Raw genomic sequence first — 57,671 nt, 5'->3', positions numbered from 1 at the left:
GATGAAAATAAGCCAAATGGTCAATGTATTATTACCCCAGATAAAATAGCTGATTTCCTAACATCTTTACCTTTAGGTAAAATACCAGGGGTAGGTAAAGTGACTCTTGAGCGTTTATCAGCCTTGCAATTAAAAACGGGTAAAGATGTATTAGATAAAGGCGAAGATTGGATGTTACGCACTTTAAGCAATTTTGGTTATGACTTGTACCAAAAATGTGCGGGTAACTATCAAGGTAAAGTACACACTGAGCGTGTAAGGAAATCACTGAGTGTAGAGCATACTTATGAATTTGATTTAGACACAGAGCAAGCATGTTTAGAAAAATTACCAGGCTTATTAGAAGAGTTACAAAGGCGATTAGAGAAACAAAACTTAATCACCAGCATAAGTAAACTAAGCGTTAAAGTGAAGTTTTCAGATTTTGTTTCAACAACCGCAGATAAAGTATCAGATGGTTTATCCATTGATGTATTTTCTGCTTTGCTAAAAAAAGCGTTTGCTAGAGGTAAGTATAAAAGCGTGCGGTTGTTAGGCGTCGGTGTTGGCATAAAACCAGAAAAAAATACAGAAGGGCAACTTAGCTTTGATTGTTAGGTTTGTATCTTTGATGAATTTTATATATTATATCAGGTGCTTAAATCAATTCTGATATGCAACTTTTGGTTTAAGCAATATAAATGGACATAAAAAGTACAAGGAATGTATCGTGAAATTTTTTTATTACCTAGCCGTATGTGTTTTTGCATCGAGTTATGCGCACGCTAACAGTCAAAGCCTGATCTTATCTCCTTATCCAGATTCTAAAAGAGAGTCTTCAACTAAATATAATTATGTTGATTATAAACACATGCGTGACACAGATATTAAATCTGAAAACTTTACGAAGTTAATTTCAGGTGAGTATTATGGCGCATCATATATAGTAAAAGGCAAAGGTGTTCATTATAGCCAACTAATTAAAGATTACGCTACAGAGTTAAAAAGTAATGGGTTTAACATTCATGTGAACTGCATTGATAAAACATGCGGTAATAAATTACTTCAACGCTTTGCGAATACTGACTCATATCGTTATAAAACCTATCAGGGACACGATATATTTAACAATAAATCATTAGCGATCATTTCAGCAAGTAAAATGCAAGCAGGCTCAGAAATTGGATTAATGGTTTCTGCAAAGTTAGATTACCAAAATAACCTTAAAATCGCATATGAACAAATATTTTCTACAGACTTACCCAAAGCAAATATTAAAGTTAATGATAATTACAAAGTTAACTTATTAGATTATAAAAAATTAAAAACAGCTAAAAAAGACGCCAAAGGTGGACAAGATCATCCATTAATCACACGCTTTCCAAGCGCATATATTACTAAACAGTCGGTTATTGAGTTTGAACAATATCCTTTGATACTTGATATCGCTAAGAAAAAACCTGCTAAAAAGTCGATTGCTGGCAAAGTGACAACTTTGAACTATGAAATGGATAAAAAGCTTAGTCCTTTACTTGTCTGGAAAAATTATGAGCAAGCTTTAATTGATAACGACATAGATATTCTTTTTCAGTGTAAAGCTAAAACGTGTGGTAATTATTTAATACGCAACAATTACGATAATACTGTTTTTGCAACAAAGCATGGCTTTGATTTTTATAATATGGACAAAAAGTCAAATTACTACTTTTTCTCTGCAGTAAAAAAAGATGATGCTGGGGATATTTATTTAACTGGCTACTTTAATAAAAGATATGCGCACTTGCCTTTAGAAATGACGATAGACATCATAGAAACTAAACCACTTACAAAGGTTAATTTAAATGTTGCAAGTGAAAAGTTAAACGAAGAAATTAAAACGAATGGGCGTGTATCATTATACGGAATCGAGTTTGATTACGACAAAGCAACTTTAAAAAAAGGCTCAGAGCCTCAATTGAATGAAATTGCAAAGTTTCTCAAAAAGAATAAAAAAATATCTATCTATGTGGTTGGGCATACTGATAACCAAGGGTCTTATCAATATAACCAATCCCTATCAGAAAAACGCGCTAATACTATTGTTGATACTTTGTTTCAAAAATATCAAATAAAGCCTGAGAGGTTGCATGCAATAGGTATTGGTCCAGTTTCACCTGATGCTGCTAATAATACCATGCAAAATATGCAAAAAAATCGACGTGTAGAGCTAGTTTTAAAGTCGCCTTTATACTTATAAACCCAGACTCAGTGTTTTAATTTTAATTAGGACACTGACATTGTCGGGATTTATTTAAATGCTTGCTAGCGGAAAGTTCCATGAAAAAAAATATAGTGTGTTTTTTTTGTTCATTATTTTTGCTTAAACCATTTTTAACTTATGCTGATATTACGCTTGAATTTGATATTTTCAAAGCAGATAAAAACATAGGTAAAAGTGTGTTGTATGTTAGTGAAAATGCAGTTAGAAATGATTTCATAATGCCAAATGAACATTTTTCTTTAATAGGCATTAATCATAAAGCGCATTATCTCATTAATGTGAAAACAAGCATTGCACAAAAGATGTCTCAATCGGTTGCGATTGAATTTGCTAAAGCGCAAATGTTAAAGCAAGGCATAAAACTAGACACGCAAGAACAAATTAATAACATGATGCAGATGTCCGCAGATCCAAGTAATGATGAAGATAATAATATTCTGTTTGAACTGGCTAAAATGGGAGTTTATAACGGCTATCAGCAAGGTGAGCTTTTGTATCGAATTGAAACTGCCTTGGCGTCAGAGCTTCAACTCACCCCAGCTGATTTAGCGCTCATCCAACAACAAGCTTTTAATTATCAAGTTTTAGCTAAAACAAGTATTGGTCATTTCGATAACCTACCAATAGAACTGTTACATATTATTAAATATCAAGGTTTTGAATTGTTCAAAAGTTATGAAGAAATTTCAACAGGTTACACTTTTAAATTTTCTAAAAGTTCAAGTCATTCAATACCTTTAAACATATTTACATATCAAGAGCAGTTTAAAATAAAACCAATGGATATACCTGTTCAGCAGATGTCACAAGCATTAGAAGGTAAAGGCGGGTACTAAAAAATTTATAGGAGAAAATAATGAAAAAATTTTTAATGGGTGGATGTTTATTAGCTATTTGTTCATCTGCACAGGCTATACCTAATGTTGGTTTCACTGCAAAAGATAATCAAGATCCGATATTTATCGAAAAATGTGATATTTATCAAAATGCACAAAAAGATAATGATATAGAGCTGCTAAAAACGTTTGTTGAAAAAAAATGGTTCGAAGGTGATAAAGCTGCAAAAGTTGAAGCTATGATAGTTAAATGGGCAAAAAGAAGACAAAAAAAGTTGGATAAAGCAGGTGGTTATATTGTAACAGAAAAACGTATGTCCACTAAAACCCAGCCAGATGTGTCACAGGTAGTTCTTAGATGGAGTAATGGTAAAAAATTTAGTGCTAGTGATGGTTGTGTTTTTATAATGGATGTAAATCAGAATGGCTGGCGAATTAGAATGCGATGAAAAAACAGTTTTTAATGACTTTGAGCTAAAAATTATTCATTTATAAATAATTTTTAGCATGTAAGTTGATTTGAAATTAATAGTTAATTTACTCATTAGCTAGTTTTGATTGCAGTAGGTAATAAAAATAATAAAAGGAAATAGTATGTTGGAATTTATATCAAATAATTGGATCGGAATTGGTGTTTTAGCGGTTTTGATTATCGTTTTTTATTCCTGGTATGTTTCAATTATCACCAAACGAAATGCAATGGAAGAAGCGTTTTCAGGTATTGATGTGAAACTTAAAAAGCGCACTGATTTAATTCCGAACATACTTGCTATTGCCAATAAATTTATGGCTTATGAAAAGTCTTTATTAGAAGAAGTAACGCGTTTACGCTCTCAAGTCTTAAAGACTGAAAAAGGGTTAGCAAATATTGATGAACGCTTTAAATTAGAAGGACAATTACAAAACTCATTGTCAGGCTTAATAGTTGCTGTAGAAAATTACCCAGAGTTAAAATCAAATGAACCTATGATCGAAGCGCAACGTGCTTATTCTGATGTTGAAGCGCATATTTCAGCTGCAAGGCGTAATTTTAATAGCGCAAATCGCGTGCTGCGAAATAGCATTCAAGTATTTCCTGGTAATATTATTACTTGCTTGATTGGTGTGAGTGTGATGGCATTTTTTCAAATCTCTGAAAGTGAGCGTAAACCAGTCGATGCGACTCAATTATTAAAGTAATAGCAGGAGTTAACAATGTCATTTAATGTAAATGAATTGAGCAGCTATTTAGCAGCCTTTAAATTACGTTTTCGTAAACACAACGCTGCAAAAATTGATGTTAGCCATCTGAGCAGTTGTTGGCGGTATTTGAAAATGAGATAAAGCCTAAACTAGATGGAATAGAGCAGTTTAGGCTGGCACAGCTAAAAGCTTTTTATACCCGTAATCGTACCTTTAAACAGGTGGTTATGCCTATTGCGATTTCGTTATCTGTGCTTGGGTTAATCACAGGCAGTGACATAGGTGCGCTTTACCCGATTTTGCTTGCTTTTTGTATTGGTACTGGCTGGGCATATAAACCGGCGCTTGATTATGTAAATCAATACAAAGAAACCATATTGCCTATTATTGTTAAAATGTACGGTGACTTTAATTATTCAGTTAAATCAAAATTCACGAAAGATATGATAAAAAAGTATCGATATCACCTTATTTTGATTTTATAAAAACTGAAGATTATGTGTATGGAGAAATTGATAATATTCATTTTGAGTTTAGCGAATTAAAACTTGATAAGAAAACTAAAAATGGACAAGTTAATGTGTTTAAAGGTGGCATTATTACGTTGACCATGCCTTTTGATTTTAATTCACATACTTTGGTTAAGTGTGATTATGGCAAAGTAGGAAACTTGTTAACAAAATATGCCAAAGTAACAGAAAAAGTAGCACTTGAAAACTTAGACTTTGAAAAGTTTTTTGAAGTGTATTCTGATGACCAGATAATGGCTCGCTATATTTTAACACCTGTAATGATGGAGCAAATTCTAAAGCTTAATACCGAATTTATGATAAGTGCTAACGCCACACGTTTAGAGTGTGAATTTTTTGATAATAAAGCTATTTTTATGATTGATTATAAAGATAACCTATTAGAACCTTCTTGGCTTGAAGCCTCTGCTTTTGAATTAAATGCATTACCAACAATTGAAAAAGAACTATCAACATTCACATGTATTGCTAAACAGCTAAACAGCTAAACAGCTAAACAGCTAAACAGCTAAACAGCTAAACAGCTAAACAGCTAAATCTAGATTTAATGGCTTCAAGGCGTGTTGCAACTGAAAATGTCGTAGGTGTTTAGCTAACTCTCTATAGAAATGGTGAGCAAGCATCATGAAATATACGAGTATTTTCAGGAATTGGGGGGGAATTATTTCAAATTGTTCTCAGTCTGACATTAAACCAAATAATATGCTTAGCCTACAATATGGCTTAATTGATTAGGGATTGAAATGAAATATTTAATTTGTGCGCTAATGGTTACGGTAAATGCATCTGCTGCTGATACCAAGCATTTTTAAATTTCTTTCAGGTATTTACATATGATAGAAAAACTTACTTTATATAGCAGGGGTTGGTTTGAGAACACCTATTTTAAGGGGCTGGAACAGCTCTCGGCCACCAGTAATATTAAACTACAAGTGACCACTATATTTTATCCACTACCTTTTTTTAGTGGAGGCCTTCTTTTTTATCGGTCTGCTTTTAATTGCTGTTTTTCCTTTTATAAATAAAAGTTTATTACTGATCTAATTTGAAGCGATGTCCTTTTTGTTGGTATACCTGCCAACAGTACCTTGTTATATATTGCTAAGATATATCTTAATTAAACCTGTATTATCGCCTTGATTCGAAATTACACTGTGTGATGGACAAAGATAACATTGAAATCCCTGCTAATCGCATTATTGATGAACCAAATGGTCAACTTGTGCTAGCGAAAGAAGAGATAATAAATATAAAATTTACTACTTTTCAAGTACGAATGATAGAAAAAGTAGTTATTAAGCATGTGAGTTCTTAATCACAGCCAAATTGGAAAAAGCATTAAGTTAAAGTTAGATTATTTTCCTTTACAGCAAATGTTATACCTGTTGATATATTTTGATTACCCAGTATAGCGATGAAAAAAATATTTCGCTATATTGGGCTTGATACGTGTGTTGTGCATCATCTTACCAGTAGTCGCTCATACAGCAGTAACGGGATTGTTATTTAATGTCGGTAATTAGACACCTTGTTCTCAATTTGTTGAAACTTGAAAAGAGCTGTAAAAAAGGTCTGAAAGCTAAGCGTTTCAAAGCAACGTTCGATATTGATTATGCAGACAAAGTTTTACAGCTCATTTATTAAACACACGTAATCTTGCCCCGTACAACCAAGTCAGCTATTAAGGCGGGGAAAAAGAAAATGGCAGAACTAGACGATGATTATCGCTCAACCCTGCTAGAATCTGGGATTAAAATGCGCTAGCCTTGAACCCTATACCAGATATGGTAAAAATTTATGGGGTTCATCATATGGAGATAAGGATTACTTATCTAAAAAATTAAAAGCAGAACTGGCTGAAAAAATATCGATTTTGTAACTGGAATTAGAAAAAATATGAAAGCCAAAGTTATGAAAGTTTGCGATAAATGAATGCTTAGAAAGCGTTTTATTGTTGAAACTGTTTTTTACCAATTAAAAAATATATCTCAGATAGAGCATTCGAGACATCGTAGCAGCATAAGCTTTATGGTTAACTTAATCGGTGGATTAATTGTATATATTTTTCAAGAAAAACAGCCAAGAATTCGAATAACTCGGCTAGATAAAGAGTTTCTTATGCAGAACTGAGGCTAATTAACAATTTATGTTACTAATTTTTATTCCTATGACTGTAATGTCATCTGTCGTTTCCTCTTGTTTTTGGTATTCATGGATATTTTTTATCAGCGTTTGTTTTTGCTTTATCATATTTTTGTGATGTACTTCTAACAACGTCTTTTTAAATCTATTTTTACCATAAGGGAAATTTTTATCACCACCAATTTGATCAATATAGCCATCCGTTGTTAGATAAATATAAGTCTCTTTATCTATGATGATTTCATGATCTTTGTACACGAAGTCAAAATCACAGCTACGGTATCCCACTGAATGTTTGTCGCCTTTGATCAATTCAATCTCACCCTCTTGAATCATAAATAAAGGCAATTGAGCACCAGCATACTTTACTGTATTTGTATTTTTATTATATAAAATAATACCACCATCAAAGCCTGCATTACATTTGCTTTGCTTACCCTCTTGATGTAAAAGAGTCTTTATCGCTTTGTTAAAATAAGCTAGTATCCAAGCAGGACTGATATCGATATCATTATTTCCATTAATCTTACCTATCACCTGGCGCTCTATGGCTTTTACCAACATAGTAACAAATGCTCCGGGAACGCCATGTCCTGTACAGTCAATAACCATTAATAAACATTCATTTCGTTTTTTAAATACATCAAATAAATAGATATCCCCACCAATTACATCGCGAGGCTTCCAATAGGTGAAGTGGTCGCTAAAAAAGTGTTTAAACAGAGTATCATTTGGAATGATTGCATGTTGAATCAAGGAGGAATAATTAATACTATCAGTGGTTCTTTTATGCTCAAGCTCTACTAATTTTCTGGCTTCGATAGATATATTCATTTCTTCATTTACTTTATCCAATACGCGATTGTACTCAGCGGCGATCTGTCCAACCTCTGTATGCGGTTCTACGTAAACCTGTTCACTAAAATCGCCATTAGTCTTTTGCGTTTCCATACAGTAAAGCAAATCTAAAATCTCAGTAGAGGCATCGTGCTCAGATACATTTAACCCATTTATTTCGTGCTCTTTACTCACCCTTAATGCAATCAATTTATTGATAAATAGTAAAAAAATATACGTACCACCAAATGCAAGAACAAAACACACAGTCCCACCGATAAGTTGAATGAATAATTGTTGCCCAAAATTCAATCCTGTACCAAGTGCTTGATTACTTCCGAATAAAGCAACAGCGAGTGTGCCCCACAACCCACAGAAACCATGTACTGGCACAGCACCTACAACATCATCGATTTCAAATTTATCAAGTAAATGTGATGAATATAAATATATTATGGCACCTAACACACCAATTGCAGCTGCTTCGTACACTTCAACTGCATGACAACTTGCTGTAATACTGACAAGACCGGCTAAGACTCCATTTAAAATGTGGGGGACATTGGGTTTTTTCATCAACATCCACGTTAAAATCAGTGTTGTTAACCCGCCGAATGCCGCAGCAGTATTTGTATTGAGTATGATTTTAGGTACACTGTCGTTTATTGCTAAAGTACTACCGGCGTTAAATCCAATCCAACCAAACCACAAAAAAATAGTACCTGTTGTTGACATGGGGATATTATGGCCTTGAATTTTTTGTATGCCTTTAGTAAAGCGACCGATACGTGGGCCAATAATAATGATGGCAGCCAATGCAACCCAGCCGCCAACAGAATGTACAACACTAGAGCCTGCGAAATCGACAAAACCCTGCTGATTCAACCAACCCGTTTTTTCAGACTCTATGGCCCCTCCCCAAGCCATACGGCCAAATACTGGGTAAATTATTGCTGAAACAAATATTGCCAAGATCAAATAACCAAAAAAAGTTGCTCGTTCAGAAATTGAGCCCGATAAAATGGTAGATGCAGTGCCGCAAAACATAGCTTGAAATACAAAAAAACAGAATAAAGCTGTAGAATCAACGTTATGCAACATAAGGTAGTCAGTATTAAAAATAGCCGTGTTGTTACTAAACATAATCGCAAAGCCAAAGATCAGGAAAATCACATTAGCAACGCAAAAGTCAGATATATTTTTAACTGCGACATTAATACTATTTTTAGAGCGAACAGCACCAACTTCCAAAAAGCAAAAGCCGACTTGCATCAGCAATACCAAAGCAGTGGAAATCAAAACCCACATCAAGTTAACCGGTTCTGAAAGCACAGACAAATAATTTTCTTGCATGAGGAACCAATCCTAAAATATATTACTTTCATATTAGTTTAGAAGTGAGGTATATCAAGTCAGATTTGTTTTTTCAAGTTATATACTGGGAATATTAAAAAAGTGAATAGATCAAATGCAATAAAATTAATTTTTACGTGTTTTTTAAAGTAGCTATTCATATTTAATTCCACTAACTAGTTGTAAAACTAGATTAAATATGAACCAAATAGCTGATATTATAATTAAACAATCTTAAATTTAAAATTTTATTGGCGAAGAACTAACTATTTAACTAAGGATTTTTAAGCTTTTTTTATGCGATTATTACCATGAAAAATCAAATTATCAGTTTATTTAATAACTCAATGATAATTGATATGATGAAAAAATGCCCGAACCATTTTTTAATTTCGAAAAACAGTCCTCGAAAAAAAACATTAATGCACTCAAAAACTATTACATATCAAAATTTGATGTTACTTTTAACGCGGAAAATCCAAATGCTTATCAAAAATCAATTGAAAAATTGTCGCAACTAAACCAAAACACTATAACATGAGAGCGACTTTCTTGACCCACTGTGATTCGGTTGTTGATCCACGTATATACCATCCCACTTCAAGATGCAGATTTTAGCACCTGAAAATTGTCATTAATTCTACTCCCTAAGGTATCACCGAGACTTGGGAGTATATTGATAAAATAGTTGTCAATAGCACATCTAAATTCTTTCGCTGTTGCAAAGTATTTATTATTTCTTACATGCTCATTCATCACTTTCCATAACCTTTCTATCGGGTTTAGGTTTGGACTGTAAGGTGGTAAATAATAAAGCAATATATTTAACTCAATCGCTTTATTTTTAACCGTCTGCGCGCGGTGATAACCAGCCCCATCTAAAAAAAGATTAATTGTTTTTTTTGACTTTTCATTTCGCCGTAATTCAGTAAAAAAATCAATAATGGTTTCACTATTTACTTTTTCATAGCGACTGACATGAGTGGCGGCAATATGTTGCAAATCAACCGCGCCAACTAAGTTCAAACGAGTACGGCTACCTGTAGTTTCTATACTTTTATCTGTCCCTGTTTTTATCCAACCACAACTAACTTTCGTCGCTTGAGTTGGGTGCATTGCATCATGAATAATATAGGCTCATCGCCAACACTGCTTTTCAGTCTGTCGTATTGTTCAATGAAATTAGCTTGTTTAACTTCATCAAACTTATGAGGAACACCTTTAGGTTGCTTGTAAGCGAAGCCTTGTTGGTGAAGCCATTTGTTAAGACCTGAAATACTAAATCGAACCTCACAAGTCTCCCAAATATATTCGCTGATTTGATGGGCATGGCAGTACGTATGCGTTGTTATGTGTGAAATGATTAGGCTTGTTTGCTCGGCAGATAAACATGATACAGAGCCACCATTCTCTGGTTTTAATTTCTCTTTTTTTAGATAGTCATCAATATGCCTAACAAGACTGGATTCATATAAGCGTAACGCTTGGGCAATCATTTTAGTTGACCAACCCTCTGAACGTAGCAATACCGCCTTAATTCGATCGCGAATACGCCCATCACGACTTGCATCGTGAAGTGTTTCTAAATCAACTTTTTGCTCTGGCGTAAGTCTTACTTCTTTCATGGGGCATATCATTATCCTCATTTTTGTATAAATCAAGCATCTTCATTGATCACAGGTATAGAACATTGTAAAAAGCACAATCTAATGGATATCCTATTACTTTCGATAACTGCAGTTATATCTGGCTCTGAGGGTTGGGAAGACATTGAAAACTTTGGGCATATAAAGCGGAATTCCGCGCCATGACACCATAGCTCGTGTTATTTGTAGATTAAAAAGGGATTAAATTGAGCATGCATTTCAGTCTTGGATATCTTCACTTGTAAAAAATACAGGCTGCGATGTCATTGCAGTTGACGGTAAAACTGCACGACGTTCTTTTTCTACCAAAGATAGAAAAAGTGCCTTCATACGGTTAGCGCTTGGAGTTGCCAACATCAGCTATTTTTACGGCAAGTGGCTGTCGAAAATAAAACGAATGAAATCGCAGCGATCCCAGAGCTGCTAACGATGTTAGATATTGAAAATAGTATTATTACACTTGACGCCATGGGCTGCCAAAGTGAAATAGCGCAACAAATTATTAAACAAAAAACGGATTATATTCTAGCGCTTAAAGGTAACAATTCGGGTATGCAGGCTGAGCTTGAGGCATGGTGGCATAAAATGGTGAGAGAAGGTTTATTGGATGAGGTATTTTCCCGGCACAGTGATGTCAGCTCAGAGCATGGGCGAATAGAAACAAGCGCTTACCAGCAATTAGTGATTGATAAAACATGGCGAGATAAAAAATATCAATGGGAAGGTCTAAAAAGTATCATCAGATGTTATTGAAAAGAGCACAGGCAAAGAAATCAGCGAAACACGCTGGTATATAAGTTCATTAGACTTAAACGCCAAACAGGCTTTAGATTCGGTACGAAGTCATTGGCAAGTATAAAATGTGCACTGGGTACTTGATATGACATTTAGAGAAGATGAATCGAGAATACGTAAAGCTCAAGGGCCACTGGTATTTAACGTCATGAGGAAGATAGCGATGGCACTGTTCAAGCAGGACAAAACTAAAAAAGCGAGCATGAAGACCAAAAAAAATGGCAGGGTTAGACGATGAATATCGTTCAACCCTGTTGGAGTCATCAATAAATTCCCACTGGGTATGACTATCTTGTGCTAACCTTTTGAACAGTCTGATTAATTGCCTTTTCTTGACCAAAGAAGAAAACGGCGATAACTGGTATTCTACAACCCAAACATTCAGGCAAATCACGCCACGGACAACCAACACGTAAGCGATAAAGTATTTCTTCTAGCGTTTGTCAATGTTCAAGCTTGTTATAAACTCTATCCTCAAGCAATAAAACTTTTAGTTTCGACTACAGTTCATCAGTGAGCATTAATCGGGGCATGACAATCTCGTTTTGTTTGATTTTGGCGAAGAGAATTATACGAGATTGTCACATACGCTCAAAATTCAAGCAAAGATCAACAGCCCCTAGTTTTACTACTACTTTTTTGTTGATTTAAAAGTTAACTTCATGAGTATAAGATATCGAAATACTATACTCGTCATCAATTTCATCCTCATCTACAGCACTAATCATAAAACTGAGGCCGTTTTTACTTAAACTCATATTGTAATCAATATAATCAGTGCCGTTATTAAAATCATAACTACCAAGATGTAAACCAAACTCTACGCCTTGAAATACTTCAAAAGATACGTTTAATTCGAAATAAGTATCATCACCAAAATCAGATTCCCAATCGCTTTGTGCTGTAGTAGAAATTCCCACAGATAAAAATTTCCATGACGCCGAAGCCATAATTTCTGAAAAATTTAGATCGTCACCGTCAGGATAGCCATAGTAAATATATCCAAAATCATAAGATATATCGCCAATTTGATGTGTAAAGCCTGCATAGAAATCGGTTTCTATAGTCGCATTATCACCAAAATCTATATTTGAGGCCCAAGTACCCACATAAAAGCCAGAGTTATGTGAATAATCTAAACCTCCTGATACAGCTGGTTTTTTATCGCTTTGTGTCACCCCTCGCCATAAATAATTGTTTGTAAAACCGATATTAGCAGTAATGCCATCATTTGCTTCAACTTGAAATCCAAATAGACCAAGTAAAACGCATATTCCTGAAGTTAAATATTTAGAGTATTTCATTTACTTCCCTTATTAGTTAGTTGTTTAGAAAATGATGATTTAGTTAAACCAAACTAAATATCAATAGCTGTAAGTCTAGTCCAGATTAGTATATTAACGAGTAATGTTTTAATTTTATTCTTTTACCCCATAAATTTAACTAATTTACAGCTAATTCAGTTTGTTCATTCAAATCACCACTTGGACAATACTTTTTTTAAAAGTGTGTTGTTTTGGATAAATTTGCAATCAGAAATATTGGTGTCTTCATAAACGATTGCACTTAATAAGTTATGGCCTGTTATATTTTGACATCCTAATAAAGGAATAATTTATCAAACTTGATACCAAATTTATGTAAAAATGAAAACATCAACTGTTTAGAATATCGATTTGTTGTTCATACGGCTACTTTTACGTTTATTTTAAAAATTTAATCTAGATTAAATGGCAGTAAGGCGTGTTGCAGATAACGGAGGCTTGGCAGGGGACGCTAAACTTTGATTGTTAGGCTTTATTTGTAAATAGCTCTGTTTAACTAGGTTTACAGCTTAAGTAAACTCTCATTTAAAATCTCATTCGCTAAATTTAGGGGAATATAGTTTTCTGCTATACTGTTTTTCTCGTTCATTTTTTAGGTATTCTTAATGGCATTTCCAAGCCCAAATCCAATTTTAAATTTAGATGACGCTTTAAATAACACACAATATGACTCTTTGATTATTATTGCTGATGATTTCTCTAAAATTAACAATGAAGCACTTGTTCAAGTAACAACACAGTTAAGCGCAATAGATGCGCGTGTTGGCAATCAAGTGGTCGTGACTGTATGTGAATTTGCGCCAGGCAAACGTTTAATCTTAGTGCCTACTGGCAATTTAAATCGTGATTACGATGATGTTAGACGTTATTTCGATGCTACTAAAAAAGCCATTATTGAAGCCAAAGCATCTGGTAGTGTGAACCCTGCCATCTATTTAGCTGATAAACCATCAAGCCAGTTATTTGAACATGCATTAACTGTGTCTTATTTAGGTGCATGTCAAGCATTATGGCAGCCATTAGAAGCCAGAGAGCATTTAGGTGAATCAATTGAGCCTGTGCAAACAATTGGTCTTGTGGGCGCAACGCAACAAATATGTGATTACGCAAGTGCAATTTCTGCGGGCCAATATGCGGCTCGTGATTTATGTGGTACAGAGCCTGAGCGTATGGCTCCACCTAGATTTGCAGAGTATTGTGAAGCTTTGTTTGCAGATTCAAATGTTGAAGTTGAAGTGATTTCAGACTCTGATGTGATCAATAAAAATTACCCTATGATGGCAACGGTTGCGCGTGCTTCTATGCCAGTTGAGCGCCACCAACCACGTGTTGTTAAATTAACTTATACACCACAAGGTGAGGTTAATAAAACACTGATGTTTGTTGGTAAAGGTTTGGTTTATGATACAGGTGGTGCCGATTTAAAAGTAGGCGGTCATATGTCTGGCATGAGTCGAGACAAAGGCGGTGCAGCATCTGTTGCTGGCTTTGTTAAATCTGTATCTGATTATCAAGCTAAAGGTGTTAAAGTTGTCGCCTTTTTAACTGTGGTACGTAACTCAATTGGTTCAGACTGTTTTGTACCAGATGAAATTATCACGACCCGTGAAGGCGTTCGTGTTCGTATTGGTAATACGGATGCAGAAGGGCGTTTAGCGATGGGTGATTTACTAAGTGAAATAAAAGATTTAGCTAAAAATGAAGTAAACCCTGAGATATTCACTGTTGCGACGCTTACTGGGCATGCAGCACGTGCAATGGGTCCTTATTCTGCATTAGTAGAAAATGGCCCAGCTCGCAGCGCTAAAGTATCTCGTAATATTGCAGACAGTGGTGATTTATGGGCTGACGGCGCTGAAGTCTCTCGCTCTCGTCGTGAAGATTATGATTTTATCCAACCGCATACGTTAGCTGATGATGTACTTTCTAGTAATAATGCACCTTCTGCGGTAACTGCGCGTGGTCATCAATTCCCTATGGCATTTTTAGCGATAGCATCTGGCTTAGACAAGCATGGTAATGATTCAGAACAGCCGCTTCCATATGTACATATTGATATAGCTGGCAGTGGTGTTGAAGGTGGTGATTGGCAACATGGTAAGCCTACGGCTGCATCTGTTGCGAGCTTATTTGCAACCTATATTAAATAATCAGTTTTATATAATAGACTAATAAACAAGGGCTTATTTAAAGCCCTTGTTTATTGAATAAAAGTTAAATCATTTCCTTCACTTTAGCCAAATAGGTTTTTGAAACTGGCGCTAATAAACCGTTCGTGAGTTTTAATAAAATTTTCCGGCCTTCCTTTTGCTCTTTTTCAATGGCATCTAGGGCAACCCACCAAGACCTATGAGTTTGCATACCAGGATGTTCTTCAACAAAAGTCAGTGCATCTTTAAAGCGCATTAATAATAAATGGTTGCCTTTATCTGTATGCACATTTAAATAATGATCATCCATTTCAAAACAAATTAACTTGCCACGTTTTTCTATAGGGAGTTTGTTCATAAAGTCTAAGAGTTTTTCGTTTTTTATGTTAGTTACTTGCTGCTGCTGACTACTTAGCGCATCTTGTTGTTGCACGAGTTGTTTTTTTTGCGCTTTAATATGTGCCTTGATCACACTCGAAAAGGTGATAAAACCACCAATAATAAAAGAGTGAGGTAATACGCGTGGTACTATTTCTAGATAATGTTCTTCTAATGAAAAAAAGTAAATATTTACAATTGGAATAAAAAAGCTCATCACAATACAGGCAAAAAAAGCTGCAATAGCAATCTTCATCCAATCATATGGCAAGTATTTTTGTGCATATTTACTGAGTAAAAATTGACCCCAATAAATGATGGGAGCACAAATAATATAGCCACTAAAACACATCACTAACCAAAACGACCAGTTTGTTATCCAGTGAATTTTATCCATACCAAAAGGGGCTAAAAATGTAATAAAACTAGCAATAATAAAAATTAAAACAGCATCAGATATGATTTTCTTAGTTTTAACGCTTGTTTCTTGTGTTTGATTTTTATAGTTAATTTCACGATTCGCCAAATTGACATACACCTTTTTTGCTCATTCTACGAATATTTAAACATGCTTTACGAAAAGCTGCTTTTATATTTTTGAACAACATTTTATCGTCTTTCCAACACGAAGCAATGGCAAATTGTTAGTTAATTACATTTATTAAATTAGGAATGAATTATGAATATTATTACAAAGTTTTTTATTGTTACTGGGTTTTCAATTACATCTCAAAGTGCGGTTTCGCAATCTATTAATTTTACAATCGATGGTATTAAAAGTAGCGATGGCAAAATCTATGTTCAACTGTTTGATAGTGAAACTGGGTACCAATCAAATAAAGCTGCAGTTGCTAATATTGTTAAAGCAAAACAAGGTTCGGTAACAATTACATTTAATGATTTAGATGAAGGCGAATATGCGATCCGTTATTTTCATGATGAAAATGATAATGGTGAATTAGAAACTAATTTATTTGGTATGCCAACGGAGGGGTATGGGTTTTCAAATAATGCAAAGGCAAATTTTGGACCCGTTAATTTTACTAATATGCGTTTTAATCTAGCTGATGAAGCTGTGAAAAATAGTTCAACTGTAAGTTATTAGGAGGCATTATGGAACGCAGACAATTACTTAAAAGCTTAATGGCAGCGCCAATTGCAACCGCGGGTTTGTCATCTTTTGGTTCACTGGCAAATGTACTTTCGAGTACAAATAATCAAAACCACAATAAAGTTTTAATAAACGCTAAAAATGCTTTTAACCAAGCACTTGAGCAAAACCCACATTTAATTGGCTTTAGTAGTGTAGAAGATGATTTTAATCTAAAAAAAATGCGTTTAGAGGGCGAGCTGCCAAATGATCTTAAGGGCGCATTCTATCGCAATGGGCCTGCAAAACATGAGCGTGGTGATAAACGCTATTTACATATGTTTGAAGGTGATGGCATGGTTCATAGTTTCAATTTTGAAAATGGGGAAATTTACCATCAAGGGCGCTTTATTCAAACTTCAAAATTTAAACAAGAACAACTCGCTGGCGAGTTCTTATATTCTGGGTTAGACAGTCGTTTAGATAACCCTTTAAATGTGCCTAACCCAGACGTGATTAATACGGCTAATACTAATATTATTCCTGTCGGTAATGATTTATGGGCTTTATGGGAAGGAGGAACGGCAACAGTGTTATCAGCCGATTCTTTACACACTAAACATTTAGTCAATTTAGGCGTAGGCAGTAAATATGGTGATAAACTAAAAGGTTTAAACTTTTCGGCACACCCTAAAATAGAAGCAAATGGTGATATATGGAATTTTGGTTTAGCACCCTCTGGTCATATTGCATTGTTTCACTTAAATGCTAGGGGCATTGCTAAAAACGTAGGTTTAATTAATGCAGGTTATAAAGGAGGCATGCTACATGACTTTTTAATTACTGATAAACATATTTTATTGATACTGCCTTCTCTTAAGTTAGATTCAAGTATTGATGGTTATTTTGCGCGAGTACAATCTGATAACACGCAAGCGATGCGAGTATTAGTGGTAGATAGGCAAAATTTGAAGCTAAAGAGAGAATTTGAACTTGAACCTGGTTTTGCTTTTCATTTTGGCAATGCATGGGAAGAGACTGATGGCACAATTCATTTTGATGCTTCGCTTTATCCAGATGTTACCGTATTGCATCAATTGTCTGAGGTGATGCAAGGCGCAATACAAAACCCTAATGCGAAAGCACAAACGGCGCTTTTTACTTTAAAACCAAATGGCACAAGTATGAAAAATTTAGTAGAAGGGGATAGTGAGTTTCCGAGAATTTACAATCATTTAGTCGGTAAAAGAAATCGCTTATTATTCACCTTATCAGCGACAACCAGCAAACTTTGGAATGATACCGTTTCTTGCTTAAATATAGAAACAGGTAAAAAAGAGTGTTTTGTTTATGGTGATGATTATTTAGTGGAAGAGCATATCAGTGTGTCGCCAACTGGTAAAGAAGGTGAAGGTTATTTACTTGGCACAGCTTTACATGTGCCAAGTAAACAGACTTGTTTAAATATCTTTAAAGTGAATAAATTATCAGATGGACCAATATGTAGGGCTTGGTTGCCGTATCATATTCCACTTGGATTCCATGGTAATTTCAAAATGAGTTAATGCAGCGCCAATTTTTAAAGGCGCACATTGTTTTTAGTTAATCTAATTTAAATCGATTAACGACATCTGACATATCATGGCTACTGGTTTTAAGTTGTTGACTGGAGTCGGTTAGTTGTAATGTTGTTGCTACGGATTCATCTGTCATACCTGATAGTTCGTTGATCCTTTGGTTAACTTCATCTGCTGCTTGTGATTGTTGCTCAGCCGCTCTGGCAATTTGGCTATTCATATCTGAAATGATTTGCATCAGTCTATCTATTTCAGATAATGAATTATCGGCTTGTGAAGCTTGCGCTACGGTATTAGTTGAAATTTCTTGGCTAATTTTTACTGCATTAACGGCATTTTGAGCACCGGTTTGTAATTTTTGGATCATAGCTTGTATTTCATCTGTACTTTGACCAGTTCGACTTGCAAGCGTTCTTACTTCATCAGCCACAACAGCAAAGCCTCTGCCTTGCTCGCCGGCACGAGCCGCCTCTATTGCAGCGTTAAGTGCCAATAAATTAGTTTGACCTGCAATGCCTCTTATCACATCTAAAACAGAACCTATGTTTTCAGTTTCAATTACAAGACTTGATATTTCAGTGCTAACGTTATCTATATTTGATGATAATTCTTCAATATGATTTATGGTTTCAGAAACAATATTTTTACCTTCGCTGGTGTTTTTGATTGAATTATTTGCAGCTTGCTCAGCAGCTTCTGCATTATTGCTCACTTCTCTTATTTGTGAGGTCATTTGCTCCATGGCGGTTGCAACTTGTGTGGTATTGTCGTTTTGCAGTTCAGTGAAGGTCTGGGCCGACTCGCTAGCTGACGCAATAGAATCTGCATGCTCCAATACTTTTGCTGAATTGCTATGTACTTCTTGCAATGAGTGTTGCATCTTTTCATTGAATTGATTGAAATAACGAGATAATCGAGAGATTTCATCTTGACCACTACTATCTAATCTTTGTGTTAAATCACCTTCACCATGAGCAATATCTTTCATGAGTTCTGTTGCTGCTCTAGTTGAATTTAAAATGCTATTACCTATGACATAACCAAAGCCAACTAATATCGCGATAATAATTAAAGCATCAATAATTATTAAGTTTCGTTTTGAAGAAAATGTACTTTCTACGTCATCCAAGTAAATACCTGAGCCTACTATCCATTGCCATTGTTGAAATCCTTTAACATAGGATATTTTATCTACAGGATCACCAAAACCTGGTTTTTTCCACTTATAGGGTACATAACCTTCTCCTTTAGATTTAACGATATTGGCCATTTCAACAAATAGTGCTTTACCATCAGGATCTTTAGTACCTGACAGTGATTGACCATTTAAAGTTGGTTTGAGCGGGTGCATGATCATAGTTGGAGAAAAATCATTGATCCAAAAGTAATTATTATTGCCATACCTTAAATGCTCTATGACTGATTTTGCTTGCTCTTGCGCCTGTGTTTGAGTGAATTTTCCGTCTTGCTCCAAGGTGTAATAATGCTCAAGAATGCCGAAACTGTTTTCAACTAATTTTTTGGTGGTTTCATGTCGTTCAGTGAGAAGTGAATTGTACTCTTGAACTAAGCCTATAATACTTTGAATTGAAAGGCCTAAAACAGCAATAAAAACTAACATTGCTAATCTTTGCTTTATGGTAAATTTTCTTAAAAAAGACGCTATGGCTTCCTTTAAAAAATATGTCTAATATTGAGTCTAGCTTAATTATAAAACTTATCTAATTGTATGATCTAAATCTAATAAATAGTTGCTAAATAGAAATTATGGATGTTGACAAAATAAAATTCAGGCATAAAAAAAGCCAAGCAATGGGCTTGGCTTTATTAAAATTTAAATTAGCTTATTTTTTGAAGTGACGATCAAAAAAGTCAGTAATTGTTTTATGTAGGTGTGTTTGTACTTGCTTACCTCTTAGGCTATGTTTTGAACCTGGGTAAGTCATCATTTCAAATGGTTGAGCTTGATCTTGAAGGGTTTTAAATATCTTAGTTGCATGGGTAAATAAAACATTATCATCAGCCATACCATGATAAATCATCAGTGGGCCTTTTAAACCTTCGCTATAAGCAAAAACATTACTTGCTTCGTAGCCATCTGCATTTGTTTTAGGGTGAGATAGGTAACGCTCTGTGTAATGCGTATCATATAAATTCCAGTCTGTTACTGGCGCGCCTGATACACCAGCTTGAAAGTAATCACCGGCTTTAAACATAGTCATAAGCGCCATGTAACCACCGTAACTGTGACCGTAAATACCGATTCGATTAGCATCAACAAAGTCTAACGTACGTAAAAATTCAACGCCTTTGATTTGATCTACCACTTCTGGCTTGCCTAAATGTTTATAGATAGGGTCTTCAAACGCTTTACCACGATTGTATGAACCACGGTTATCTAACTGAAATACGACATAGCCTTGTTGCACCATATATTGGAAGTACATGTTTTTAGAACGCCAGCTATTTGTTACACGTTGTGCATGTGGGCCACCATAAACATTAACAATAACAGGGTATTTTTTACCTGATTCTAAGTTTTTAGGTTTGAACAAACGGTAATGCATTGTTTGACCATCTTCAGCTTTTAATGTGCCGTATTCTGGTGTCGTTAAGTCAGCAATATATGGTGAAAGAGGGTGTTTAGCATCTAATTTGTTTTGCTCTAACCAAGTGATAAATTCACCTTTGTTATCGCGTAAACTAACAGATGTTGGTTTGTTAACTGAAGAGCTACTATCAATAAACGATTTATAATCTTGTGCCATTACCACCTTATGGTATTGGCCTTTTTTTGTAAGGCGTTTGATTTTGCCTGATTTTTTCAAAGGAACTGAGTAAAAATGGCTTTCAAGTACAGAATCAGCACGGCCTGAGAAATAAACTAAACCTTTCTTTTCATCAACACCTTGAAGGCTGTCTACAATCCAGTCACCTTGCGTGATTTGACGTACTAAAGTGCCATCATTTTTATATAAATATAGGTGTTTAAAACCATCACGTTCTGATGCCCAAACAAAGTGCTCTTTATCTTTTAAAAAGCGAAGCTCTTTATGTAAATTGATCCAAGTATCACTGGTTTCGGTTAGAAGTACTTTTTGTTTTTTGCTTTTTGTATCATAAGCGCGTAACTCAAGCTTTTGCTGTGAGCGATTTTGCCATTGATAAGAAAGGGTTTTACTGTCTTGAAGCCATTTTACGCGTGGAATATAAATGTCTTTTTCTTTACCTAAATCTACCCAATTGATTTTTTTATTATTTAATTTAACAATACCTAGCTGTATATCTACGTTATTGGTGCCTGTAAATGGGTATCTTTGATTAAATAACTTTACTTCTTCTGCATAAATTTCATTGCGGATTGCTTCAGCAACAGGTGTTTCATCGATACGCGTAAAAGCAATTTGTGACTCATCATTTGACCACCAGTAGCCGGTCATACGCCCCATTTCTTCTTGTGATACAAATTCAGCCATGCCGTTTTTAATTACGCCACCACCATCGGTAGTAAGCTGAGTTTCTTTACCCGTTGCAATGTTTAACGCATAAACATTTTGTGCTCTGATAAATGATACATATTTACCTTTAGGTGAAAAACGTGCATCGGTTTCAAATTCAGGTGTATTTGTTAGCTTTTTACTCTGTTGTTTAGCAAGATTATAATAATACAAATCACCATTTAACGGGAATAAAAGCGCTGAGCCATCTTTAGAAAATTTATATTCTAAAATGCCCTTACCAAATATACGCTGTCTTTCGCGGCGTGCTTTTTCTTCATCTGATAGTGTTTCTGGGCCTGAAAATAAACTTTCAGAGTCAACTAACATACGGTTAGTTTTATCTTTTAAATTGTATTCCCATAAGTCATAACGATTGTAATCATTTTCTTTACCTTGTAGGTAAGTTACACGTTCACCAGTTGGGGAAAACTTTAACTTAACGGGTGATTTTCCAGATAAACCAGGATCAGAAAATAAACGCTCGATAGATAGCGGCTCTGCGTTCATAGTACAGCTGGTTATTGCCAGAGTTAAACTCAATAATGTGGTTTTATTGCTCATCTTTATCTCTTATAAATAAATGATTTTGATATCCTAGTATCGTCTTTTTGTCGAAGTAGGTATCTAGCAGTGATTTGATATTTGATAATAACGCTATAAAAAATTCACTGCAACTAAATGCCATAAACGGTAAGATAAAACGATGAATTAAAAATGGAAATTTAAAATGTTTGAGTTAGCGCCAGAATTAAAAAGAGATTGTATCGAACTAGCTGATTGGCCTTTATGTAAAGTGCTATTGCTTAATGATAGTCAGTATCCATGGTTCATTTTAGTGCCAAGACAAAATTATTTGAAAGAGATAATAGATTTATCAGAGCAAGACCAAATTGTATTTATTAAAGAATCTGCAATTTTGAGTAAGTTAATTCAAGAGGTTTTTAATCCTGATAAGCTTAATGTAGCGGCAATAGGCAATATGGTACCGCAACTACATATTCATCATATTGCGCGTTTTAAAAATGATGTGGCTTGGCCTGCGCCAGTTTGGGGGAAGTATCCTGCAAAACCCTATTCTAATGAGCAAATAGGTGAAATAATTAATCAGTTTGCTGATATTTAATTTATTTGCCCTCAGTCACTTAAATCTACTGAGGGCAGGTATTATAGTCAGTGTTATTTAAGGCCTAAAACATCCGCACCTTGTTCAAAAATAATATCAACTGGAATATTAGCGGCTGTTAATCTTTCTAAACTTGCAGCTAATTCAGCTTTGATCTCACCTTGGTCTTTCACTAACTCATCAACACCTTGGTAATCGCCATTACCTTGTAAAGTTAAAATCAGACCTGAAAGCTTAGCCATAGCAGCCCCCATTTTATCCATATTAACTTGATATAAGCCTTGTGAATTTTGGCTAAAAGCACCTTCTTGTTTAAAGAAGTTAAAACGTATCATATTCGCTTTACCGTGTGCTGAACTTGCACCAAAGCGAACTGAACGGAAGATCCCAGCTAAAAATGTTGTGTAATAATCTTCAAGCTTACCTTCAGTGATCACGCCTTTATTAAGTAGTTGCGTCACCATATATAAACCTAAGATATCAGCTTTGCCTTCTTCAAGTGCAGATGCGTGCTCTTGTAATGATTGGCGTACAGTGCCTTTATCTGTAAGTGTATTTTTAATCCCTAAACCATGAGCAACTTCATGGAACATGGTATTAGCAAAAAAGGCATTAAAAGTAATGTTGTCACGTTGTTCTGGCACGATCAGTTGATGTGCAATTGGCACAAGGATTTTATCAAACTTTGCCTGCATCGCATTCTTAAGTTGTAAGCGACGAGTACCTTTTTTAAGTTGTACTTCTTCATCATTTGGTAAGTTGATAGCAATTGTTTTACTACCGGCATTAGAGTGACCAGCGTAATAAATCACATCATATGCATTTAAGTCTGCATCAGAGCCCGGCACTTCTTGTTTATACTTTTGCTCTACGGGTAAGTCTTTTTGTAATTCAGGTAAATAAGCGGCGTATTTAGCGAGTTTTTCACTCCAGGCTAAATCTTTAACTAATACATAAGATTCAAAAGCAGCACGGTAACCAAATAATTGATCTTCATAGTTTTCGATTGGACCTATAACCACATCAATTGGGTTATTTTTCATATCCATCCAAGCGAAGTCAGAGGCTTGGTAATCATCAGTTAATAAGGCTTTTGCTCTAAGATTTAAGTAATCAGCAAACTCTTTATCATCAGCAAGCTTTGATGCTTGTTTTAATAACTCTGACGCTTTAGTTAATTGCTTTGCATATGCTTTAGAATAAGGAATAGAATATAAAGCACCTTTTTCATCACGTCTAACAATTGAATATAAACCTTGTTTATCTGCTATTTGTGCTTTATTTAATTCTTCTTTGGTAATATCGGCAGGGTAGAACTGTGCACCTAAAGGTTTGTCTTTATAGCCAGTTAAAAAGGCTTTATCGCCATCTAAACGATCCCAAGGACCATAGTTTACATCAGCATATTTTTTTACTTTATCATCAGAGATTTTAGCTAAAAAACCTGATTTACTTTCACCAAAGGATTGTTGCCAGAAAAGATCGTCCATAATTTTTGAAGCATCTATCAATTTAACAAGCATTTGTTTTTGATTATCAGAAAGTGATGATAAATCAGTTGTTAAAGCGACTGTGGTATAGATATCAAGTCTATCTTGAGAGCTTGACACTAACTCAGTTGAAGTCTTAGGTGTTTCTGCAGGGGCATTTTGAGCTTTATCACATGCACTAAGTAGTGTTGCGCTTGCAAGTATGAGTGCTAAGCTAATTTTGTTAAATTTCATTTTTAGTTCGCTTGTTATTTTGTGAGGCTCTTAGAGTAATGGTGAACAGAATGCCTGTAAAGTTACTAAATTAAAAAAACATTTAAATTTTTCTTAACTTTATCGTGAACTTAGTCAATACTTCAAATAGATAATAAAATCTACAGCCTCTTTATTTGGGGTAGCGAAAGGAAATAGGTTTATGTCAACTGAGAATGCATTACTTACGATCTTAATTGAAAAAATTAATAACGATACACTTGTATTACCGACCTTGCCTGAAATTGCTGTTAAGGTGAGAGAATCTGCTGATGACCCTGACGTTAACCTGATGGAAATGGCTGATGTAATTGGTCAAGATCCTGCACTTGCTGCAAGAATGATTAAAATATCAAACAGTGCTTTTTTAGGGAGAACAGTTAAAGTATCTACATTAAATCAGGCTGTTACACGAATTGGTTTAAGGCAAATTAAGAATATTGCAACGGCAATGGCAATGGAGCAATTATTTGTATCTCAAAATGATTTAATAAAAAATTACTTAGATAAATCTTGGCAAAAATCCTTAGAGGTCGCTTCTAGTGCCATTGCTTTACTGCAAATTTATGTGAAAAACAATAAACATACCTCGTTAAACTTAGATACCATCACGTTAGCCGCACTTGTATATAATATTGGTGTTTTACCTATTTTAACCGAAGCAGAGCGTCATCCAGAAGTTTTTGCCAACCCTGCATTTTTAGCTTTAGGTATTAAAAAACTTGCCGGTAAAATAGGCGGTTCAATTATGCGAGCCTGGGGCTTTACTGATGATTTTGTTGAAGTTGCTGAAAGCTGGTCAAACCCTAATTATCGCCCGAGTAACGCATGTTATGTAGACTTTATCCGTATTGGTGCGATAGAAGAAGGAGTATTGAAAGTCAGTAATAAAGATGAAATGTTAGGCTCTTATGTCGAAAAGGGTATTATCCCTTCAATAGAGATGTTACAAGAAGATGATTACTTAAATATTCGTAACGATGTCAAATCAGCATTTTCTTAATCGAAATAAATAAGTACAAAGGTGACAATTGTCACCTTTTTGTTTTATATCTATTCTTCTTCAGCGTCGCCTAAACTAGATAATAGATCTTCAAGCATTAACTTTAATTCTTCACTTGCTAGCATAAAGTCAGCGTCAAGTTTTACCAGCATATCCTCTTTTGGAATATCGGCATTTTCGTCTTTTAATACTTCAGAGTAACTAATACGTTTAATGCTGCCGTCTTCAACTAACATAAATTTGATGCGTTCATTCCAATCTAAAGCGAGTTTAGTTACTTGCTTGCCATTCTCAAGGTGATTTTGAACTTCATCAGATGATAAGTCATGCTGTTTTAATTTAACTTGAGCACCATTTTCATCAGGTTCTTGTAAATCTGCGTCTAAGCCAATTTCAAAGCCTGCTGGTGGTGCCATTTTGCTTAACCAATCAGTTAAAAATAAACCTAAATCGAAATTCACAAATGCAGGAACAACAGGAAGACTACCTATAGATTTACGTAATAACGCAAGTAATTCTTCAGCTTTATTAAAACTACCTGAGTTTACAACTAACCAGCCTTTTTCTAAGTCAATAAATGCAAATTGTAGGCTAGACTTTTTAAATGCTTGAGGTAGTAAACTATGTAATAAGTTTTCTTTAATTTCGTCTTTTTCTTTTTTCTTAACAGGACGGTTTTCTTCAGCTTCTATTTGCTCTACTTTTTCTGCAACTAGCTCATTTACAACCGCTGCTGGTAGCACTTTTTCTTCACGCTTTGCACATACTAAGATAGATTTTTGTGAGAAGTGAGACAGCATTTTACCATGCTTACCAAGTGCTTTAGTCCAACCAAAAGTACTTAAATCTTGGCTGCCACATGGGCGAAAAATATCTTGCTCTAATGCTTTTTCGAATTCTTCTTGTTGGTATGAAATGTCTTGCTTAAATTTGTAACAAATCAGGTTACTAAACCACATATATATATTCCTAATATTTAATACCAATTGGATAAGTTAAGCCACTTAACTATATTAAGCTGAATTCACATTCTGTGGCTTGGATATTTGCCATAATAACAAGTTTATTTAAGACAAAGAAAGAGAATAAATTGATGAAGCAGGAATTAGTTTGAAAAATAAACTAATTAAACAAAGTTAATTATTAACGGGCTTAAATCATGGATAGATTTAAGCCTTGATGATTAAATTGTTCACATTACTCAGTGAAAATACTCATAGGAGTAGGCATGTTTTTTGGAAATGAAATATCATAAGTTAAACCTTCACCTAAGTTAGAACTTACCTCAATATCACCTGATAGGGTTTGTTTTACTAAGTTAAAAACAATATGCGTACCTAAGCCGCTACCACCTTGATCTCGCTTAGTTGTAAAGAATGGGTCGAATAGTTTAGAGAGTTGAGATGATTCAACACCTTTTCCATTGTCTTTAAATTTAATGTTCACTAAGTCATTATCTTCGGTAATGGTTATATTAATTTCACCTAAAGTGACACCTTCTAATCCATGAATAATTGAATTCATTATTAGATTTGTAAATATTTGGCTTATCGCACCTGCAGGCAAGTTTAAAATTAAATCCTCAGAACAATCGAGATTTATTTTATGTTGCGTTGTTTTAAGTTTTGGATGCAATGAACGTATAATTTCTTTTAAATAGTCTTTGATATTTATCGTTCTTACGGCTTCACTAGCTTGATCTACAGCGATTTGTTTAAAACTAGCAACAAGTTCAGAAGCACGCTGTAAGTTTGTTGTCAGTAGCCCGGTACTTTGCATTGCATCATTAATAAAATTTTCAAGGGCTTTAGGTGAGAGAGTTTTGTCTTTATATGCTGTTTCTATTTGAATTAAACGTTCATGTAAAAAAGAGGTCGCAGTCACACCTATACCAACTGGTGTGTTTATATCATGAGTAATACCAGCAACTAAGCCGCCTAATGCAGCCATTTTTTCAGAGCTTACCAATCTTTCTTGGGCTTGGTTTAATTCATCAATATAACGTTGTAATTCAGTATGGTTAGCCCTTAATTCTTGCTCTGTATCTTTACGTAACTCTATTTCTTCGGTTAATGTGATTTTTTGTTTTTCTAATTCATATTTTTGTTGCTGTAAGTCCATCATAGCTTGACTTAATGTGGAGGTTTTTCTGGCCACCTCTTGCTCTAATACCAAGTTTTGTTGATCTAATTTTTCATTACTTTCTAATAATTTTTTTTGAGTGGATTCTAACTGAGCTTTATAGTCTGTAATTTTATCTATCATATTGTTAAATGACAGTTCCATTATTTTAAGTTCGTTATGCTCTCTGGTATGAATCTCAAGCTTTCGGCCTTCTAAATCATCTAATTCTAAGTCTTCAATTTGTTGTGTTAAATCTGTTAAAGGCTCAGTTAATAAACGTCTAAAGGCTAATAAAAATAAAATAATAAGAAAGGTGGTTTTTATAAAAGCATTTCCAATCAAAAAGTATATTGATATCATGATACGGCTTAAAACAACTTCTCGACTTGAGAATAAAGTCACATCGCCGACTTGTGTTGCACGACCAGAAAACTCAAAAATAAGTGGAAAGGTGTAACCAAATAGGCCAGATGGCGCATCTTCAATAAGTGATGAATGTTGAACCAATTGCTCACTGTATAGCTCTACAATATCTAAAGTACGTCCTAACTGAGATATCACTTCACCGCTATCATCTCTGACGATTATGCCTTCAATAGAAGGTATTGCTAATAAGCCTTCTGCGATTGTCACTGTCTGTTGTGTATTTAACTCCCAAATAGCACGGGTTAAACTGCCAGAAAATGTTTTTTGCAGGGTTGTTAATTCATCGCGGATAAAGTCCTTTGCATTATAATATTCAGCAAAAACTTGGCCACATGTTACTATGAATGTCAGTAGAAAATATACTGACAATACGTTTGTTAATAGTTTTTTTGAAAGGCTTTTTTGTAACATGAATTAACTGAAATTCCTTTATTTAGTTTTACAAAGCGCTATTTAAACATAGCAAAAATAAATAAAAATTGCTGCTTTATCAAATATTTTTATAGTTTATATCAAAACCATGAAATATCTAGTTCAATCAATGAAACATGTATGAGACTATTAGGGTTCTTTATTTAGCTTTAATAGTGCTATTTTTATGGTAGATTTAATAATAACATGATATTTCCAGTTCTAGTATGTGATGATTCTATGGTCGCCCGAAAGCAGGTGATCCGTATTCTCAAAGACAATTATATTTTCAACTTTATGCAAGCAAGTAATGGACAAGAAGCTTTGGACATTTTACGTAATCAAGAAATTGGTTTGTTATGCTTAGACTTGACTATGCCTATTATTGACGGTGTCTGCGTGCTTGAAATGATTAAAGCTGAAAAAATAGAATGTTTTACAGTCGTGATTTCCGCAGACATTCAGCCTGAAATGAAACACAGAGTAAAAGCGCTCGGTGCTTTAAATTTCATTGAAAAACCAGTTAATAAAGAAGAGTTAATTTCAACTTTGCATAAATTTGGTATCCATTAAGCTTCCTTATATCTAAAATAGATAAATTATTCTCATTTTTACATTGACATAACAACCTAAGTTCAGGCAGTCTAGACGTATGAACGCTATAAATTTTGTATTGACCTCAATTATTATTACAACCAACATCCTTTCAGGATAGTGGCATAGGTCGGTACACATAGAAAAAAGGCCTGTGCTCTCCCAAGAGCTCAGGCCTTTTTTGTTTTTAGCCTTTAAATTTTTGATTTGATAGAACGGGAATGGGGAAAAATGAGAGTATTAAAATTTGGTGGGTCATCTCTAGCCAATTATGAATGTTTAACCAAAGTGGCAAGTTTGGTTAAATCACAGCTTAAATCAGAGACGTTATTGGTATTATCTGCGCCAGGTGGTATGACAGATAGTTTAGTAGAGTTAGCTGAACTTGCTCAAAACAGTAAATTATTTGAAGAGCAATGGGCTGCACTTGTTGAGCGAAGTCATGGACTAAAACACCAAGTAGAACAAGCTGGTTTTGAAATATTAAATTGGCCTGATTTCTCACAATTACAGCAAAAATTATCAGGTGTTGCGTTATTAGGTTTATGCCCTGATGCTGTAAAAGCCTATGTAATAAGCTTTGGTGAGCGTATTAGCGTTGCCTTAATGCAAGCTTTATTAGTTGAGTTTAAACCAACTTATTTAGATGCAACACAGTGTATCTCATCTCAAGGTGGTTATTTAGATGCTGTAGCAAGTGTGTCAGCATCTAAAGGTGGCTTTAAACAGCAAATGTCTCAAGCACCAAGCAAGGTATATATCATGCCTGGGTTTACAGCTAGCAATGATAAAGGCGAACTAACAACACTTGGCCGTAATGGTTCAGATTATTCAGCAGCAATTGCTGCAGCAAGTGTAGAGGCTGAAGTTTGTCAAATATGGACAGATGTGGATGGTGTTTACAGTGCTGATCCAAGATTTATTACTAAAGCAGTAAAAATAGATAACCTTTCATATAAAGAAGCAATGGAATTATCTTATTTTGGTGCCAAAGTACTTCACCCGAAAACGATTCTTCCATGCGCTAAAGCGTCTGTTCCTTGTGAAATTAAAAATACCCATAATCCAGATTCATCAGGCTCTTTGATCAGTGATGTGGCAGGTGATGATAAAACGGTTAAAGCATTATCAAGCTTAGAAGATTTAGCGATGCTAACTGTTTCAGGCCCTGGTATGAAAGGCAAAGTAGGCATGGCATCGCGTGTATTTGATGCCTTAGCAAAAGATGATGTATCAATTGTACTTATCACACAATCATCTTGCGAATTCAGTATTAGTTTCTGTGTTCATGAAGAAGATTTACAGTTGGCTTTAAATGCATTAGAACAAGCATTAGAACTAGAATCAAAAGCCTCATTAATTGAACCTATTCAAGTCAGAAAAGATTTAGCAATTGTGACGCTTGTTGGTGACAACATGAAAGCCCATAAAGGTTTGGCTGCTAAATTCTTTGGCTCACTTTCTCAAGCACAAGTAAATATCGTAGCGATTGCACAAGACTCTACAGAAAGTGCCATTTCAGCTGTGATTGATGGCGAATTATGCAATGACGCAGTTAAAGTATGTCACGAAAACTTTTTCACTCATATACCTTCAATTGACGTATTTCTATTAGGTTGTGGTTTAGTAGGTGCAGAGCTAGTTAAGCAATTAGAAAAACAACAAGCTTGGTTAGAAAAGAGAAATATTAAACTTAACCTTTATGGCGTAGCAAACTCTAGAAAGTTACTACTAGATAAAGAAGGTGTTAGCTTTACTAATTGGCAAGGGCAGTTGGCTGACTCTGAACAGTCTTTTGATATCGCAACATTAGAAAAGTTTGTTAAGCAAAATCATTTGATCAACCCTGTAATTGTAGATTGTAGCTCTTCATCAGTATTAGCAGAACAATATTTATCTTACTTTGAGGCTGGCTTCCATGTGGTTGCTGCTAATAAAAAAGCAAATACAAGTTCTCAAGCTTATTACCACGAGTTAACAGCATCAAGTTTGAAGAATAATCGTAAATTCTTGTATGAAACAAACGTTGGTGCAGGTCTGCCTGTATTAGATAACTTACAATTATTGTTTGGCGCAGGTGATGAATTAATTAGCTTTAGCGGCATACTTTCGGGTTCATTATCTTACATGTTTGGTTTGTTGGAAGATGGTTTAACACTTTCACAAGCAACTCAAAAAGCAAAAGACAGTGGCTTTACTGAACCTGATCCACGAGATGATTTATCGGGTACTGATGTGGCACGTAAGCTATTAATTGTAGCTCGTGAATCAGGGTTAGAGCTTGAGTTATCTGATATTGAAGTAGAATCAGTTCTACCTGCAGGTTTTTGTGAAGAGTGCTCTGTAGAAGAGTTTATGACAGAGTTGCCAAAACTAGATGGGCAATTTAACGATAAAGTTAAAGCTGCGGCATCTGAAGGTAAAGTTTTACGCTATGTTGGTACAATTAAAGATGGTCACTGTAAAGTCGGCATTGAAGCTGTAACAGCTGAACATGCACTAAACGATATCCGTGATGGCGAAAATGCATTAGCAATTTTAAGCCAATACTACCAACCAAAACCATTTGTTATCCGTGGTTATGGTGCAGGTGCTGAAGTAACTGCAGCAGGTGTATTTGCTGATATATTAAAAACGCTATCACGTTAGGAGTTCATCATGTTAGAAAATAATTTACATGTGTATGCCCCAGCTTCAATTGGTAACTTTGGAGTTGGCTTTGATTCTTTAGGTGCGGCATTAAAACCTATTACAGGCGAGTTACTAGGCGATGTTGTAAAAGTAACTGCATCAGAGCAGAATGAGTTTGTATGTACAGGTGATTATGCAGATAAGTTACCGGGTGAAGCTAATGAAAACTTATCGTATTTATGTTTATTGCACTTTAAGAAAAATATAAAGGCGGATATGCAAGCTGTAAGGCTTGAATTACAAAAGAACTTACCTATAGGTTCAGGTTTAGGTTCAAGTGCGTGTTCTGTTGTAGCAACTTTTGCTGCATTAGATAAATTTGCAAAAACTCAGCTAAGCCAAGATGAATTAATTGAATTAATGGCTGACTTTGAAGCCATCGTGAGCGGTGGTCGCCATTACGATAATATTAGCCCATGTTATTTAGGTGGACTACAGCTAACAGGTGAACTTATTCCTGGTCGTTCAATTGAAATATCAGTACCAAAAGAGTGGTATTATGTTGTTGCTTTTCCTGGTTTTTCATTAAATACATCTAAAGCACGTTCAGTATTACCTAAGCAACTGGATATGCATCACAGTGTTGAGTTTGCCCAGCGTTTATCTGCTTTTATTGCGCTATTACAATCAAATGGGCAAGCTGGTCAATATAACCAAGCGTTAACATTGATGAAAGATGAAGTTGCAGAGCCACATCGCGCACCTTTGATCAAAGGTTTTAGTGAGGCTAAACAAGCTTTACCAGAGCTAGGTGCAAAGGCGATGAGCATATCAGGAGCAGGACCAACATTATTTGCTGTGTGTACAAATATCGAAGATGCAAATACATGTGCTGATTGGTTACAAAAAAATTATATTAATGATGAAGGTTTTTGTCATATATGTCAGTTAGATGAAGCTGGAACACGAGAACTGGCTTCACATGAAATAAACGGAGAAGCAGATGAAACTGCATAATTTAAAAGATAATTCACAACAGGTTTCATTTGTTGAAGCTGTAAAAACAGGCTTAGGTCGTGATCAAGGTGTATTTTTTCCTATTAAATTAGAGAAAATAGAAAACTCTTTCCCTCAAGGGATTGATGCATTATTAGATTTAGACTTTGTAACTAGAAGCAGTGTTATTTTATCTCACTTAATTGGAGATGAATTACCTAAAGATACTGTTGCACAAATGGTAAAAAATGCCTTTAACTTCGATGTGAAGCTAGTTGAAGTTGAAGATAATATGCATTGTCTTGAGCTTTTTCACGGTCCAACTTTAGCATTTAAAGATTTTGGTGGTCGTTTTATGGCCGAGTGTTTAGCCACTTTTAATAAAGAAGGCAAAACAACTATCCTAACAGCAACAAGTGGTGATACGGGTGCTGCTGTTGCTCACGCTTTTTATAAAAAAGAGAACATTGATGTTGTGATCTTATACCCTAAAGGGAAAGTATCACTCGCTCAGCAGAAGTTATTTACAACGTTAGGTGAAAATATTCACTGTTACGCTGTAGATGGCTGTTTTGATGATTGTCAGTCACTGGTTAAACAAGCTTTCTTAGATGATGAAGTAAAAGAGCGTTTAGGTTTAAACTCTGCAAACTCAATCAATATCAGTCGTTTAGTTGCTCAAGTTTGTTATTACTTTGAAGCAATTTCACAATTACCAAAAGAAAAACGTGCTAAAGCACATATTTCTGTACCAAGTGGTAACTTTGGTAATGTGTGTGCTGCCATGATAGGTTCGGTTATCGGTTTACCTGTAGATAAATTATCTGCAACAACAAACCAAAATGATACCGTGCCACGTTTTATTGCAAATAAAGAATGGTCACCAGTAGACACTAAAGAATCATTATCAAATGCAATGGATGTGAGTCGCCCAAATAACTGGCCACGTGTACAAACTATGTTAGATAATAACTGGTTCTCATATGATAACTTCTATTCACAAACAGTTGATGAGGCACAAACACAAGTTGTAATGACAGATGTACATCAAAAAGGCTATATCGCAGAACCCCATACTGCAATCGCTTATGAAGGTTTAAAACGTGATATGGCAGATGATGGTGTTGGTATTTTCTTATCAACAGCACATCCTGCTAAGTTTAAAGAAAGCGTTGAAGATATTCTAAATATAGAGTTAGATATGCCAAAACCTTTAGCAGATGCACTCGCACAGCCTTGTTTAGCTGAAGATTTAGTTAATGATTACCGTGTATTAAGAGAAGCGATATTAGTTAAGCTTGCTTAATAAAGCGCAGTTTTATTGATAGCTACTACTTGACGAAATTCATAATAAAAACCACTTAATTGTATTGAGTGGTTTTTTATGCTTAAACTAACGTGATAGATAAGTACATTCTGATAAACTAATAGCCTATTCCTTATCTAGCCATGCAATGGCCTTAAATAAAGTGCGGAGCACATTTATATTATGATGAGTTGGTCAAAACTAATCGATTCAGAATCAAAACAAGATTATTTAAAAGAAACATTTGAGCATGTAAGTCAAAGAAGAGCTGAAGGTGTTGCAGTTTTTCCATGTGATAAAGACGTTTTTAGTGCATTTGATGCAACTAAGTTTGATGATGTGAAGGTTGTGATTTTAGGTCAAGATCCGTATCACGGAGAAGGGCAAGCACATGGTTTATGTTTTTCAGTTTTACCTGGTGTTAAAACGCCGCCTTCTTTAGTGAATATGTATAAAGAGTTAGCCACTGATATTGAAGGTTTTATTATTCCAGAGCATGGTTATTTAAAGTCTTGGGCACAGCAGGGCATATTACTTTTAAATACGGTATTGACTGTAGAGCAGGGAAAAGCGCATTCTCATAAAAGTTTAGGCTGGGAAAAATTTACTGATAAAGTGATTGAAACACTTAATCAAGAAAAGTCAGGTATTATATTTTTACTGTGGGGGTCACATGCTCATAAAAAAGGTAAAAATATTGATGATACAAAACACCATGTATTAAAAGGTGTACATCCATCGCCATTATCTGCATACCGTGGTTTTTATGGTTGTAAGCATTTTTCACAAACAAATAACTTATTAAAACAACAAGGCAAGACTGAAATTAATTGGCATTTACCAGCGAATGCGATTTCCTAAATAGCATTTTCAAAATAAAAAAGGCTCCTATTAGGAGCCTTTTAAAATTTATTTTAAAGTGGGGTTTAATCCAAATCGAAAGACCAATCTAAGTCTTCCAGTTCTTTTTCTAAGAGTTGCTTATCCTTATATGCTTCTATTTCACGCCATTTAAGTTTTTTATTTTGCTTAGTTGTTTTTGTTTTTGGCTGTGCACTTTCTAAAATTGTCACATTATCTAGACTATCCATGGTCACTCCTTTTTATTTACCTTGGAATTACTTATCCTAGGACGTTTTTAATTCAATTTTTGTATAAAAAAGAATTAAATAGTCCGAAAATAAAGCACAGTGCATATATATCATACAGTGAGTGATTTTGAAACGATTATATGAAAATAGCGTGATTGAATTGTTACATTTTTTGATCTACGACAAGGCTTTAATAAGGTAGCAAACTTAAAAGTTAATTTTAAGTTTGCTAGTGTATTGTTTTTATTAGTTTATATTTATATATTCTAAAAGTTTAGCGGTTGAAGGGTCTAAATTCTCTATATTGCCAGTATTCATGCTGATAAGTAGGTTCTTTCCGAGTGATTTACCTAGCTCTACACCCCATTGATCAAAGCTATTTACATCGAATAAAATGCCCTGACAAAATACTTTATGTTCGTACAAAGCAAGTAATGCGCCCATGCTATGAGGTGTAATATCATCAATAATCAGCATATTTGAACTTGTATTGCCTGGCATAGTTTTATGTTTTGCTAAATTTTCAGCTTGTTCTTCATTTAGGCCAGAATCAAGTAATTCAGTTTTAGCTTGAGTGAGCGTTTTTCCTTGTAATAAAGCTTGTGCTTGCGCTAAACAGTTTGCCACCATGAGTTTATGTTGTTCAGGATATGTGTCATGGCCTTTTGCAGGTAAAATAAAATCTATCATGCCTGATTGTGTGCCTTGATGAAAAAGCTGCATAAATGAATGTTGACAGTTTGTACCCTCAGCACCCCAAAGAATAGGCCCTGAATTTGTTATGTTATCGCCTTGGCTATTAACAGCTTTGCCATTACTTTCCATATCGAGCTGTTGAAGGTAAGCAGGTAAACTTTTTAAACTATGACTATAAGGTAAAACCATTAAGTTATTGAGACCAAAATATTCTTGTTGCCAATAACCTAATAAAGCCATAATCACCGGCATATTTTTATCTAAAGGCGCTTCTAAGAAGTGTTTATCTATAGATGCAGCACCTTCAAGCACTTGAGTAAAAGCTTTTGAACCTATGCTTAAAGCTAATGGCAATCCTATGGTTGACCAAACTGAGTATCGGCCACCTACAAAATCCCACATAGGAAAAATCATTGGCTCTGCGATACCAAATTCTTGTGCTTGCTCAGGTTTTGCTGTTAACGCAACCCAATGTTTTTGTATTGCTTGCTTTTGAGGCAGTGCATCTTGAAACCATTTTAAAACTGATTGAGCATTTAATTGTGTTTCTGCTGTTGTCCATGATTTAGACGCAACCACCACTAAACACGTTTCAGGATTAAGATTATGAAGTACTTGAGCGATTTGGTCGCCATCTATATTTGCTAAATAATGTACTTTTATTTTATTACAGGCATTTTTAACTAAAGCACTTTGTAACATTTTAGGGCCAAAAAAAGATCCACCTATGCCGATACTTATTACATCGGTGATGGCTTTTTCTGTATGACCCAAATGCTGCTGTGATCTGACTAAATCAACAAAATTTAGCATTTTTACTTTTGTTGACTCTATTTCTTTAGCGATATCGGGGAATTTTGAAATTATTTGGCTAGAGTCTCTCAGTGCGGTATGTAGTACTGAGCGCTCTTCTGTATGATTTATTTTATCACCTTGAAACATCGCATCGCGTTTTGCTTCTAGCTTTTGATGTTTGGCGAAATTGATCAATGCTTTAAATGCATTATCGTTGATTGCTTGCTTTGAATAGTCTAAATAAAATGAATCAAATTGTAGACTGTAGGTATGTGCTCTATTTGGCTGCTCAGAAAAAATTGTCATTAAATGACGCTTTTTTATTTCAGTAGCAGCAGTTTCAAGCGCATTAAATACGCAGACGTCCTTGCTGTTTTGAATCATGTATTTCTCTTCGTTTAATTAATACCAATTCAATTTAAGATATGAACCTATATGAATAGAATTGGTATAACGGGTTAAGAAACTATAGCTTTAACTCACTGAATCTTTTTTCTAGTTCAACTTGCGCTTTAGCAAATTGACTAATGCCATCAGCTAGCTTTTCTGTCGCCATAGGATCTTCGTTATGTAACCAACGGAATTCGCTTTGTGTTAATGGTGCCGGTTTAGCTGAAATTTCAGTTGGTTTTTCTAAAGTGTAGTTAGGTACATCTTTTAATGTTGCTAATTCATCTAATAGTGTTGGCGCGATTGTTAATCTATCACAACCTGTAAGCGCTAAGATTTCACCTGTGTTTCTGAAGCTTGCGCCCATAACAACTGTTTCGTAACCATGGCTTTTATAAAAGCTGTAGATGCTACGTACAGATTGTACTCCTGGATCTTGTAGTGGATCTGTTGGTTTTTCCATGCCGTTCGCAACATGCCAATCTAAAATACGACCAACAAATGGAGAGATTAAAAATACATTAGCATCAGCACAAGCGCGTGCTTGTGCTTCACTGAAAAGTAGCGTCAAATTACATTTTATGCCTTCTTTCTCTAATACTTCAGCGGCTTTTATACCTTCCCAAGTAGATGCAATTTTAATTAGAATTTTATCTTTTGATACGCCTATTTTTTCGTATAAAGATAATAATGTTTTAGCCTTTGCGATTGTCGCCTCTGTATCAAAAGAAAGGCGCGCATCTACTTCTGTAGAAATATATCCTGGAACAACTTCAGTAATTTCTTTACCAATTAATACAGCAAAATAATCACATGCTAGGCTTAATTGTTTATCTGTGTCAGATTCACATTCTTTTGCAAACTGCCAAGCTTGTTTTAAATAGGTTTGATAAGCCGGAATTTCACTGGCTTTTAATAATAAAGATGGGTTTGTAGTCGCATCTTGTGGTTTATGCTGTTTAATTGCTTCAATATCGCCGGTATCGGCTACGATTGTTGATTGGGCTTTTAATGCCGCTAATACTGCTGTCATTTTTTATTCCTCATTCCAAAAAGAATACACTTTGAATATACATGCCTAATATTGCACTTAAGTTACAGGTCACTAACAGGTCAATTGTCCGCTTAAAAAAACGAAAAATTAATTTAACTGAAGGCAAGTTAATAAAACACGTGATTTTGTTCGCGTTTAATGATGAAATTGTCATTATTCTAAATACAAGTCAATACATATCCGCTTTTGCAGCGAATATATATAAGGTTTAATATGATCACTGTAATTTCCCCTGCTAAAAACCTAGATTATGAAACACCAGTAGCGTTTGAAAAACATTCAAATCCAGAATTATTAACACATAGCCAAGAGTTGATTGAAGTGTGTAGATCGCTTGCGCCTCAAGACATTGGCAGCTTAATGAAAATAAGCGATAAGCTGGCGGGTTTGAATGCTGCTAGATTTGCACAATGGTCACAACCTTTTAATATCCAGAATGCTAAGCAGGCAATTTTTGCATTTAATGGCGACGTATACACAGGCTTAGATGCAACAAGTTTAGATGAAGATACGCTTGAATATACTCAAGATAATTTACGTATTTTATCTGGCTTATACGGTATTTTAAAACCGTTAGATTTAATGCAAGCTTATCGTTTAGAAATGGGCACTAAGCTTGAAAATCCGCGCGGCACAAACCTATATCAATTTTGGGGTAAGTTAATTGCTGAAAAATTAAATGCTCTTTTTGAGCAACAAGGTACAGATACTTTAGTTAATTTAGCATCCAATGAGTATTTTAAAGCGGTAGATAAAAAAGCATTAAAAGGTCAAATAATTGCACCTATTTTTAAAGACTGTAAAAATGGTCAATATAAAGTGATCAGCTTTTACGCTAAAAAAGCACGTGGTTTAATGACACGTTATATTATGGAAAATAAAATTAAAACTGTTGAAGATTTAAAGAAATTTGATTCAGCAGGTTATTATTTTAGCCCTGAAATGACGGCGAAAGAAAATGAACCTGTATTTCTTCGCGCTGAGCAGTTCAAGTAATATAGAGCACAATTAATTTTAGAGGTGATGTAATGAAACTAATACTTGTTCCTGACATTTTTGGTTGTACAACTGAGTTTCAGCAATATGCCAATACTCAAAAGTCAATGTTAGATAAAATGATAAACCAAGATATCGAATTGGTATTAGTCGATCCATATCAAGGTCAAACCTTTGAATTTGACAATGATACTCAGGCATATGAAAAGTATTTGAGTTTAGGTGGTCATGAGCATTATTTATCACTTATCAAAAAAGAGATTGAATCTAATAAAAACGATGATGTATACATTGTAGGTTTTAGTGCGGGAGCAAGTGCGATTTGGCGCGCACTGGATGGTTTTAAGTCAGATAAGCATTGTGAGTTTATTGGTTTTTACCCGTCGCAAATTCGAAATTTTTTAGATATAAAGCTGAATATTAAATCTCATATTATATTTCCACAAAGTGAAAGTCATTTTGAGGTAAAAGATGTGATGGAAAGTTTAGGGCATTATGAATCATTAAAAATAAGCCATACTCAGTATCAACATGGTTTTATGAATCCACTATCAAAGGGATTTAATGAAAGTGCTTTTAATGAATTTCAAATGAATGCAGCGGTGTCTATAATGTCATATTTTAGAAAGCCCCCACTTACTCCTGTTAGCAGCATTATAAATATTGAAGATGGATTGCTTCCCCAAAGTATATTGAATGCAATGGATGCAGTTAGAGCGTCAGGTGCTGTGCCAGATAAAGACGCGGTGGATTTGTGTTTGAAAGTACATAAGGGTGAAATAACTTTTGATAAAGCCATTGAAATTGCTTTAGAATAAATTCAAGGTAATAACAATTAAGTATTAATTTGACTCTGTAAAATAAAAAAACCTAACATATTAGTTAGGTTTTTTTATATTTAAAGCATGAGAGTTTATAGAGGTTACTTCTTCGCTTTAGCTGCTTTCTTTTTAGCCTTTTTCTTAGCTTTCATTTTCACAGGATCTTTTTTCTTTTTAGCTGGTGGCTTAGCTTCTTTATGTCTTGGTGAAAGCCCTTTAATATTTTTACGTTTGAGCTGTTGCTCAGTATAGCGTTCAACTTTACCAACCATAGCAATATCATGTGCTTCTACTAATGAAATAGCGGTACCGTCGTTACCAGCACGTCCTGTACGACCAATACGGTGCACGTAGATGTCTGGACTATATGGCATATCATAGTTAATAACATGGCTTACATCAGCAACATCTAATCCACGCGCGGCTACATCAGTCGCAACTAGAATATCAGCTTTGCCTAAATGAAAGTTTTCAAGTGAGCGCATACGTTTATCTTGTGGCATTTCACCACGTAACCAAATAGTTTTAATACCTTGGCTAAATAACTCGCCTACTAACTGCTCTAATTTTTCTCTCGTTTTAACAAATACAATGGCTTTAGTAACAGCTTCGTTAGTTAAAATACGTGTTAGTAGTTTAAGTTTGTGTTCACGGCTATCAGCTAAGTGGATCCATTGGCTGATTTGGCCTTGATCTTGTGTTGAAACTTTCGCTTCAAGTAATGATGGATCTTTTAATACTTTATCTGCGAATAACTCAACATTATCGCCTTCAAGTGTTGCAGAAAATAAGAAACATTGTCTGCGATTTTCAGCTTCATCACAGATCCGCAGCATTTCTTTTTTGAAACCCATATCTAACATACGGTCAGCTTCATCTAAAATTAATAGTTCTACATTTTCAGCGTGAAAGTTATTGCCATCCATGTAATCCATTAATCTGCCGGGTGTTGCGATTAAGATATCGTTATTTTTTTCAAAGATATCTTTATGTGTTCCATAGTTTATACCACCTGTTACCACACCTATTTGTAAGTGAGTATTGGCTGCTAGTAATAAACACTGTTCGTGAATTTGATAAGCAAGTTCACGGGTAGGGGTCATAATTAAAACGCGGGCAAAACCTGGATCACGTCTAGGGAAATCAATTAAAAACTGAATAGCTGATAATAAAAATGCAGCTGTTTTACCTGTACCTGTTGGTGCTGAAGCTAAAATATCACGACCTTCAAGGGCGCGAGGGATCACAAGCTTTTGAATTTTAGTTGGTTCGGTATAGCCAACTTTGTTAACAGCGTTTAATAGTTTTTCATCTAGTTCAAGATCTGCGAATTGCAATTGCATAAGGCGTCATAAATAAAGGACAATAAGGCTATTATACTTAGTAAATGGTAGATCTAAAATAAAAATGTCAGGTTTTCAATTTAAACAGTTTTATTTAGCACAAAATAACTGCGCTATGAAGGTAGGCACAGATGGTGTTTTATTAGGTTCTTGGGCAGATATAGGTGATAGTGAAAATATACTTGATGTCGGCACGGGCACGGGATTAATTGCTTTAATGCTCAAACAAAGAGCGCAAAAATCCGCGATGAATGATGTCAATATTTCTGCTTTAGAAATAGATAGTTCGGCTTTTTTGCAAGCGACTGAAAACTTTAATAATAGTCCTTGGCAAAATATAGATATATATTATGGTGATTTTAATGAATTTAAATTAGATGCAAAATTCGATTTAGTAGTTTCAAATCCGCCATATTTTGTAAACAGCCTAAAAGGTCCTGATGAGTCTAGAAATAAAGCACGCCATACGGGTAGTTTAAGTTTTAAAGCTTTGATTAAACAGTTTTGTAAAATTACCCATAAACGTGGCAGGCTTGCCTTAGTATTACCATCAGATGTTTTAGAAGAAATAGAAAGCGTAGTAAAAGCGCTTAATTTATATATTAATAAATTAGTTTTTGTTTACACTAAGCATAATAAACCACCAAAAAGAATATTAATTGAGATCAGCAAAGTTCAAATGCCTCTTGAAAAAAGTGAGTTGTTTATTAGTGAAAATGGGACTTTCTCGAAAGACTTTATTAATTTAACCAAAGATTTTTATTTAAAAATGTAAGGTAAAAAATTTGATGATGAATTTAGGTGATTAAAATAAATTTATTTGATTATATGATCAAAATATTGATCATTATTTTAGGCTCTTTTTGCTTGCCCTTAAACGCGGAGAAATTGATTGTTGTATTTGAGCATAACCCACCATTTCAAATGGTAAGAGCAAATGGTACTGGTTATGGTCCTGTCTTTGATTTTGCTCAAAAACTACATAAATATGAGGACTTAGATATTCAATTTGAGGCCTTGCCTTGGGCTCGAATAATTCAAAAAGAAGCACTTAAACCTAATCGTTTGATTTTATCTATTTCTAGAACTTCAAATAGAGAGCAAAACTTTATATGGCTAAAGCAAGTATATCGTGGAGAACAATATATTTGGAAAAAAGCGAATATGATAGACCCAAAAAGGATTTTAGTGGCGATGGAAAGAAACTCCCACAAGGCTGAAATTTTAAAACGTTATTATAAACCAAAAAATGTATATGAATTTTTAGACTCTCAACAAGCATTAGAGGCTTTATTAAAAGGTCATGTACAAAGGTACGTTGGCAGTGTTTTTGGTGTGCATGGCAAGTTAGCTGAGTTAGGAAGCGATTTAGATGAGCTTCAAAGGCTAGGGGCGTTTAAAGCATCTAATACTCGTAAACTAGGGTTATATTTAGCATTATCAAAAACAAGTTCTGATTTAGTACATAAGCAATTAATACAAGCCTTAACTCATCCTGATATGATCAAGGCTGTAAATAGCTTAATTAAAGATTTTGAGACTCAAGAGCTTTCCCTGATCCAAAGCTTAAATTAAAGAGAGTCTTGATACTCTACTAGAATTTGTTCAACCCAAGTCGCCATGCGTTCATCTGTTAAATCATATTGGCTGTCTTCATCGAGCGCTAAACCAACAAAGTGGCTGCCATCATCAGTTAAAGCCTTAGATGCTTCAAATTCATAATCAGGGGTATTTGGCCAAAAACCAATGCGATTGACTTTTTGATTAGCAATTTTATCATGTAACATACCTACAGCATCTTGGAACCAATCGGTATACCCTACTTGATCGCCCATTCCGTAGATAGCAACTGTTTTATCATTTAGATCTAAGGCTTCAACGTCTTGCCATTGAGATTCCCAGTCTTCTTGTAATTCACCATAATCCCAAGTTGAAATGCCAAATATAATAAAATCATATTGTTCGGCGCCTTTTAACGGCTCATCTTTTATATTGTGCAGAGTTAATAAGTCTTCGCCTAAAATATCACGTATTTTTTCAGCTGCAATTTCTGTATAACAGGTTGTAGAGCCGTAAAATAAACCAATTTTCATGATGTTTATTACTTCTTAGTTGGTTGCTATTATATTGGCTGAGCATTTTACCTTAAAAAGAACAATAAAAGGAACTCACTTGAGCGAACAAGTTAAGCAGCCTGCTATTAATAGAGAATTGTTAGAAGATTTTTTAGATGCAATATGGTTAGAGCAAGGTCTAAGTGAAAACACCCTCAGTGCATATCGTACTGATATTAATAAGTTTGCGGATTTTATAGCGCCCAAAGCGTTATTAGTGATAGATCAATTAGATGTGCAATCCTATTTAGCTTATCGTCAAGATAATGGTTTTAAATCTAGAAGTACTGCACGGACTATAAGTGCATTAAAAAGGTTTTATCAGTATTTTGTACGAGAAAAACGTTTAGAAATTACACCTATGGCACATATTGGGCAACCAAAAGCATCTCAAAATTTGCCTAAAACGTTATCTGAGGAGGAAGTTGAAAGCTTATTAGCTAGCCCAAATGTGGCAGAGCCTATGGGGCTCAGAGATAAAGCCATGCTTGAAGTTTTATATGCTTCAGGTCTGAGGGTAAGTGAATTAGTGGGCCTTAGAATGGAGCAAGTTAATTTAAGGCAAGCAGTGGTTTTTGTAAAAGGTAAAGGAAATAAAGAAAGATTGGTGCCTTTAGGTGAAGAAGCCATGTATTGGTTGGAGCTATTTATATCTAAAGGAAGGTTAGCGCTAATTAAACATGCTACAGATTTTGTTTTTCCATCAAAACGTGGCACAGGTATGACACGACAAACTTTTTGGCACAGAATTAAACATTATGCTTTAGTGGCTGATATACAAAGTGATCTTTCACCACATACTATGCGACACGCATTTGCTACGCACTTAATTAACCATGGTGCTGATTTGCGTGTAGTACAAATGATGTTAGGCCATAGCGATTTATCAACAACGCAAATATACACCCATGTTGCAAATGAGAGATTAAAGTCAATTCATCAAGAACATCATCCTAGGGCTTAAAAATATAGTTACTAGTCGTGGGAATTATTCTCAGATATACTGGGTCTTATAGATAGATGAAATATTTAGATAGAAAAGAGATTAAAGAATGAAAAAATTATTAGCTACATTGGCCTTTTCTCTGACGTTAACACCGTTAACGAGTATTGCCTCTGCGCCAAATACAATAAGTTCAGACGAAGTATCTAAAACAAATCCTATTGTTGAAAAATTTTCTCAACTTGGTTTAGTTGTAAAAGATATTAAACCTAGCCCTATCTTAGGTTTAAAAGAATTAATTACTGATAAAGGTGTGATGTACGCCAGTGATAGTGGTCAGTACTTATTACAAGGTACATTAATTGATATTGAAAACCGTGAAAACTTAACTGAAAAAGCACTGAATGGTGTTCGTAAAGAAGGCGTTGCAAAATATGCTGACTCTATGATTGTTTATAAAGCACCGGAAGAAAAACATCAAATTACTGTATTTACAGATATTACGTGTGGTTACTGTCGTAAATTACACCGTGAGTTAGAAGATTACCTAGATGCTGGCATTACAGTGCGTTATATGGCATTTCCAAGAGGCGGTGTTAGAAGCGAAGGTTACACTGATTTAATGAATGTATGGTGTGCTGACGATCAATTAAAAGCGATGACAGATGCAAAGTCAGGTACAGATGTAGCTGATGTACAAAGCTGTACGGCACCTGTTGCAGAGCATTATCAGTTAGGTCAAAGCTTTGGCATAAATGGTACGCCAGCAATTATTTTTGATGATGGTACTTTAATTCCTGGTTACCAACCAGCTGCTGCATTAAAGCAACGTTTAGAACAAATGAACTAAGTGTTCACTTGTTTTAAAAGAAGGCCGAAAGGCCTTTTTTTATATCAGAATTTTATAAAAAGAATATTATGCAAAAACAAATAATTAGCAGAGAACGTGTCAAAGACGCACATTTACCACAAGATTTAGATCCGATTATTAAACAGATTTATGCTTCTCGTGGTGTAAAGCAAAATGAAGAGCTAGATAATAGCGCTGCGACCTTACATAGTTTTAAACTATTAAAGGGCATTGAACAAGCAAGCAATGTTTTAGTAAAAGCCTTAGAGAGCCAAAGTAAAATTCTGATAGTGGGTGATTTTGATGCTGATGGCGCAACAAGTACAGCTACTTTAATGAGTGGTTTACCCATGTTTGGTTTTTCTCATGTCGATTATTTAGTACCAAACCGATTTGATTTTGGCTATGGCTTAAGCCCTGCACTGGCTCAAGAAGTTGTGAAGATGGCGCCAGATCTATTAATTACCGTTGATAATGGCATTTCATGTATTGCAGGTGTTGATATTGTAAAAGCGGCTGGCATAAAAGTGATTGTTACTGATCACCATTTACCTGGTAGTGAACTACCTAAAGCCGATGCAATTGTAAACCCTAACCAAGTTGATTGTGATTTCCCTTCAACAGCGCTTGCTGGAGTAGGTGTTGCTTTTTATCTATTATTGGCACTGAGAAGTGAATTACGAGAAAAAAATTGGTTTGAGTTAAATAATCAAACACCACCCAATGTAGCCAGTTTATTAGATTTGGTGGCATTAGGTACCGTTGCTGATGTTGTGCCATTAGATGCAAATAATCGTACTTTAGTACATCAAGGTTTAGCTAGGATCAAAAATGGGGTAACTCGTCCGGGCATCGAAGCACTGATAGAAGTCTCAAATCGCAATCAAGCAAGATTATCAGCCTCTGATTTTGGCTTTTCACTTGCTCCTAGGCTTAATGCAGCGGGGCGCTTAGATGATATGAGTTTAGGCATAGCTTGTTTATTAAGTCCTGATATTAATAATGCGAGAAGGCTCGCAGGTGAACTTGATGCATTAAATGTTGAGCGCCGAGAGATAGAGCAAAGTATGCAAGTCGAAGCACAAGCTGTTTTAGATAAATTATGTAAAACAGATGAGCAAGTACCAGATGCAGTGTGCTTATTTCAAGATGATTGGCATCAAGGTGTGATCGGTATTTTAGCTGGACGCTTAAAAGAAAAATATCATAGACCGACAATTATATTCGCATGTGGTGATAGCAGTGAAGGTGAACCTGAAATAAAAGGGTCGTGTCGCTCAATTCCAGGTTTACATATTCGAGATATTTTAGAATCAATAAGTACTGCAAACCCAGGTTTAATTCCAAAATTTGGTGGCCATGCTATGGCGGCTGGATTATCAATTAAACAAGCTGATTTTGAAAAGTTTGAGAAGATATTTGTAAAAGCAGTAAGCGATAAACTCACAGATGATTTAAGAGAAAGCATTGTATTTACAGATGGTGAACTACCTGGTGGCTACTTTACATTAGACTTTGCCCAATACTTAAAACAAGCTGGTCCTTGGGGGCAAGAGTTCCCTGAACCAGTGTTTGAACATGTTTTTGAAATAGTACAACAACGTATAGTAGGCGAAAAGCATCTTAAATTGGTATTAAAACATCAAACCGGATTTTTAATTGATGGCATTGCTTTTAATGTAGATATCAAACAATGGCCAAATGCCAATGTACAAAATTTAAAATGTGCGTTTGTATTAGATATTAATGAGTTTAGAGGCAAGTTTACGCTGCAACTGCTTATTAGAGAGTTAGTCGCTCAATAAATCTTTGTATTTAAAAATAGATAAAAGCCATCAATTGATGGCTTTTTTTATATTTAGATATGAGTGCAAACTTTATTGCGGCAGACCAATATGCATTCTGCCACCTTTATAATCTAAAGTGATCAGGAAATGTTTTAAAATATCATAACCAAGCAAACCCTTTATATTTTTTCCTTTTATTCGACTTAAAGAGCCGCTACTTGAAGAAAAACTTTGTGTTTTTTGACCTTCAGCAGGTACGCTAGTTAAGATATTTTCAAGCTCAAAAGGGCCAAACTTTAGGCTAGGAAGGTGAAAGGTTTCGTTAATTCCAAAAGTGTTAGCACCCATAGCAACAGAACCCTCAACTGAAAACTTTTCTAACCATCCACTTCCAGTTGCAATAGAGCGCTTTAAAAATAATCCACCACTATTGCCTGTATCAAGTAATAGCCAAACATTTTTTTCGTTGTTAAGATTAACTTTAACGATTGGCATACCAGTCCCTTTGTGGGCTTTCATTTGAATATTTTTTAACTTTTTCAAATCAACCGCATCTCGGGTAAGTAAACGCATTTTTTTATTGGGGTAATCAATTTGCACAATAAATTTATCAAAAAAACCAGCGCCGATTAATAATGCATTACTTGCCTTTCCTAGGCGCATGGAAACCAGACTATCCAAATCAAATTGCGTACCAAATAATTCTGTAGGAACATTGTTATAGGTAGGTTTTTTTTCTTGGCCGTAAACGCCTTTGATTATGATTTTTTGGCCCGAGCCATATTTTAATTTGTTTTTATTTATAAAGCTTTGGTTAATTGCATTAACTTGTGAGCCAGAGTCTAAAATGGCTTTGGCTTCAATACCACTTACAGTAACAGGAATTTTTATATGACCATTATCTAGCTCAAAATCAAGCCAAGGTGTTACTCCGGCATAAGTACTACAACTGGTAATGATTAAAATAAATAAGAAAATTCGCATGTTTACTCCTTTAAGCGACGATTTGATTAGATATTTTTACATTTAAAATCAATAATTTCAATATGGGGGGAGAAGTAAGAGTGTTAATAAAGGAGAACCGGTTTTAAGTAACCGGTTCTTAAGATCTGAATTAAATGATTTAATAAAGTGTTTCTAAAGTTTCCTTAGCACCTTTTTTCGCTTTTACTGGCTGTTGTAAAAGAGAAATGATTTTATTTAAATCGACATTACCAGCACCTTGTGAATATAGGCTTTTTTGTAAGTTATGGATTTGTGCCGTTAGCTCATCATTTTGATATAAATTGATTAAATGTGAACTTTTTGCTTGTTCACTATTACATTTAATTTTACTAAAAGTATTTAAAGCTTGATTAAAACCTTTTAAATCACTTTGTTTTGCTGCGATTTTTAGATTTGATAAAGCATCTTTAATATTCATTTTTGCTTTATCTTGAAGTTTTTCTTCTGTATTTATCAATACTTTATTTTTGTTTCGAACCGTAAAAATAATTAAAGTGATAAGTGTCATAACCCACAGAGCATAACCTAATACTGTGATCCAAAATGAAGCCGGTTCAACTTGAGTGATAATTGTAGGTGTAGTTGAATCTGAAGATACATTAGCTTGATTATCGCTGTTAGTAGTTGTATTTGAAACGATAGGCGCTTGAGTTGTCAGCGCTGAGCCTGTAACTGTGATTTGTTTAGCAGGCAATGTTGCGAATTCAACTTTATTTACTACGGTATTAAACCAAGGAATTTTAACTTCAGGTAAAGTATAGTTTCCTGGTTTTTGTGGTAATAAGGCAAAAGACTCAATGCGCTGTGAAATGATTCTACCATCTCTTACTACATTTTTATTTTCTGCTTGGTCAGGATAACTTTTAATGCCATCTAATTTGGTTAATTTTATTTCAGGAAGTTGCTCTTTAGTAATACCAACCGCAGTAAGTGTGATAGTGCGGGTAATCGGTGTACCTACCTCTACACTCATATTATCTGGTTGGAACTCTTCGTGTAAAGTAACTAGTTCACTTGGCAGCCAATTGCCTTGATAGTTATCTACAATAGGTTTTACTGTTAGGTGGGTATCTTCTCCAATGGCAGAGACTGCAATTGAGCGATAGTTTTGTCTTATACGACCATTAAATGCGGGTGCTTCAATAGTAAATTCTCCACTTTTTTGTGGCTGAACAAGATAATCTCGACTAACAACTAAATAGCGTTTACCTTCTATGATTTCATTTGATTCAACTTGTTTACCTAGTTGTGATATTTGAGCATTTTCAAGCTCAGGTGTTGTTAAACTGCCTTCACTTAAATCTTTAGCAAGATATAGCTTAACGTTATAAACACCTGCTTGTTGCACATATAAAGTGCTAGGCGTTAGGCTTGTTTTAATAAATATATCTTTATTATTACTGCTTTGTGCTTCTCTGGCTTTTACTTCTAATTTAAATGGTTGTGATTTTATGCCATTTAGCTCAAACGCAGGAATTTGAAACACGCCTGATTTACGAGACATAAGCTCAGTTTTCCAAACTGTTTTTCTTGTAACTGAACCATTAATAATACTGGTTTGGCTACTAACACTTGTTGGTCCAACAATAAAATCTTTAAGTAAAGCGGCTGTATCGGGTTGTGAGCCTTGAACTGTATTATCGGCACCTATAGATAACACAAAGTATTCCCCTTGTAGAACGGGGTTTTTATCGACACTTGCTGTAAGCTCGGTTAAAGCGAAGCTTGGTAATGCTAAAACTAAAAGGCACAGTAATGTAAAACTTCTTACCATGATTTTTGTACTCCTTGAGGTGTTCTTTGTCTGAGTCTATTTTGATACTCAAGTCTCATTTTATTGCGTAATAAAGTAGCCGGATCATCAGGTACTTTTCTAAGAATTTGGTTTAACTGCTGCGCTTGTTCTTTTTCCTCGTTGCTAAGTTCAGCAACCTCTCGCATCAACATTTCTTCTTGGTTTTTTTCTGCTTGTTCTTGTGCCGATTGTTGAGCTGCTTGTTGCGCTTGCTGCTGAGCTTGTTTTTCTTCCTCAGATTGCTGGGCTTCTTGCTCTTTTGCTTCTTGTGATTGCTCGTCTAGTTCAGGTTTGTTTTCTTGATCAGATCCTTTTGTATCGGCGCTACTTTCTTGAGATTCATCTGATTGTTTGTCAGAATCTTGCTCATCAGAACTTTGTTGATCTTGCTTCTCACCGTTTTGCTGATCTTCTTGTTCATCGCCTTGTTGATCTTTATTTTGCTCTGATTTATCACCTTCATTTTGCTGATCATCTTTTTTAGATTGATCGCCGTCTTGGTTTTTATCATCGCCTTGTTGTTTTTGTTGTTTTTGTTGTTTTTGCTGTTCTTGTTGCTCAAGCTGCTTAACAATTTCTAGGTTATCTTTTGCCTGTGAAAAATCTGGATTAAGAGATAAAGCTTGCTCATATTTATCTATTGCTTCTTTATACTTACCTAAATGTGCCAATGTATTAGCTTGGTTATAAAGGCCTTTGTCGCTGGTATCTTGCTCAAACTCAGACAATGCAGCTTCAAAGTTACTTTCTTTATAATGTGCCGCACCTTTAATATCTTTAAGCTTGGTATCCGTTGCGCTTTTATAATCTTGATTTTTATATGCGTTTAATGCTTTTTGATCTTGGTTTTGTGATATTGATTGCCAAACATCATCAAAACTTAATGCATACGCATTTTTCGAGGGCATACTGATCAAAACTAAAGGTAAGATAAATAAGGCACTGTTTTGACGTAGCATCAATAAAGCGATAGGTAACAGTAGCAGTGTTAAATAAACCCCACCGTCTATACGCCATAATGTTTGTTCTTCTTGTTCAACAAGTTGCTGTTGTAAATCATCAGCAGATAAAGTGCTATTGAATATTGCGATATCTGAATTATTTGTCTGATAATTAGAAAACACACCAGAACCTTGTTTAGTGATATTATTTAAAGCGGAAAAATTAGCTTTAGGTATTACAATTTGACCATATTGATCTTTTAAAAATCCAGCTTGAGGTAACTTTATTGGTGCACCTTGCTCGGTGGCTATCGCATAAATATTAAGTTTGTAATCCATATCAGCCACAAAGTCAGAAACATCGCTCATATCTTCACTATCAATACCATCGGTCACTAAAATAATATCGCCATTTAAATAACCGGCTTGTTGTAATAGCTCTTTTGCAAGTACGAGTGCAGCTAGTACATTAGAGCCTTTTTCTGGCATGATTTCTGGGCTTAAACTGGGTATTAAATTAGTCAGTGTTTGGGCGTCGCTTGTCAATGGAGATATCGTAAAAGCGCTGCCTGCATAAGCAATTAAAGCTGTTTCACCTTCTTTAAATAGCTCAACCATATCTAAAGTTTTAAATCGTGCCTGGCTCAATCTATTTGGTTTTATATCTTCGCTGTACATAGAAGACGACATATCCATGACAATTACACGGGCATGTTTTGCTTGATATACAGGCACACTGTGTTTTTGCCAGCTAGGACCTGCGGCAGCTAATACACTAATTAATAAAAATAACACTAACCAAATTGAGCTGGGTTTAGTTTGTTTTTTACCATCAGACATAATGAACTGTGCTAAGTGTGATGCAATTACGGTTTGTGAACCTTTATGTTTTTGTTTTTGAAATAAGATTAAGGTAATTAATATACAAGCAGGTATATAAAGCCATAAAAGTTCAGGTCTTAAAAATTTAAATTCCATTATATTGAAGTCCATTAGGTGCGTTCTCCATTTATGGTTGTTTTTTTATAATTAAACCAAGGTTTAATACCAGCTATTAATAATAAAAATAAAGCGATTAATAGCGGATAATAAAATAACGCAGTTTGCGGTCTAAACGTTTGCACATCATTGGCTATCGGCTCTAAGGTATCAAGCTCTTGATAGATACGCTGTAATCCAGCTACATCTTTTGCTCTGAAATAAAGCCCTCCAGTTTGTTCTGCGATATCAGTTAACAGTTTTTCATCTAAACCTGAACCTGATGAGAGTGTATTCATACCAAATAAACCAAAACGGTTATTACCACCATCACCAGCAACACCTACGGTATAGACTTTTATGCCTTCTTCCCGAGCGAGTAATAAAGCTTCTTCTGGAGATAAGTTACCAGCGGTATTTTGTCCATCGGTGAGTAAAACTAAAATTCGGTTACTATCTTTTTTCTGTGAAAAACGCTTAACTGATAAACCCAGAGCGTCGCCTATAGCTGTTGCACGACCGACTAAACCGATTTGTGACTCTGCAAGCATTTGGCTAACTGTATTTAAATCTCTGGTAAGCGGGGTTTGTAAAAATGCAGTGTCAGCAAATAAAATTAAACCTAATCTATCGCCTTGGCGTTGCTCTATAAAGCTTTTTAGTACTGCTTTTACCATAGTGAGCCTATCAACATACTGGCCTTGGTATTCCATATCTTGCTCTTTCATCGAACCCGATAAATCTACCGCTAGCATGATGTCTCGACCTTCATTTGGTAGGCTAATAGGTTCACCTAACCATTTAGGGTTTGATAAGGCGCAGCATAAACAGATCCAAAATAGCCAATGCATTAATGAGACTTTTTGTGCCTTTTGTTCATTATGACCCGTTAATAGCGGATTATGCTCAAAACTTGGTATTTTAAGCGTTGGGATATTAGCAGCACGCTTATTAAATCTTTTTAATAAATAGGGGAGGGGTAATGCTAAAAATACCCAAGGCCAGCTTACTTCAAACATTAAAAGCTTCCTTTAATGAGATTGATATGACTTTTACTTATGTTCATTTTTTTTATTGCACTGAGCAGTAAAGACTTTAAGTCTGATATTTGCTCATCGGAGAGTTTAGCCTGATAAAGCAGGTTAAACGCTGAACTTTCACATTGAGTATTGCAGCTACTATTTACAAATTTCGCCCAGCTTTTACCGCTTAATGCTGCTGTTTGTGCACCATAATAGTGCTTAGCTAAGCGTTTTAAAATATGTTGTAATTCGTTTAAATGCGTTATATCTAAGTTGCCTTCGTTACTCATTAAACTATTCGCCAAATTAACCGCTTCTTTTTTTGCTTTTTTGTATTGTCTTTGTTTTTTTAAATAGATAAATAAAGCAGTTAAAAGCCCCAGTGTAAGAATTAAAGCCATATACCAAATAGGCGCAGGTGGCCAAGCCGAAACCTGTTCAACAACAATGACATCATGTAATTGTTCTAATGGAGAAGTGGGGGTATTTGCATCAGCCATGATTAAGCCTTCCCTAAAATTTGTTGTTCTATAGGGGTCGCGCTTGAAAATGAAAATATATGTAATCCAGATTTTTTCAACATTTCAATTCGGTTATTTAAAGTTTGTTGTGCTTGATTATTAAATTGCTTTCTAAATGATTTATTCATCAGTGGCAAACTTGATTGCGTATTACCGGTATCCACTTTAATCACACTATTATGATCTGGTAAATGTGTTTCAAAGGGATCTGATATATGACACGCCACAAGTTCACAGTGGCGAGATAATAACTGTAATTGTTTTAACGCTTCATTACTTTGTTGCTCGGTACCTAAATGACAAAAATCAGATATTAAATAAATCAAACTGCCAGGTTTTGCTATTTGATTTAATCGTTTAAGGTTTTCACTAAAACAATTAATGTTTTGAACTGAATCTGAACCATGGATTTTTAGTGCTTCTTGGTGATTGGTAATTAAATTATGCGTTAGCTTTAATACGGCTTTGCTACCTGAACTTGGCTTTAATTCTAAATGCTGATTTTGGTTAAAGACTAAGCCGCCAACACGATCACCTCGTTCACTTGCAGACCAAGCAACTAACGTACTTAAATGTGCAGCTTGAACAGATTTTAATAACAATTGGCTACCAAATAACATGGTATTGCTAAAATCAGTAAAGATAAAAACAGGACGTTCTTTTTCTTCTTGATAAATTTTAGTATGTGTTTGGCCAGTACGTGCAGTTACTCGCCAATCAATCGAACGAATATCATCGCCAGGTTGATAATGCCTTACCTCAGCAAACTCCATACCACGCCCTTTTTGAGGCGCTAAATATTGACCAGCCATTTTATGTTTAATTTGACTTTGAGGTGTTAAATCCAATAACCGCGCTTTTGCGCGGTAATAGATAAGCTCTTTTAAATCAAGAGAAACACCATTGGCCTGACAGCTTTTTAACCACTGCAAGTGCTCAGTTGTATTTATCATTGCTTACTCTTATTTATGGAACGGCGACAAGTTCTAATATACGGTCAAGTACTTGATCTTTTGATATACCATCAGCTTGTGCTTCGTAACTTAAGATAATACGATGACGTAATACGTTATGGAAAACACTTTGAATATCTTCAGGGGTTACAAAATCACGACCTTGCAGCCAAGCATGTGCACGTGCACATTTATCTAGTGCAATAGTGGCACGTGGACTTGCACCATACTCAAGCCAGTTTGCGAGTGTATCATCAAGTTTTGTTGGTTGACGCGTCGCAATAATGAGCTGTACTAAGTATTGTTCAAGTGGCTCTGATAAGTGAAGCTTTAAAACGTCTTTGCGTGCTTCAAACAAAGTCTCTTGAGATATTTGAGGGGCAGGTGCTTGTTGCTCAGATAAAGCTTCACCACGGGTTAAACGTAAGATTTCGAGTTCAGTTTCAGCCCCTGGATAATCAATATTTAAATGTAGTAAAAATCTATCTAGCTGTGCTTCAGGTAACGGGTAAGTGCCTTCTTGCTCTAGTGGATTTTGGGTAGCCATCACTAAAAATAAATCAGATAACGGGTAAGTTGTTTTACCTACGGTTATTTGGCGCTCCGCCATGGCTTCAAGTAATGCAGATTGTACTTTTGCAGGAGAACGATTTATTTCATCGGCTAAAATAAGATTGTGAAATAAAGGACCCGCTTCGAAAACAAATTCACTGGTTTGCTGGCGATAAATATCAGTACCAGTTATATCTGCAGGTAATAAATCAGGAGTAAATTGAACACGCTGAAAAGACCCTTCAACACATTTTGATAATGCGTTTACTGCACGAGTTTTAGCAAGTCCCGGAGGACCTTCAACTAATAAATGTCCATCAGCTAAAATACCAATTAACAATGAATCAGTAAGACGTTCTTGCCCAATAATTTGGGTATTAAGATAAGTTTGTAATTGTTTAAATTTTTCAACGGCCATAGCGACAATAAATCCTTTACCAAATTGGCATATTTGTCAGTTTAAGACTATGGGATATTTATAAGGTTCATTTTTATTAAAAACAAGCTTTTTGACTAAAAAACATGGCAAATAGCTTGTTTTATTAAGTATTCACTTTTTAAATTGAGTAAATGTAATGAAAACTTTTGCTTTTTCATCATTTGTCATAATACTAATCGGCTTTTACTTGTTCTTGCATTTTGCGGTATTTTAATCCATCAACAACTAAATCTAAGATTGGACGCTTTTCACCGTTATACCAGTTATTTGCAGTACGCTTGCTTAGTGCGCCTTCAGTTGTTTCTGAAATACTATTTGCATTCCATTCACGGCCAAGTTCAGTTTTTAAAAATTGTGCTAGTTTCATAATATGCTCACTCTTTTGCAAAGGATCTTAATTTTCATCTGCGGAAATTGTTACCGATTACATGGTTAATAAGTAGCAATAAAGCGTGAGTGTTTGTTGTCGTTTGTATTGAATGTGTTACCCAGTGATAACACTTTTTTTTCATTAATTTAGCGGGCAAATTTGATGTTTTTACACTACTTTTATTATTACTTTGTTAATTAATTTTCAACAAGTGTTTGCAAAAAAAGGCAGTTTGTTTAGAATCAGGGTATAACTAACAGGTCAGACCTGTATAACGAGGAAGAAAAATGACTGGGCAAATAAAATTAAAAACACACCAGGGAGATCGCATTGCTATTGTAAGCGGTCTTAGAACACCTTTTGCAAAACAAGCAAGTGCTTTTCATCATGTACCTGCAGTTGATATGGGCAAGCTTGTTGTCAATGAGATGCTTGAGCGTCTTAACTTTGATAAAAAAGAAATCGATCAACTGGTTTTTGGACAAGTAGTTCAAATGCCAGAAGCACCTAATATTGCCCGTGAAATTGTTTTAGGCACAGGTATGCCTGTAGGCGTTGATGCTTATTCTGTATCACGTGCATGTGCTACAAGTTTTCAAGCAATAGCTAACGTCGCAGAATCTATCATGGCGGGTACTGTTAATGTTGGTATTGCAGGTGGTGCTGATTCTTCTTCTGTTTTACCGATTGGCGTAAGTAAAAAACTGGCGGGAAGTTTAGTTGACTTAAATAAAGCGCGTACTTTATCGCAACGCTTAAAAATATTCTCAAAATTAAGATTAAAAGATTTAATGCCAGTTCCGCCAGCAGTTGCTGAATACTCAACAGGCCTTTCTATGGGTCAAACAGCGGAGCAAATGGCAAAAACTCACGAGATTAAACGTGAAGATCAAGATGCATTGGCGCATCGTTCTCATACTTTAGCGAGTAAAGCTTGGGCTGATGGTAAATTTGCAGATGAAGTAATGACTGCACATGTTGCACCTTATAAGGGCTTTATTAGCGAAGATAACTGTATTCGCCATAACTCAGTATTAGAAGGTTATGCTAAATTACGCCCTGCATTTGATAAAAAGCATGGTTCAGTAACTGCTGCTAACTCAACAGCATTAACTGATGGTGCAGCTGCTGTACTGATGATGAGTGAAAGTAAAGCTAAAGCATTAGGTTATGAAGTGTTAGGCTATTTAAAAAGCTTTGCATTTAGTGCCATAGATGTTTATGACGATATGCTTATGGGTCCAGCGCATTCAACGCCTATTGCATTACGTCGTGCGGGTTTAACATTAGCCGATTTAGATTTAATTGAAATGCATGAAGCATTTGCAGCGCAAACATTAGCTAATATGAAAATGTTTGCATCAGACAAATTTGCACAAGAAAAATTAGGTTTATCTAAAGCAATTGGTGAAATTGATATGGATAAATTCAATGTAAATGGTGGTTCTCTTGCATATGGTCATCCATTTGCAGCAACCGGTGCAAGACTTATTACACAAACACTTAATGAGCTAAAACGCCGAGGCGGTGGTATTGGTTTAACAACAGCATGTGCGGCAGGCGGTTTAGGTGCGGCATTTATTGTTGAGAGTGCATAGTTATGGAGAGTGAAAAGCAAATGACAGACTCTGTATTTAGTTTTGAAGTAAATGAACAACAAATTGCCTTGGTTACGATTGATGTGCCAGGCGAAAAAATGAATACACTACGTGCCAGCTTTGTTGATGAACTTAACGAGGTGATAAGCAAAGCAGTTGATGCACAAGTTAAAGGTTTGATATTTATCAGTGGTAAATCAGATAACTTTATCGCTGGCGCAGACATTAAAATGTTAGAAGCCGCAGAGTCACATTCTGATGCGTTATATTTATCACAAACATGTCATACAAGTTTTAGTGATCTTGAAAAACTACCTTTCCCAACAGTTGCAGCGATTCATGGTGCAGCGCTAGGTGGTGGGTTAGAGTTTGCAATGGCGTGTGACTATCGAATTTGTAGTAACTCAGATAAAACAAAACTTGGCTTACCAGAAGTCCAACTTGGTTTACTACCAGGTGGTGGTGGAACACAAAGATTGCCTAAATTAGTGGGTATTCAAAAAGCACTAGAGTGGATGCTAACAGGTAAACAAGTACGTGCTAAGCAAGCTGTTAAAGCGGGCCTCGCTCATGATTGCGTACCACAAGCAGTGTTAGTTGATGTTGCTGCTAAATGGATTGCAAAAGGTAAAGTTAAATCAGTAAAACCTAAATTAGATAAATTAAGCCAGCTTTTAGAGT

General features: G+C 35.1%; 48 protein-coding genes and 2 pseudogenes (2 of these 50 running past the window's edge). 28 read left to right on the top strand and 22 right to left on the bottom strand.

Features of this window, described 5'->3' with window-relative positions:
* The 8 genes from dinB to PSA_RS27235 all read left to right on the top strand — a co-directional run.
* Window positions 1-597: the 3' portion of a DNA polymerase IV gene (gene dinB / locus PSA_RS15055; RefSeq protein ID WP_042142523.1), read on the top strand. It extends 456 nt beyond the left edge of the window; only the last 597 of its 1,053 coding nucleotides appear in the window; the start codon falls outside the window, past its left edge; its stop codon occupies window positions 595-597.
* A 112-nt stretch (window positions 598-709) separates the two neighbouring features.
* A complete protein-coding gene (locus tag PSA_RS15050) occupies window positions 710-2,215 on the top strand; it encodes an OmpA family protein (RefSeq protein WP_042142521.1) in 1,506 nt (501 codons plus the stop codon).
* A gap of 80 nt (window positions 2,216-2,295) precedes the next feature.
* Window positions 2,296-3,075: a hypothetical protein gene (locus PSA_RS15045; RefSeq protein WP_042142519.1), complete on the top strand. Its 780-nt coding sequence runs from the start codon at window positions 2,296-2,298 to the stop codon at window positions 3,073-3,075.
* 20 nt (window positions 3,076-3,095) lie between these two features.
* On the top strand, window positions 3,096-3,524 hold the full coding sequence (locus PSA_RS15040; protein WP_042142517.1) for a hypothetical protein: 429 nt from the start codon (window positions 3,096-3,098) through the stop codon (window positions 3,522-3,524).
* A gap of 145 nt (window positions 3,525-3,669) precedes the next feature.
* Window positions 3,670-4,254, top strand: coding sequence for a LemA family protein (locus PSA_RS15035; protein WP_042142515.1), 585 nt, complete (start codon window positions 3,670-3,672; stop codon window positions 4,252-4,254).
* 119 nt (window positions 4,255-4,373) lie between these two features.
* Window positions 4,374-4,742 carry a hypothetical protein gene (locus tag PSA_RS26410; protein ID WP_042142513.1) on the top strand — a complete coding sequence of 123 codons (369 nt, stop codon included), beginning with the start codon at window positions 4,374-4,376 and terminating at the stop codon, window positions 4,740-4,742.
* A gap of 14 nt (window positions 4,743-4,756) precedes the next feature.
* Complete coding sequence (locus tag PSA_RS26405) at window positions 4,757-5,275, top strand: DUF3137 domain-containing protein (RefSeq protein WP_042142511.1); 519 nt, start codon at window positions 4,757-4,759, stop codon at window positions 5,273-5,275.
* 1,444 nt (window positions 5,276-6,719) lie between these two features.
* Complete coding sequence (locus PSA_RS27235) at window positions 6,720-6,917, top strand: transposase (RefSeq protein ID WP_082305742.1); 198 nt, start codon at window positions 6,720-6,722, stop codon at window positions 6,915-6,917.
* A 6-nt stretch (window positions 6,918-6,923) separates the two neighbouring features.
* On the opposite strand, the gene amt is transcribed toward PSA_RS27235, so the two are convergent.
* Together amt and PSA_RS15015 are read right to left on the bottom strand one after the other, a co-directional pair.
* The gene (gene amt / locus PSA_RS15020; RefSeq protein WP_052379802.1) at window positions 6,924-9,119 is read right to left on the bottom strand and encodes an ammonium transporter; all 2,196 of its coding nucleotides are present in this window, start codon (window positions 9,117-9,119) and stop codon (window positions 6,924-6,926) included.
* Between the two features lie 600 nt (window positions 9,120-9,719).
* Window positions 9,720-10,756, bottom strand: a pseudogene (locus tag PSA_RS15015) (IS630 family transposase).
* A 15-nt stretch (window positions 10,757-10,771) separates the two neighbouring features.
* Here PSA_RS15015 and PSA_RS24660 point away from each other — a divergent pair.
* Window positions 10,772-11,847: pseudogene (locus tag PSA_RS24660) on the top strand (ISAs1 family transposase).
* Window positions 11,848-12,207: 360 nt separating this feature from the next.
* Here the strand turns inward: PSA_RS24660 and PSA_RS15000 are convergent.
* Complete coding sequence (locus PSA_RS15000; RefSeq protein ID WP_042142509.1) at window positions 12,208-12,864, bottom strand: TorF family putative porin; 657 nt, start codon at window positions 12,862-12,864, stop codon at window positions 12,208-12,210.
* 626 nt (window positions 12,865-13,490) lie between these two features.
* On the opposite strand from PSA_RS15000, the gene PSA_RS14995 reads away from it, so the two are divergent.
* Complete coding sequence (locus PSA_RS14995; protein ID WP_042142507.1) at window positions 13,491-15,035, top strand: leucyl aminopeptidase family protein; 1,545 nt, start codon at window positions 13,491-13,493, stop codon at window positions 15,033-15,035.
* Window positions 15,036-15,099: 64 nt separating this feature from the next.
* On the opposite strand, the gene PSA_RS14990 is transcribed toward PSA_RS14995, so the two are convergent.
* Complete coding sequence (locus PSA_RS14990) at window positions 15,100-15,939, bottom strand: LytTR family DNA-binding domain-containing protein (RefSeq protein ID WP_052379801.1); 840 nt, start codon at window positions 15,937-15,939, stop codon at window positions 15,100-15,102.
* Window positions 15,940-16,092: 153 nt separating this feature from the next.
* Between PSA_RS14990 and PSA_RS14985 the strand changes: the two genes are divergently transcribed.
* The gene (locus PSA_RS14985) at window positions 16,093-16,518 is read left to right on the top strand and encodes a DUF2141 domain-containing protein (RefSeq protein WP_042142505.1); all 426 of its coding nucleotides are present in this window, start codon (window positions 16,093-16,095) and stop codon (window positions 16,516-16,518) included.
* 8 nt (window positions 16,519-16,526) lie between these two features.
* Window positions 16,527-18,068 (top strand): carotenoid oxygenase family protein, encoded by a 1,542-nt coding sequence (locus tag PSA_RS14980; protein WP_042142503.1) that lies wholly within the window; start codon window positions 16,527-16,529, stop codon window positions 18,066-18,068.
* Window positions 18,069-18,105: 37 nt separating this feature from the next.
* Here PSA_RS14980 and PSA_RS14975 read toward each other — a convergent pair whose 3' ends face one another.
* Window positions 18,106-19,701, bottom strand: a complete 1,596-nt coding sequence (locus PSA_RS14975; RefSeq protein WP_042142501.1) for a methyl-accepting chemotaxis protein — start codon at window positions 19,699-19,701, stop codon at window positions 18,106-18,108.
* A gap of 223 nt (window positions 19,702-19,924) precedes the next feature.
* Entirely contained in the window at window positions 19,925-22,141 is a 2,217-nt protein-coding gene (locus PSA_RS14970) for a S9 family peptidase (protein ID WP_042142499.1), read from the bottom strand.
* Window positions 22,142-22,307: 166 nt separating this feature from the next.
* On the opposite strand from PSA_RS14970, the gene PSA_RS14965 reads away from it, so the two are divergent.
* Window positions 22,308-22,703, top strand: coding sequence for an HIT domain-containing protein (locus PSA_RS14965; protein ID WP_042142497.1), 396 nt, complete (start codon window positions 22,308-22,310; stop codon window positions 22,701-22,703).
* A 53-nt stretch (window positions 22,704-22,756) separates the two neighbouring features.
* Here the strand turns inward: PSA_RS14965 and PSA_RS14960 are convergent, their stop codons facing one another.
* Window positions 22,757-24,427 carry a Zn-dependent hydrolase gene (locus PSA_RS14960; protein WP_042142495.1) on the bottom strand — a complete coding sequence of 557 codons (1,671 nt, stop codon included), beginning with the start codon at window positions 24,425-24,427 and terminating at the stop codon, window positions 22,757-22,759.
* Between the two features lie 181 nt (window positions 24,428-24,608).
* On the opposite strand from PSA_RS14960, the gene PSA_RS14955 reads away from it, so the two are divergent.
* On the top strand, window positions 24,609-25,448 hold the full coding sequence (locus PSA_RS14955) for an HDOD domain-containing protein (RefSeq protein WP_042142493.1): 840 nt from the start codon (window positions 24,609-24,611) through the stop codon (window positions 25,446-25,448).
* Between the two features lie 50 nt (window positions 25,449-25,498).
* Here PSA_RS14955 and rdgC read toward each other — a convergent pair whose 3' ends face one another.
* Window positions 25,499-26,407, bottom strand: coding sequence for a recombination-associated protein RdgC (rdgC, locus tag PSA_RS14950; protein ID WP_042142491.1), 909 nt, complete (start codon window positions 26,405-26,407; stop codon window positions 25,499-25,501).
* A 238-nt stretch (window positions 26,408-26,645) separates the two neighbouring features.
* On the bottom strand, window positions 26,646-28,409 hold the full coding sequence (locus PSA_RS14945) for a HAMP domain-containing sensor histidine kinase (RefSeq protein WP_042142490.1): 1,764 nt from the start codon (window positions 28,407-28,409) through the stop codon (window positions 26,646-26,648).
* 207 nt (window positions 28,410-28,616) lie between these two features.
* Between PSA_RS14945 and PSA_RS14940 the strand changes: the two genes are divergently transcribed.
* The 5 genes from PSA_RS14940 to ung all read left to right on the top strand — a co-directional run bounded on the left by PSA_RS14940 (window position 28,617) and on the right by ung (window position 34,797).
* Complete coding sequence (locus PSA_RS14940; RefSeq protein WP_042142489.1) at window positions 28,617-28,982, top strand: response regulator; 366 nt, start codon at window positions 28,617-28,619, stop codon at window positions 28,980-28,982.
* 252 nt (window positions 28,983-29,234) lie between these two features.
* Window positions 29,235-31,652: a bifunctional aspartate kinase/homoserine dehydrogenase I gene (gene thrA / locus PSA_RS14935; RefSeq protein ID WP_042142488.1), complete on the top strand. Its 2,418-nt coding sequence runs from the start codon at window positions 29,235-29,237 to the stop codon at window positions 31,650-31,652.
* A gap of 9 nt (window positions 31,653-31,661) precedes the next feature.
* A complete protein-coding gene (thrB, locus tag PSA_RS14930) occupies window positions 31,662-32,651 on the top strand; it encodes a homoserine kinase (RefSeq protein WP_042142487.1) in 990 nt (329 codons plus the stop codon).
* On the top strand, window positions 32,638-33,936 hold the full coding sequence (thrC, locus tag PSA_RS14925; RefSeq protein WP_042142486.1) for a threonine synthase: 1,299 nt from the start codon (window positions 32,638-32,640) through the stop codon (window positions 33,934-33,936). The genes thrB and thrC overlap by 14 nt, the downstream gene beginning before the upstream one ends.
* Before the next feature lie 183 nt (window positions 33,937-34,119).
* A complete protein-coding gene (gene ung / locus PSA_RS14920; protein WP_042142485.1) occupies window positions 34,120-34,797 on the top strand; it encodes a uracil-DNA glycosylase in 678 nt (225 codons plus the stop codon).
* Window positions 34,798-34,862: 65 nt separating this feature from the next.
* Here ung and PSA_RS24650 read toward each other — a convergent pair whose 3' ends face one another.
* The 3 genes from PSA_RS24650 to tal all read right to left on the bottom strand — a co-directional run bounded on the left by PSA_RS24650 (window position 34,863) and on the right by tal (window position 37,941).
* Window positions 34,863-35,027, bottom strand: coding sequence for a DUF3545 family protein (locus PSA_RS24650; protein ID WP_082305740.1), 165 nt, complete (start codon window positions 35,025-35,027; stop codon window positions 34,863-34,865).
* Between the two features lie 246 nt (window positions 35,028-35,273).
* Complete coding sequence (gene pgi, locus PSA_RS14915; protein WP_042142484.1) at window positions 35,274-36,902, bottom strand: glucose-6-phosphate isomerase; 1,629 nt, start codon at window positions 36,900-36,902, stop codon at window positions 35,274-35,276.
* 82 nt (window positions 36,903-36,984) lie between these two features.
* The gene (tal, locus tag PSA_RS14910; protein WP_042142483.1) at window positions 36,985-37,941 is read right to left on the bottom strand and encodes a transaldolase; all 957 of its coding nucleotides are present in this window, start codon (window positions 37,939-37,941) and stop codon (window positions 36,985-36,987) included.
* Window positions 37,942-38,175: 234 nt separating this feature from the next.
* Here tal and yaaA point away from each other — a divergent pair, with 234 nt between their 5' ends.
* Both yaaA and PSA_RS14895 read left to right on the top strand, forming a co-directional pair.
* Window positions 38,176-38,958, top strand: coding sequence for a peroxide stress protein YaaA (yaaA, locus tag PSA_RS14900; RefSeq protein WP_042142478.1), 783 nt, complete (start codon window positions 38,176-38,178; stop codon window positions 38,956-38,958).
* A gap of 32 nt (window positions 38,959-38,990) precedes the next feature.
* The gene (locus tag PSA_RS14895) at window positions 38,991-39,776 is read left to right on the top strand and encodes a hypothetical protein (protein WP_042142476.1); all 786 of its coding nucleotides are present in this window, start codon (window positions 38,991-38,993) and stop codon (window positions 39,774-39,776) included.
* A gap of 104 nt (window positions 39,777-39,880) precedes the next feature.
* Here the strand turns inward: PSA_RS14895 and srmB are convergent, their stop codons facing one another.
* A complete protein-coding gene (gene srmB / locus PSA_RS14890; RefSeq protein ID WP_371257810.1) occupies window positions 39,881-41,122 on the bottom strand; it encodes an ATP-dependent RNA helicase SrmB in 1,242 nt (413 codons plus the stop codon).
* A 64-nt stretch (window positions 41,123-41,186) separates the two neighbouring features.
* Here srmB and PSA_RS14885 point away from each other — a divergent pair, with 64 nt between their 5' ends.
* Window positions 41,187-41,897, top strand: coding sequence for a tRNA1(Val) (adenine(37)-N6)-methyltransferase (locus PSA_RS14885; protein WP_042142474.1), 711 nt, complete (start codon window positions 41,187-41,189; stop codon window positions 41,895-41,897).
* Window positions 41,898-41,989: 92 nt separating this feature from the next.
* Window positions 41,990-42,697: an ABC transporter substrate-binding protein gene (locus PSA_RS14880; RefSeq protein WP_193216483.1), complete on the top strand. Its 708-nt coding sequence runs from the start codon at window positions 41,990-41,992 to the stop codon at window positions 42,695-42,697.
* On the opposite strand, the gene fldB is transcribed toward PSA_RS14880, so the two are convergent.
* Window positions 42,694-43,215: a flavodoxin FldB gene (fldB, locus tag PSA_RS14875; RefSeq protein WP_042142470.1), complete on the bottom strand. Its 522-nt coding sequence runs from the start codon at window positions 43,213-43,215 to the stop codon at window positions 42,694-42,696. The genes PSA_RS14880 and fldB overlap by 4 nt on opposite strands.
* Before the next feature lie 79 nt (window positions 43,216-43,294).
* Between fldB and xerD the strand changes: the two genes are divergently transcribed.
* The 3 genes from xerD to recJ all read left to right on the top strand — a co-directional run bounded on the left by xerD (window position 43,295) and on the right by recJ (window position 46,834).
* On the top strand, window positions 43,295-44,200 hold the full coding sequence (xerD, locus tag PSA_RS14870; RefSeq protein WP_042142468.1) for a site-specific tyrosine recombinase XerD: 906 nt from the start codon (window positions 43,295-43,297) through the stop codon (window positions 44,198-44,200).
* Window positions 44,201-44,288: 88 nt separating this feature from the next.
* Window positions 44,289-45,029: a bifunctional protein-disulfide isomerase/oxidoreductase DsbC gene (dsbC, locus tag PSA_RS14865; RefSeq protein WP_042142467.1), complete on the top strand. Its 741-nt coding sequence runs from the start codon at window positions 44,289-44,291 to the stop codon at window positions 45,027-45,029.
* Between the two features lie 68 nt (window positions 45,030-45,097).
* Window positions 45,098-46,834: a single-stranded-DNA-specific exonuclease RecJ gene (gene recJ, locus PSA_RS14860; RefSeq protein WP_042142465.1), complete on the top strand. Its 1,737-nt coding sequence runs from the start codon at window positions 45,098-45,100 to the stop codon at window positions 46,832-46,834.
* 72 nt (window positions 46,835-46,906) lie between these two features.
* Here recJ and PSA_RS14855 read toward each other — a convergent pair whose 3' ends face one another.
* The 8 genes from PSA_RS14855 to PSA_RS14820 form a co-directional block, all read right to left on the bottom strand.
* Window positions 46,907-47,800: an aspartyl protease family protein gene (locus PSA_RS14855; RefSeq protein WP_042142463.1), complete on the bottom strand. Its 894-nt coding sequence runs from the start codon at window positions 47,798-47,800 to the stop codon at window positions 46,907-46,909.
* 139 nt (window positions 47,801-47,939) lie between these two features.
* A complete protein-coding gene (locus tag PSA_RS14850) occupies window positions 47,940-49,595 on the bottom strand; it encodes a BatD family protein (RefSeq protein ID WP_231665267.1) in 1,656 nt (551 codons plus the stop codon).
* Window positions 49,589-51,535, bottom strand: coding sequence for a VWA domain-containing protein (locus PSA_RS14845; protein WP_042142591.1), 1,947 nt, complete (start codon window positions 51,533-51,535; stop codon window positions 49,589-49,591). The genes PSA_RS14850 and PSA_RS14845 overlap by 7 nt, the downstream gene beginning before the upstream one ends.
* Before the next feature lie 14 nt (window positions 51,536-51,549).
* The gene (locus PSA_RS14840; protein WP_042142459.1) at window positions 51,550-52,554 is read right to left on the bottom strand and encodes a VWA domain-containing protein; all 1,005 of its coding nucleotides are present in this window, start codon (window positions 52,552-52,554) and stop codon (window positions 51,550-51,552) included.
* Window positions 52,554-53,057 (bottom strand): DUF4381 domain-containing protein, encoded by a 504-nt coding sequence (locus tag PSA_RS14835; protein ID WP_052379800.1) that lies wholly within the window; start codon window positions 53,055-53,057, stop codon window positions 52,554-52,556. The genes PSA_RS14840 and PSA_RS14835 overlap by 1 nt, the downstream gene beginning before the upstream one ends.
* Before the next feature lie 2 nt (window positions 53,058-53,059).
* Window positions 53,060-54,031, bottom strand: coding sequence for a DUF58 domain-containing protein (locus PSA_RS14830; RefSeq protein WP_042142457.1), 972 nt, complete (start codon window positions 54,029-54,031; stop codon window positions 53,060-53,062).
* A 13-nt stretch (window positions 54,032-54,044) separates the two neighbouring features.
* Window positions 54,045-55,001, bottom strand: coding sequence for a MoxR family ATPase (locus PSA_RS14825; protein ID WP_042142454.1), 957 nt, complete (start codon window positions 54,999-55,001; stop codon window positions 54,045-54,047).
* A 193-nt stretch (window positions 55,002-55,194) separates the two neighbouring features.
* Window positions 55,195-55,389, bottom strand: coding sequence for a hypothetical protein (locus tag PSA_RS14820; protein WP_042142452.1), 195 nt, complete (start codon window positions 55,387-55,389; stop codon window positions 55,195-55,197).
* Window positions 55,390-55,679: 290 nt separating this feature from the next.
* Here PSA_RS14820 and fadI point away from each other — a divergent pair, with 290 nt between their 5' ends.
* A complete protein-coding gene (fadI, locus tag PSA_RS14815; RefSeq protein WP_042142450.1) occupies window positions 55,680-56,990 on the top strand; it encodes an acetyl-CoA C-acyltransferase FadI in 1,311 nt (436 codons plus the stop codon).
* Window positions 56,991-57,010: 20 nt separating this feature from the next.
* Window positions 57,011-57,671, top strand: the start of a protein-coding gene (gene fadJ / locus PSA_RS14810) for a fatty acid oxidation complex subunit alpha FadJ (RefSeq protein ID WP_042142587.1). Its footprint extends 1,451 nt past the window's final position; the window shows 661 of its 2,112 coding nt (coding positions 1-661); it begins with the start codon at window positions 57,011-57,013; the stop codon falls past the right edge of the window.

Origin of the sequence: Pseudoalteromonas sp. '520P1 No. 423' (assembly GCF_001269985.1) — a bacterium.
Classification (GTDB): domain Bacteria; phylum Pseudomonadota; class Gammaproteobacteria; order Enterobacterales; family Alteromonadaceae; genus Pseudoalteromonas.
The sequence above is the reverse complement of the archived record's forward strand: the minus strand, read 5'-3'. Positions and strand labels throughout refer to the sequence as shown.

Excerpts from the sequence above, each read along its gene's own strand:
- fadI (WP_042142450.1), top strand. The coding sequence starts at position 55,680 with ATGACTGGGCAAATAAAATTAAAAACACACCAGGGAGATCGCATTGCT.
- PSA_RS14945 (WP_042142490.1), bottom strand. The coding sequence starts at position 28,409 with ATGTTACAAAAAAGCCTTTCAAAAAAACTATTAACAAACGTATTGTCA.
- dsbC (WP_042142467.1), top strand. The coding sequence starts at position 44,289 with ATGAAAAAATTATTAGCTACATTGGCCTTTTCTCTGACGTTAACACCG.
- PSA_RS14855 (WP_042142463.1), bottom strand. The coding sequence starts at position 47,800 with ATGCGAATTTTCTTATTTATTTTAATCATTACCAGTTGTAGTACTTAT.
- rdgC (WP_042142491.1), bottom strand. The coding sequence starts at position 26,407 with ATGTGGTTTAGTAACCTGATTTGTTACAAATTTAAGCAAGACATTTCA.
- PSA_RS14840 (WP_042142459.1), bottom strand. The coding sequence starts at position 52,554 with ATGTTTGAAGTAAGCTGGCCTTGGGTATTTTTAGCATTACCCCTCCCC.
- amt (WP_052379802.1), bottom strand. The coding sequence starts at position 9,119 with ATGCAAGAAAATTATTTGTCTGTGCTTTCAGAACCGGTTAACTTGATG.
- PSA_RS14995 (WP_042142507.1), top strand. The coding sequence starts at position 13,491 with ATGGCATTTCCAAGCCCAAATCCAATTTTAAATTTAGATGACGCTTTA.
- PSA_RS15045 (WP_042142519.1), top strand. The coding sequence starts at position 2,296 with ATGAAAAAAAATATAGTGTGTTTTTTTTGTTCATTATTTTTGCTTAAA.
- PSA_RS14980 (WP_042142503.1), top strand. The coding sequence starts at position 16,527 with ATGGAACGCAGACAATTACTTAAAAGCTTAATGGCAGCGCCAATTGCA.
- srmB (WP_371257810.1), bottom strand. The coding sequence starts at position 41,122 with ATGCAATTGCAATTCGCAGATCTTGAACTAGATGAAAAACTATTAAAC.
- PSA_RS15000 (WP_042142509.1), bottom strand. The coding sequence starts at position 12,864 with ATGAAATACTCTAAATATTTAACTTCAGGAATATGCGTTTTACTTGGT.
- PSA_RS14820 (WP_042142452.1), bottom strand. The coding sequence starts at position 55,389 with ATGAAACTAGCACAATTTTTAAAAACTGAACTTGGCCGTGAATGGAAT.
- PSA_RS14965 (WP_042142497.1), top strand. The coding sequence starts at position 22,308 with ATGTTTGAGTTAGCGCCAGAATTAAAAAGAGATTGTATCGAACTAGCT.
- PSA_RS14845 (WP_042142591.1), bottom strand. The coding sequence starts at position 51,535 with ATGGAATTTAAATTTTTAAGACCTGAACTTTTATGGCTTTATATACCT.
- thrC (WP_042142486.1), top strand. The coding sequence starts at position 32,638 with ATGAAACTGCATAATTTAAAAGATAATTCACAACAGGTTTCATTTGTT.
- PSA_RS14885 (WP_042142474.1), top strand. The coding sequence starts at position 41,187 with ATGTCAGGTTTTCAATTTAAACAGTTTTATTTAGCACAAAATAACTGC.
- PSA_RS14830 (WP_042142457.1), bottom strand. The coding sequence starts at position 54,031 with ATGATAAATACAACTGAGCACTTGCAGTGGTTAAAAAGCTGTCAGGCC.
- pgi (WP_042142484.1), bottom strand. The coding sequence starts at position 36,902 with ATGATTCAAAACAGCAAGGACGTCTGCGTATTTAATGCGCTTGAAACT.
- PSA_RS27235 (WP_082305742.1), top strand. The coding sequence starts at position 6,720 with ATGCTTAGAAAGCGTTTTATTGTTGAAACTGTTTTTTACCAATTAAAA.
- ung (WP_042142485.1), top strand. The coding sequence starts at position 34,120 with ATGATGAGTTGGTCAAAACTAATCGATTCAGAATCAAAACAAGATTAT.
- PSA_RS14940 (WP_042142489.1), top strand. The coding sequence starts at position 28,617 with ATGATATTTCCAGTTCTAGTATGTGATGATTCTATGGTCGCCCGAAAG.
- PSA_RS14895 (WP_042142476.1), top strand. The coding sequence starts at position 38,991 with ATGAAACTAATACTTGTTCCTGACATTTTTGGTTGTACAACTGAGTTT.
- recJ (WP_042142465.1), top strand. The coding sequence starts at position 45,098 with ATGCAAAAACAAATAATTAGCAGAGAACGTGTCAAAGACGCACATTTA.
- yaaA (WP_042142478.1), top strand. The coding sequence starts at position 38,176 with ATGATCACTGTAATTTCCCCTGCTAAAAACCTAGATTATGAAACACCA.
- PSA_RS14960 (WP_042142495.1), bottom strand. The coding sequence starts at position 24,427 with ATGAAATTTAACAAAATTAGCTTAGCACTCATACTTGCAAGCGCAACA.
- thrB (WP_042142487.1), top strand. The coding sequence starts at position 31,662 with ATGTTAGAAAATAATTTACATGTGTATGCCCCAGCTTCAATTGGTAAC.
- fldB (WP_042142470.1), bottom strand. The coding sequence starts at position 43,215 with ATGAAAATTGGTTTATTTTACGGCTCTACAACCTGTTATACAGAAATT.
- PSA_RS24650 (WP_082305740.1), bottom strand. The coding sequence starts at position 35,027 with ATGGATAGTCTAGATAATGTGACAATTTTAGAAAGTGCACAGCCAAAA.
- PSA_RS14835 (WP_052379800.1), bottom strand. The coding sequence starts at position 53,057 with ATGGCTGATGCAAATACCCCCACTTCTCCATTAGAACAATTACATGAT.
- tal (WP_042142483.1), bottom strand. The coding sequence starts at position 37,941 with ATGACAGCAGTATTAGCGGCATTAAAAGCCCAATCAACAATCGTAGCC.
- PSA_RS15040 (WP_042142517.1), top strand. The coding sequence starts at position 3,096 with ATGAAAAAATTTTTAATGGGTGGATGTTTATTAGCTATTTGTTCATCT.
- PSA_RS14970 (WP_042142499.1), bottom strand. The coding sequence starts at position 22,141 with ATGAGCAATAAAACCACATTATTGAGTTTAACTCTGGCAATAACCAGC.
- PSA_RS14985 (WP_042142505.1), top strand. The coding sequence starts at position 16,093 with ATGAATATTATTACAAAGTTTTTTATTGTTACTGGGTTTTCAATTACA.
- PSA_RS14850 (WP_231665267.1), bottom strand. The coding sequence starts at position 49,595 with ATGGTAAGAAGTTTTACATTACTGTGCCTTTTAGTTTTAGCATTACCA.
- PSA_RS14825 (WP_042142454.1), bottom strand. The coding sequence starts at position 55,001 with ATGGCCGTTGAAAAATTTAAACAATTACAAACTTATCTTAATACCCAA.
- thrA (WP_042142488.1), top strand. The coding sequence starts at position 29,235 with ATGAGAGTATTAAAATTTGGTGGGTCATCTCTAGCCAATTATGAATGT.
- PSA_RS15035 (WP_042142515.1), top strand. The coding sequence starts at position 3,670 with ATGTTGGAATTTATATCAAATAATTGGATCGGAATTGGTGTTTTAGCG.
- PSA_RS14975 (WP_042142501.1), bottom strand. The coding sequence starts at position 19,701 with ATGTTAGTTTTTATTGCTGTTTTAGGCCTTTCAATTCAAAGTATTATA.
- PSA_RS14955 (WP_042142493.1), top strand. The coding sequence starts at position 24,609 with ATGTCAACTGAGAATGCATTACTTACGATCTTAATTGAAAAAATTAAT.